The sequence below is a fragment of the Pseudidiomarina planktonica genome, from assembly GCF_900177775.1.
Classification (GTDB): Bacteria; Pseudomonadota; Gammaproteobacteria; order Enterobacterales; family Alteromonadaceae; genus Pseudidiomarina; species Pseudidiomarina planktonica.
Genome location: NZ_FXWH01000002.1, coordinates 171,921 through 229,591, shown reverse-complemented (window position 1 = coordinate 229,591; position 57,671 = coordinate 171,921). Strand labels below are relative to the sequence as shown.

Here is a 57,671-nt window from a genome sequence, read left to right as displayed (position 1 = left end):
TCTGCGGCAATGGCGTTGTTAAACACAATGCCGGTGTAGTCATCAAAGGTTTGCTGATATTCGCTAATGCTGCCAGCGCGATTCATCGCTAACCAGTGATCGAATACATCGTAGTTCGGCAAATTGGCATCATAAATAGCATAAGCAACTTGCTGACCGGTTTGATCCTGACCCCATGGTAATTGACCCGGAATCACTATCATTGGACCAAACTCGCTGTGATAACTTACTTTTTCCAGCGTGACTGTACTTGAAGGCCCGGTTGCTACTTCAATTTGATGGGTTTTGGTTTCTACTTTCTTACGCTCGCCATCAACAATATAAGTACGACCAAGCGGATCGGACGTATCCAGCTCTAAACGATGCAGTACAAAACGTGACGCAGTTGAAAAGGTGTGGGTCCAGGCGACGTCTTCGTTAAAGCCGATATTGACTATACCTGGCATGCCCGACAAAGAGCCACCTACTACTTTCAATTCACCCGGAATTTCTGTACCAAATTGCCAGAAACGTTGGTTGCCGGTATGCGGGAAATGCGGATTCGCAATCAACATACCCTTACCATTAGCGCTTAAATCGCTACCAACAGCCCAGCCATTGGAGCCAGCTTCAGTTGGGTTAGTATCCGGAATACCAATATCGGCCAGCAGTTCTGGCTGATATAGCTCATCCATCTGCTGGGCATCGTCAATAGGTGCGCCATTCGCAGCTACCGGATTCGGCAAATAGCTGGTATTCGGTGGTACCGCAACAAATACTGCCCCGGTAAAGTTACTCGCACCAGGCAATAGGGCCACGCCTTGCGCATAGGTCATCATGTCAATTGCTGTGATTGGTTGAACCCACGGCTGACCGGCACAGGTGGGGTCAATGTTGGCCGACCCGGTGACGCCTAAATAGTGGTTATAGCCACGTGCATAACCGGTTAACAATGCCTGAGCTTTTTCGCTCATTTGGCTAAAGCCAGCTTCGGCGTTCTCACGAATACCCAGTGACAAATAGCCGAAATCATTGATGACGTTGCCGCTGTCACCAGAGCCAGGAACCTCGTCCGGACCAAAGTAACGCGCCCGCTCCGAGTTAAATTTAATTATTTGGTCTGCCAGAACACAAATATTGTCGTTGGCAAAAGCATAACCAACCCCAAAGCCAAGGCTCTCGTAGTTGTTCGCTTTTACATAAGGAACGCCGTAATCGGTCCAGCGCACGTTCGCACTAATTTCACCGTCCGGGGCAAAGGCGGTAACTTGCGGATCCGGGGTTTCAATGGTGTCTTCACCGCCGCAAGCGACCAGTAAGGTAACTGAGCCGGCCAGCAGAGTGCGGCTGAGTGCACGCGCTAGGTTTGCAGGTAACAGGCCACGACGTGACCAATGCTGTTGTTCTGACATAAAGTATCCTTGCTTGTTATTTTTTTTCGAACATTTTCAGAGCTGCTAGTATGGATCTACCTGGTCCGTCCTGCCAAGTAAAGTTCGCAGAAATAAGCTATAAACTTGTAAAGCTTTATAATTTTGGTAGTACAATGGCTCACAGAATCTTATGTAAGTACGGTAATTCATGACCAACGCAAACAACATCGGCACCGCCTCCAGCAAAGCGCTGGCTCCTCTTCCGGGCATGCTCGCGCGCTCAGTGCTCACCCTGCGCCGCAGTGGTGAACCCGCAATTCGTCAATTGCGCGCGACCTATCAGTTGCCGGCACTTGACGCTGATCATTTGGAAGCCTATTGCCATGCCTTTGGCGGCTTTGTTAGTGAAATTCCGCTTACTTACTTGTATTTAAGTGCCCAGCGCGCGCATTTATCACTCATGCTAACACCCGAATTTCCCTGGCCAGTGCCGGGCATGGTGCATGTGAGTAATTCGGTAAGTCAGTTATTACCTATAGATTTGAATAAAGGCTTTACCCTGGTAACCAAAATAAAATTGCCACAGGCCGGTGGGCGGCGCTTGCGTCCAGCCTATTGTGTTGAGTTTATGCAAGATGGCGACTGTGTGGCAGTGTGCGACAGCATCTATCAGGTCATGCAGCCACAACCCGCGGGTACAGCGCGCAGCAAAGCACATGCTCCCGATGAAAACTGGCAAAACTTAACTAGTTGGCAACTACCTACCTACTTAGGCCGGGAATACGCGCGGTTATCGGGTGACTATAACCCCATTCATATTCATCCTTGGCTGTCGCGCTGGTTCGGCTTTCGGCAGCCAATCATTCACGGCATGTACATGTCAGCTCGTGCCCACGCAGAACTGGAACATAGTTTGGGCTGCCCGCTGCAGCGCATAGACGTGAATTTTAAACGCCCGGTAACACTACCGGCGCAGGTTTCGCTCTGGCATCGTGATGCCGAAGAAGACGACGTAGACGGTGAAGGGCGTTATCAGGTTCGGCGTAGTTCCGACATGCATATTATGCTGGAAGGTAGTTATCGCTGTTAAACCGAGTAGCCATGTTACCAACCGGTTATCCGGCACAACGGTTATGTATACGCTGCTGGCGTTACTGGCGTTTGCCGGTAACTCGTTGTTGTGTCGGTTAGCCTTGCGCGAAACCAGCATAGACGCTGCTAGTTTTACTCTCATTCGCTTAATTTCCGGTGCCGCCATGCTGTTGTTGTTGGTGCAGCTGCGGCAACTTCGGCAACGGCAAAAAGCGCCAGCCGCAGGCTCCTGGCCAGGGGCTTTGGCATTATTTATTTATGCCATCGCATTTTCCTACGCTTATTTGCAGTTAGATGCGGGCTTAGGTGCTTTATTTTTATTTGGTGCTGTACAGCTAAGTATGACGGCTTGGGGATTATTCCGCGGTGAGCGATTAACCGCCTGCCAATGGCTGGGCGTTATTATGGCTGCCGGCGGCCTGGTGGTGTTGTTATGGCCGAACACCCCCGGGGCCAATACCGAAGTGAGTTTAAATACCGGCTCGGCATTACTCATGCTATTAGCGGGTGTCGCCTGGGGTGCTTACTCACTACTTGGCCGCCACAGCAAAGACGCACTCGCCAGTACCACCGGCAACTTTATTCGTACGCTGCCACTGGCATTACTGCTGTTACCTGTGTTGTGGGTTACCAATAACGGCCTACCGGCGTTAGATACCACTGGTGTTGGCTACGCCATAGCCTCGGGTGCTATTACTTCGGGAATAGGTTACGCGCTCTGGTACAAAGCCTTACCGGCTCTAACAGCAACCCAGGCCGCTACGGTGCAGTTAAGCGTGCCGGTGGTTACCGCTTTCGCCGGTGTGTTGCTGTTAGCCGAGGTGTTAACGCCAAAACTACTGGTGATTGCGGCGGTATCTTTAAGTGGTATTGCCCTGATGATGTTTGCCCGTCCGCGCACCAAGTAGCTACCTTCAATACAGGCATCCATGCCTGCTAGCTCATCCCTGAGCACTTAAGCATAGCGAAACCACCTCAGCTCGCCAGTTACATAAGACTGATTTTGATGTAGGAAATAGTGCTTTTTAACCGCGCTCAACCTGCCGTTGCACGGCATCCAACAACACCTTAGATTGCGGTGCCACCAGTGTAAATTGCTCCCGCGCCCGGGTAATCCCGGTGTACAGCAACTCTTTCGTTAGCACCGGGGTATCATGCTCGGGCAACACTAATACTGTGTGCCTGAATTCCGATCCCTGGGATTTATGCACTGTCATGGCGTAAACCGTTTCCACATGAGTTAACCGACTTGGTAGCACCCAGCGCATTTTACTGGCATTGGCCGCCGCGGCGTTACTTAAAAAAGCAACTCGACGGGTATTGGTGGGGGTGTGCAACAACATAATACCGATGTCGCCATTACGTAAGTCCAGTCCGTAATCGTTGCGGGTAATCATAACTGGGCGACCCAGGTACCAATGATCCGAGCTCCCTGAGCCGGAATCAGCAGAGCCACTGGCAGCGGTAGCCCACTGACTAATGAGCTCATTTAGCGCCTTAGTACCCCATTCTCCGTCGCGTACGGCGCACAGCACCTGAAACTGACTAAAGGCATCCAGCACCTGCTCAGCCCACTGGTCGCAACTGGCTTTTGAGTCACCGCCCGGGCGTTTTGCTACCCGCGCCATAAAATCTGCCAGGCCGTTTTGCACCAAACTGCGGAAGTCAGCATCCGTAGGGTGAGTGTTGCTCAAATACTGAATCCGCCTATATAGTTCCGCTGGCTCATCCGCCGCTGGCGCATTGCCCTGCAGCCATTGCTGCAGCCAGGCAGTGCGCATGCCATTTACTTCAGTCGCTAATTTACCGATGCCACTTTGCCCGTCGAAGCGACGACTTTCGCGCAGCATCACAATATGCTGCAAATAAGGATTGGCATCGGGTTTAGTGTAAGCCGAAAGTTCAAAGGCAGAGTCGGTATAAACAGCAGGAATAGACTCACCGGTTACCTGCTCTAACCACTGAACCGTGTTGCTGTTGTAACCACCGGTATCAGCTCCGGCACATAGCTCACCTAACACCGCGCCAGCTTCCACTGAAGCCAATTGGTCTTTATCACCTAATAGAATTAACCGCGCGTGGCCGGGCAGCGCATCTACCACAAAGGCCATCATTTCTACATCAACCATAGAGGCTTCGTCAATAATTAGGGTATCTACCAGCAACGGATTGTCGGCATGATGCTTAAACCCACGCGAGCCAGGTTTGGCCCCTAACAAGCGATGCAAGGTTACCGCATTCGCATCAATACTCTGTTTTACCGAGTCGTTTATGGTTAATTGGTTCAGTTCCGACCGCACTGATTCGGTCATGCGCGCAGCCGCTTTGCCGGTTGGCGCCGCCAGTAAAATTCGTTCGCTGCCACCCTCGGCCATCGAAAGTTGCTGCAAGGTCGCCAGCAAGCGCACCACAGTGTAGGTTTTGCCAGTGCCGGGCCCACCGGTAATCACGCTAAACCCACTGCGCAAGGTATTGGCGCAGGCTAGTTTCTGCCAGTTCAGCTTATCGCCATCGCCCGCGCTGTTACCGAATAAGTCCTTCAGCACCTGCTGCAAGGCTGGTTTATTCACTTCACGTTGCTTCGCCAGTACCTGCAACCTGGTTTTAATGCCTTGCTGATAACGCCAGTAGCGACGTAAATATAAGCGCTCTTGCTGCAGCACTAAGGGCGCGGTTGAGTCAGTCTCGGAGCTATCATGCACAACCGACACTGCGCGGGACTTTTGCAGCACAGCAATCACATCATGCAGCGAAGTGTTGGCAAAAACCGCCTCAGGTGACGTTGGTTCCACCACTGTATTCATAGCTGTGCGAGGCCGTGGAAATTGCAAACAGAACGTCGGATTTTGCAGCAAACTGGCTAGATTTAAACTCACCTGACCACGGCCGAGTTGATAACTGGCTAAGGCAGCCAGCATAGCTAGCCACGGCGACGGCTCGCTCTCCTGCTCCAGCAACAAGTTGGCGAAGCTCACATCCAGCGGCCTTAACCAGCCAACTTGTTGCCATTGCTGCAGCTGTGCGGCGTTTGTTTCCATCATTTTAATAACGCCTCCAACTCGGTAATAAGTGCTAGCGGCGGCCGATCGAAAAACGCACCTGCACTATCGGCCTGATAGCCGCGCATAAACAAATACAAGGCGCCACCGACGTGGGTGTCGTAGTTGTATGCAGCACCCAAACGGGCGTGCAGTAACTTGTGTAGTGCGACTGTATAAATCACATACTGAACGTCATATCTGCTGTGCAAAATGCGCTCGCGCATGGCACTTGAGGTGTAGTCTTGCTCGTGATCACCCAGCCAGTTGGATTTGTAATCAGCCACATAAAATTGGTCGTCATGGGCAAATACTAAATCAATAAAACCCTTCATCATGCCATTCAAGGTGGTGGGCTGTAGTGACGGCCTGGCATGCCCGGGCAGAATATACTGCTGAATCAACTTATCCAGTTGCTGCACGTCGGTATTGCGGGTAGCAAACCAGAACTCTGGCTCGGCCTGATAACTGGATAAACTAGCCAGCGAAATTGACGCTCCGGGTGCTAACTCGAAGTGAGTATTCAGGTAGCTTTGCAGCCAGTCTACTAACACGTCCTGATAGGCATTCCATGGCTCTGACTGCGCGTGAGCACTCACTAACTCCGCACATTTTGCGGTGCTCGCCGCCACCTCAGCAAAGCCTTCATTAGCCGCAGCTTCCAACAGATTATGCAAAAAAGTACCGGCTTGTGGCCCCTTCGGGAAGCTATGTATAGGCACCGTTGAAGGCGAGCGTTCCGCGCTCAGGGCACGAGGCTCGGCCTGCATTTCTTCCCGCGAATTCTGTTCGTCCGCGGACTGTTCCGCCAACACGGCCCCGGCATCGGCTGCCGGCGCCAATAATAATGCGCTGTAGCTGCTCAACCACCAACGCTCCAACTGGTGCCCGGAAGGCATTTCACAATACCGTGGCTGCTGTGTTGCCGTTGGTGCGGGTTGGTACTGTGCTGGGTGCTGATCGGCCTCAGTTTCGGCGGGTATTTCAAGCAAGCGAATAGCTTGATGCGACCAGGCTTCTTGCATGGCCAGCTGCAAATTCTCACAGGCTTTACGACTGCCGGTTAGCAAGTAATTCAGCGCCGTTTCACCCAGCTCTTTGTAATGTCCGGCATAAATATAGGTGCTGTACTGCGCCCGGGTTACCGCCACGTAGAACTTACGAATGTCTTCCGCCAGGCGCTCAGCGTCGGCTTGATCACGCCCTGCGGTATCTTCTTTTGATAACACCAACTGCAGTTCACCCTGCTCATTGTGATAAACCGCCGGATACTGAATGCGTCGGTGCAGCGCTTTTTGCGAACTCATAAAGGGCAAAAATACGAACGGATACTGCAAGCCCTTGGATTTGTGCACGGTAACTACCTGCACCAAATTACTGTCGCTTTCCAGCCGCACCTGCTGCTCTCTGGCATCGGTTTTTCGACCTTGCTCCTGCACTTGCTCTACCCGCTCAGCCAAGTAACGTACTAGGCCACTCATGCCGTCGGCATGCTGTGCCTGTTGCTGCAATAGCTCCGCTAGGTGCAACACATCGGTAAGTTCCCGTTCACCGTTTTGTTGTGCTGAGTTCAGCAGCCGTTGAGGTACGGCAAAATCGTGCAGTAAGCGTTGTAACATGGCTAATATGCCCCGCTGCTCCCAACACTGGTGATACTCAATAAACTCACCTGCGTAGTAATCCCACAAGGTTTCGTCTTCCACCACTTCGGCAAGCGCGGGCAAGCTCATACCCAGTAAGCTAGTGGCTAAGGCAGCGTGTAACATGCCAGGGTCGCGCGGGCTGGCACAACTTTGTAAAATCAGCAGTACGTCTTTGGCCAACGCGCTCGCAAATACCGAGTCACGGTCGGACAAGTAAACACTGGCAAGGTTACGCTCTCGCAGAGCCTGGCGTATGAGCTGGGCTTCATCAGCCTTATTCACCAGCACCGCAATGTCGCCCGGTTGTACCCGCGAAGTCTCGCCTTGTTGGTTGTGGTAATTTGCTTCATTCAGCAACGCCACTATGTCGTCGGCGCAACTTGCGGCCAAAGTTTCGGTTAAGCCCTGCTTATTGGTGTCTTGTTCCTGCAACGGCGACACTCGTAAGGTCATGCCGGGCAAATCGTCGCCGTGCAACTGCACCTGTTTATCTTTTTCAGTTGCCGCAACTGCCTGGAACGGAACTTCATCAATAGTTTCGGTACGAAACCGAAAGGCGCCTTTTGGATAGTCATTGGCGCTTTCAAACACATGGTTTACTGCATCCACCATAGCGGGCGTTGAGCGATAATTGGTACCCAGGGTGTAGTGGCGGCCACTGGTGGCTCGGCGCGCCTGCAAATAGGTGTAGATATCGGCATCACGGAAGGAATAAATCGCCTGTTTGGGATCGCCTATCAGGAAAATACCCTGCTGCGGGTGATTCTGCTGCAATTCAAAAATAGTATCAAAAATGCGGTACTGAACCGGGTCGGTATCCTGGAATTCGTCTACCATGGCGATTGGAAACTGAGCCCGAATAGCCGCGGCCAGCCCTTTGCCATGTTCCCCTTGCAGCGCATCCCGCAACCGCGTGAGAATGTCGTCAAAGCCCATTTGCGCCCGCTGCTCCTGCAACTGCTGGAAACGCATGGCAATGCTGGCCGCGGCATGATTCAGCACTGGCTGAATCGCCAGTTGCAACTCACTCAGCCGCTGCTGTAACTGGGTTATTTGATGCCAGTCTCGGTGCAGTTTATCTTTAAATTTTTTGCTTAACTCTTCGCTGCTAAAGCGCTTCCAACCGGCCTCGCTCAAGTCGGGCTGCGCGGCATCGGTAGTGGTCCAATCGTAAAGCTTTTCCATTCCACCGGCGTGATGGGTAACGCCTTTATGCTGAGGAATGTCTTTGCGTAATTCTTCAATGGCTGGCAGCAATTCGTTTTTCAACTGCTGCAACTGCTCCAACTGCTGCTGTAACTCCTGATACGGGTTGTGGGCCAACAGCTGTTGCTGTTGCGCCTCGCTTTGATAACGCTGCAGCGTATTAATCTGGCTCAGTAACTGCTCCGGGCTGGCAAAGTGGGCGCGTAAAAAACGATATACAGGTAATGAGCTGGTGCCGAAATACTGCCGCCAGTAATCCCGTGCCACGGTTAGCCACAGGTCACTATTGTCGGTTTCCAATGCCTGGGTAAATAAACTGCCACTGGCAAAGGCGTGCTCCCGCAGCATGCGGTTACACCAGCCGTGAATGGTATGCACCGCGGCTTCGTCCATCGCCTGCGCCGCCAAGTCCAGTCGCCGCGCCAATGCCGGCCACTGTTGCTGGTCGGTGTAGCTTTCCCGAAGTGCTACTAAAAAGGCGTCGCTGCTGTCTTGTTGCTGGCGAAAATAGCTCGCTGCGGTGGCCAGCCGCTCACGAATACGGTCACGCAGTTCCTCGGTTGCCGCTTCGGTAAAGGTCACCACCAAAATTTGATCCGGTGTTAACGGGCGCGCAAAACTGGCCTCATCGCCATGCCCTAACACCAAGCGCACGTACAATGCCGCTATGGTATAGGTTTTACCGGTACCGGCACTGGCTTCAATTAAACGGCTACCATATAACGGCATAGTTAATGGCTGTAACGGTGTGGCCATACTCATGTGCTGGCCTCCGTTAACAGTTGCTGTTCCTGCAACCACTCATCACCTGCCTGCAGTGCTTCTATAAGCGGTGAATACAGCTGTGTCATGGCCTGGTCGAAGCGGCCATCGGCACCAATATGACTAAAGCTTGGAAACACCCGGCTGCAGTAGGGCGCTCGTTCTTTTAGCGCACTCTGGCGGAAGCCTCCAAAGTCATACTGGCTGGCTAAGTCTTTTGCGTCAGCCTGCTCCGCTAAATCCAAAGTTATAGGTAATGGCTGCCGGAAATTCTCTAGCACCGCTTTGCCAAGCTCTGCTAACAAGGTTTCAGCTTCAGCAGCAGCCATTGGCGGCAGGTGCAAAACACTATCGCGCCCGGCAATAAAAAATCGCGTTGGCTGCTGGCTGTTCAGTAACAGATGCGTTACCCAGGGCAGGCTGGCATGCTTTAACCGCGCTGGGCTATCCGGCTTTTTACCGGCACGAAGATTACTAGCACACAGTTGCAAGCAGTAACGCTCACCGCCGGCACTTTCATACAGATTATCCAGGTTGTCCTGTAACAACAGCGCAGGTTTGTCAGCGGCACCGGCGGGTGCCAGCTCAAAGCTACCATGCACCGGCAGTAAAGGTTTGCTGGCGCGTTCGCGTAACCGCTGATACCGAGCACCAACCTCAGTTATTACCTGAGTTAACTGCAATTGCTCAAATTCGCCACCGGCTGCCGGCGGTAACTCGCCTTCGCGTTGCAGGCGGCTAAGTTCCGCATTGGTTGCCACATGAATATCTTGGCTCTGGTGGGCCGCCCGTTGCATGGCCTGAATGAGCCGCTCAACCTGCTGCCAGCTTTGTAAACCGTCACTACTAAATAATTCTTCGTCAGTGGCGCTTAGCTGCTGTTGGTACAAATACACATTCAGGCGTTGCTGAAATAAAAGTCGTGCCGGCTCTCGTAAAAAATCGCTCAGCTGTTTCAGATTTAGTGGGCTTTCAGGTCGCCACGGGCTTAACTCGGCTAACGCGGTATCGGCAGGCGTTTGTTCGTTACTACCAGCGGCCACACCCACCGCATGCTGCCATTCATGCGCATAGGTAAACAAACCTTTCGGCTCATCGGTATTAAAATAGCTGGCGGCAAAGGGCTGCAAAGCATGCCCGGTAACCGCAGGCTGCGCCCAACCTTGTTCGAGGTGCTCCAATAACTGGCTAACCAGTACCGACGGCGGCCGCGAACTATTGTCCTGGATACTGCGCCCAATCCAGCTCACGTAGAACTTTTGTCGCGCCGACAACAAGGCCTCCAAAAATAAGTACCTGTCGTCTTCGCGCCGCGAGCGATCACCCGGGCGGCTCTGATGGGCCATTAAATCAAAATCCAGCGGTTTGGTGCTGCGCGGATAATCGCCATCGTTCATGCCTAGTAAATATAACTGCTGGAACGGAATGGCCCGCATTGGCATTAAGGTGGCAAAGTTAACTGCGCCAGCTAGAAAACGTTGATTTAGCTGCGCCTGATCAAGCCGGCTTAACCAGGCTTCACGCGCTATATTTAAAGGTAATAAGTCATTGAAATTAGCGTCGTCACAGGCCTGTTGCCAGCTCAATAGTTGTTCTTGTACGCGTGCCAGCAACAACACATCGGCGTCGCTTTGTGGCGCAAAAAAATCGCTTAACAACTGATTAAAGCACAACACCCAGTCGCTTGGCGTGCGGTCGTGCTGCAGCTGTTGCCAAAGGTTATCAAGGCTATCCAGCAACTGCGCCAAAGGCCCGGCCAGAGCAGCTTGTAAGCCACCAACTTCGGCAAATGGCTCAATGTTTTGCCAGGCTTGCTGGTTGCCCGGCCGGGTATCACCAGCGGCATAGCCAAGTAGCATACGGCGCAACCCGAAGCGCCAGCTATTTTGTTCAGCCTGCGCCGGCAACCCCAACGACTCACGATGCTGACCATGCAACCCCCAGCGAATGCCCGCCGCCTGTATCCACTGCTGTAGCAACGGCAAATCGCTGTCACTGATACCAAAGCGCGCCTGCAGCGCTGGCACTTGCAGCATGTCCAGCACATCGCTCATGCTGAATCGTTCTTGCGGAGCATTCAGTAATCGCTCCAGCACAATCAGTAATGGATTGCGCTGACGCTGCGCCTGATCAGCAATAGTAAAAGGAATAAAGCGTTCGTCATGGCGCTCAAAGCGGCCAAACACGGCTTGAATGTGCGGTGCGTAGGTATCAATGTCGGGCACCATCACCATCATATCGCGCGGGCGTAAGTTAGGATTTTCCGCAAAGGCAGCTAACAGCTGATCGTGCAGAACTTCCACTTCGCGTTGCGGGCTGTGTGCCTGCTGAAACACCACCGAGGTGTCAGGGCTACCACGTTCACAAGACTGAATTTCAGCCAGCGAACGCAACTGCAAAATGTCACTTTGCAGCTGTTGCAAGGTATTCTCTGGCGGTTGCTCATCAAATAACTCAAAACTCAACTCATTAAACTGTGCAGCTTTGTCGCGTGTTTCGTCGAACAAATCCAGCAACCGAATGTAATCACGCCCTTGCTTACCCCAGCTGGCCAGCAATGGATGCGTCTGGGTATGCAGCAGGTCATCGCTAGTTCCCGCCGTTATGCCTTGTTTATAGTCAAACCGCTGCTGTGGTATTTGTAGCCGACTAAGTTCCTGACGGCCATCCACAATGTCAGCCCAGTGAAACTGACAGGGGTTGTGTACACAGAGCACAATTTGCGTATGCCCTTTTAACGCATCCAGCACTTCAAGAGTTTGCTGCGGCAGCGAGGAAATGCCAAGCACCACCACCCGGCGCGGCAACTGCGCAGGGCGTGTAGTCAGGTTCAACTGCCGTGCTTGCTGCAGAAACCGCTGGTGTAGCTGGGCCCGGTTATTCCAGTAGTCTTGCGCACCCACGTCTTGCAGTAATGCCCGCCACAGCTTTGGCTGCCAGCGCTGTTGCTCATGAGCCTGCTGGTCCACCATGGTATTGCCGCCATCGGCCCAGTCGGCCAACCAGTCGGAACGATAAATTTGATATTGATCGAATAAATCGGCCAGGCGTTCTGACAGTTGGTAATGCTTACGACTGTCAGGGTCGTTCTGCAAATAGCCCCGTAAGGGCGCAAACTCGGCATCTTCTAGTAATTCTGGTAATAGGCGCAGAATGCGCCAGCTTAAGCGGTCTTTATCAAACGGGGAGGTTTTCGGAATGGCATCACCAAGTACCGCGCGGTAAGCCTGCCACAAGAAACGAGCGGGCAGTGTCACATCCAACATAGCGGCAATGCCGTTTTGCTCGGCCATGGCCAATTTTAACCACTGCGCAATGCCGTTGCTTTGCACCAGAATGGTTTCAGTTTCCAGCGGATCCAGTGGGTAGTCGCCGGTAATCTTCACCACCAGATCGGTCAGCGCTTCCATTTTATGGCTGTGCGCGACAATAAAGCCTGGTGTTAACTGACCCACGTTGGTTCCTCCGGCATGCAAATGCTGTCCCTGGCGATTCTGCGGCAAACTTATAGTTGCACGATACTACATTTTTGCCCGAAGACAAGCCGCGAGGCCTGTCTCAACGCAGGTAGCACAGCTTAACCGGAATCCTGTCCTTCAATAGTCACCATAGTGACCCAGCCTTTCTCAAGAGCGGCTGACAAATCGGTTTCCAGCACTTCGCGGGCCTCGTTATAAGGTACATGCAACTCAGTAATACCAACCCCACGATTCCGGCCATGCGCTTTCCCGGTATACAGGGCCATGTCGGCTAGCTGCAGAACTTTTTCCCAATCCATCAGAGTTTCATCCACACCGGCAAAAGGTAAGCAAATAAAGCCGGCGGTGGTGGTTACCTCAATAACTTTACCCTCATGCATAATAGGTTCGCGGGCAATCACATCCAGAATGCGGGCGGTCAGAATCTTCATGCGATCATTGTCGACGTCCCGCAAATAAAACAAAAATTCCTCGCCGCCCCAGCGAATTAATTTGTCGGTTTCCCGGCAAATGGTTTGTAACCGCTTGGAAATTTCAATCAGTACGGTGTCACCAGCGGCGTGACCGTGCTTGTCGTTAATGCGCTTGAAAAAGTCGATATCAAGAAGAATCAAACCGTCGGTTTGTTGTTGATCCTGCTGGCGGCGGTCACCATGTTGCTCCCGCTTCTCCATGTCCTGTTGCAGGGCTCGACGGTTCCATAACCCGGTGAGCGGATCACGCAGCGACTGGAATGCCAACTGGCTGTTAGCTTCTTTCAGGCGCAAATTGGCGCGTCTGGCAGCACGATACATCAGCCATAGAAACACACCAGCAAAAATAACCACAATAACCAGCAGTAGCCCAATAATCTGGCGTTGCTCGTTCACTTCAATCACGCGCTGTTTAAGCGTATTCTGCTGCTCCAGAATCTTAATCTGCTGCTCTTTGTCTTTGTTGTCATACAGGTTTTGCAGTTCAGTAACATTGCGTTGTTGTTCCAGTTGCCACAGCTCTTTACTAATGGCCTGCTGCTCCTGTAGTGCTTCAGCCTGCTGCCGGTACTGGCCCGCAACTTCATAAGCCTCAGCAATTTCACCCAGAATTTGCTCTAAATCGCTTTTTCGCCCGGCTGCGCGGAAATACTCCAGGCCTTCGCGCATAAGGGTTAAGCCGCTATCAGTATTGCCCTGTTTTACGTCTATAAAGCCAAGGTTAAAACGCACCATTTGCTCGGTACGCTCGTCATCCAGCGCCAGGGCTTGTTCCAGAGCACGATTTAAATAGCTTTCGGCACGATCCAAATCATTGGTGCGAATATACAGATCACCTAAATTGTTCAGGCTAATTAGTTTGATTTGCGGCCGGTCGCTCCGTTCAGCCCACTGCATAGCTAGCTGCATTGATGCATCCGCCTCGCTGTAGTTTTCCAACGACACTTCGATATAGCTTTTCAGTAAATATAAATCCGGTACGTTTTCCAGTAAGCCGAACTGCTGAGCATCCGTTATGGCTTTCGTGGTGGTTTCAAGGGCATCGTCCCACTGCGCCAAATCAGTTTGAATTTGTGCAATAGCATAGGCCAGATACTGGCGGCGTAATTCAGTGCGGTCGTCATTCGTTTCATTCACTGCTTCAAGCGCAGAAATAAGATGCTCAAGCGCGTCGCTGTATTTACCCCAATCGGCGTAGATTCGTGAGATTAGGTTGTGCACATAAAATCGGACGCGCGGCAGTTGAGCCTGCGCCAGCGCAATTTCTGCGTCACTAACCACTAAATAAGCTTCGGCTTGTTTGCCTTGGGCTTGCAGCAACTCAATACGGTTGGCAATAGCCTCAGCTTCCGCATCGGCATTGCCGGAACCTTCGGTCATCGCAAGCATTCGCTCGTTCACAGCAAAGGCTGCGGCTTCGTCGCCGTCATATTGATGTACTAAAGCCAGATAACTTAACGCCCGAATGCGGGTAGACAGTGGTGTGGTTTCATCTACCTGAGCCAGAATCGCTTCAAGTTGCTCGCGTCCGACGCTTTCCTCAATCTGCAAATCGTTCAGATAGTTATTCAGAGCCTGCTCCAGCGTCTCGTCAACCGGAGTAGTTTGTGCCATCGCCGCAGTTACCGGTAACATAGCGCACAACATTAGCCCTGCAACAGTCAGGCTGCGAAGTAGTGCTTGCCAGGTACGAAAACCCATAGCGATAGTTTGTGTCATGTTTTTCTCGAAGTTAGAGGGCGATAATTAAAAACCACTAATTGAGAACGTCAGTGAACAGAAGTATTTCAAAATGTTTCAATAAAATTACTACAAGCGCCTCTCAAGCACAACCGAAAACGTTCAGTGCAATTAGTCGCAAAAATGGCCTTCTACTGCGACATTTGGTTATAATAGGTGCGATTTTTAAGCCTCGGATTTGCGATCCGAACAGCCATAGAAGGAAACCTCGATGTACATTTGTGCAGCGCTCTATAAGTTTGTCGAACTCAACGACTACGAAGCTCTTCGTGAGCCGTTATACCAAAAGTTAGTTTCCCACTCCGTTAAAGGTACCCTGCTACTTGCCCGCGAAGGCATTAACGGCACTATTTGCGGCACCCGTGAAGACCTTGACGCAGTGCTAGCTTACTTAAAATCCGACCCGCGTTTCGCCGATTTAGAGCACAAAGAATCACCCAGTGAAACGCAGGCTTTTTATCGCACCAAAGTGAAGTTAAAAACTGAAATTGTCACTATGGGCGTGGACTGGGTGGACCCTAAAAATATAGTCGGTACCTACGTAGAAGCCAAAGACTGGGACACGCTGATTAACGATCCCGAAGTGTTGTTAATTGATACCCGCAACGACTATGAATATGCGGTGGGCACTTTTAAAGGCGCGGTGAATCCCAAAACCGACAGCTTCCGTGAGTTTCCGCAGTACGTGAAAGACCATTTGGATCCGAACCAACATAAGAAAGTTGCAATGTTCTGCACCGGTGGTATTCGTTGTGAAAAATCTACTGCGTACTTAAAAGAACAGGGATTTGACGAAGTTTATCATTTAAAAGGCGGCATTCTGAAGTATCTGGAAGAAGTTCCGGAGCAAGACAGCAACTGGCAGGGCGACTGTTTTGTGTTTGATCAACGCGTTACTGTGAAGCATGGTCTGCAGCAAGGCGAATATGACCAGTGCTATGCCTGCCGCATGCCAATTACTGAAGCCGAAAAAGCATCTGAGCACTATGAAAAAGGGGTCAGTTGCCCACATTGTGTGAATAAAACCTCAGCGGAGCAGAAAGCCCGTTACGCCGAACGCGAAAAACAAATTCAATTGGCGAAGAAGCGTGGCGAAGCTCATATTCGCGACGGAAAACTCGATGAATTCAATCGAACTTAATCGGGTTTTTATTATCTAAGTCCGTGCTACACTCGAGTCATTAGTTACCTAAGCTTTTGAAAAACAAAGGAGTGAAACATGAAACAGTTAAACGTGATTGGATTAGACAAGGATTCAGCCGAAGCGCTTGCGACCAAATTAAATGCGCTGTTATCGAACTATCAGATCTTTTATATGAACGTGCGCGGCTTCCACTGGAATATCAAAGGTCAGCAGTTCTTTGAATTGCATGCCAAGTTCGAAGAAACCTATAACGATTTGCTCATGAAAATTGATGAAATTGCAGAGCGTATTTTAACTCTGGGCCAACGCCCACAGCACGCCTACTCTACTTACATCAAGAACAGTGAGATTAGTGAAGCGAAAGACGTTCACGACGGCGAGGCCTGCGTGCGCAATATTCTGGAAAGCTATCAAATAACTATCCGGTTACAGCGCGAAATTCTGGAATTGGCTGGCAAGTCCGACGACGAAGGTACTTCCGCTTTAATGAGCGATTACATCAAGGAACAGGAAAAAACTGCCTGGATGTTAACTTCGTACATGGGCGAATAACAACTTAGTAACAACCTTTGTTTGGGGTTTTCGAAAAAGCTGCTAAGCTGAAACTTGCGGTATAGTCGTCTATTCAGGCGCAAGAAAGCTCGACATAATGAAAATAATAGAAATCACGGGAGTGTTGCTATGAATAAAATTATTGGTATTGCGCTATTAGTAGCGGGTGTGATTTTGTTGTATTTCGGCTGGGAAGCCTACAATTCAGCGGCTTCTCAAGCAACTGAAATGATGACCGGACAACCTACAGATAACTCAATGTGGTTTCTGATTGCAGGTGCTGTTGCTGTCATTATTGGATTATTCGGTTTAATCCGCGGCAAATAATAGCTTAATTTTCAGCTATCTAATTGTATAAATACTCACCCAGCTTCGGCTGCGTGAGTATTTTTTTGGTTGTAATTTATGCGCGGCAAGCCTTAAGTAACTTGTGGCAAACGCAGAGCACGCAGTGCCGCCAATAAACCCGCCACAATTAAAAAGCCAAGCACCGCTTCAACGCCTGCCAGTTGCTCTAAAGTACCGAGCAAAATACCTGATAGCAGCACCAAACCAATCAGCGTGTTAGAAACGGCGGTTAACTGTGCTCGGTTGTCCTGATCGGCCATGTCTATCAGATAGGTTTTACGACCAACGCGGGCGCCCTGATGAGCAACCGCGGCAACAAAAATAAGCAATGCGGCTATAACACCTTGCGCTAACCACTGTGCCGCGAACATGTACAACAGCAACCCGGCAACCATAACCAGCACCGACAGTAAAGCCGCCGCTGCCATCACATGATGACTGGCTTTGTCTGACCACTTACCCCAAAACCGCCCAGCCAATAACCCAGCCAGGCCGCTGGCCAGCATCATGCTACCCAAACTGGTTAAGGCACCGTCACCACTGCGTTCAACTATAACAACCAGGTAGGGAATAGCGAACGCGGAAGACACCAGCAATGCCCGGGTGAGCACGAACTTTCCAAATTGTTTATCGGTGTATACCAGTCGTAGCGATTTTAAGGCTTCTACAATGCCGTTACCGCCACCACTGGTGGCACCCGGCACCTCGGGTACCCGCGCATAAACGCCGGCCGCAATAGCCCATAGGCAAGCTGCACTGCCAAGCAAGGCAACAAACAGCAGGGCATCACCGCTAACTTCAAAAAACCGTGGTACCAGAATAACTGCCAGGGCCACTATAACCGACAGCAAGCCAGCTGATGCAGCAGCTAAACCCGACAACCGCCCCCGGCGGGTTTTTGATACAGTTTTTCCCTGCACGTCTTTAATCGCAACGGAACACACCCCACGCGACAGGCTAAAAAAGATTAACGCGCCAATGATCATCCAACCCAACGCCGCGCCGGTAAGTGTCAAAACACCCATTACCATCAGCACCAGCGCCGCCGCCTGACCAATGCTACCTGCTACCCAAAACCATTTACGAACGGGCTGTTGACGCATCCGCTGGGCAACAAACAGCTGCGGTAATAACGCCAGCGACTCGCGTAAAGGAACCAACGCAGCAATAAAGGCACCGGGGGCGCCCAGTGAGGATAACAACCAGGGCAACACCAACCGGGCGCTCACCAGCGAATCACCTAACTTAGTCAGGGTTAACGCCAGTAAATGATATAAAAAAGCCTGCGGTTGGTCATTGCAGGCAGATTCGGGAATGTCTTTGCACACGCGGGTGTCTTCGTCTTCCGCAAGCACGTCGTATAATTTTTCACTAAGCTCAGGTTGCTTACTCATAGGCGCTGCCGCTGGAATTATTGATTTAGTTTTTGCAAATGATGGTGTAACTCGTACCACAACTGATTGGTGATCGTAGCCAGTTCGCCCCAGCTTTCTAAGCTACTGCGATCCAGGCTGACACCGGTATAACCTTCATACGCATGAATCAATGAATTTGATTGCGCACTGCTTAATCTATTCACTAATACCGCGCTGGCAATATCGAACAAGCGCTCACCAAAACCCGCATACTCCCAGTCTATAATCAGCATCGGGCTGCCGCTAAACACGTGGTGCATGGCTAAATCGTTATGACAGAAAACCGGACGAGCACCCCAAGCATCCAACATACCCCGGTGTCTTTTCAGGCGCTGGCGAAACTGCCGGGCGGTGTCGGCGTCATACACCTCAAGGCCTTCCAAGTAGGTATTCAGGCGTTCGTGAAGCGACCACATGGGCGCCGATATTTTTACTGCGTGCACTCGCGACAAAGCTTCCGCCAGGCCACGAATGGCATCGCCTTCATTCATGCCGGCATGCTTTAAATCGGGTTCTTCAATATAAGGTTGCAGCAACAAACCCCGGTTCTGGTCAAAGTGCAGAACCTCTGGCGCAATATTCTGCAGCGCCAGTTGTTCCTGCATTTTCACTTCCAGCACCCGGTCCATGCCATAACTGTGGTCATGGCAAAAGTGCTTCAGCACATAAATGCCGTCGGCCGAATTGAGTTTGTACACTTGATTTGCAACCCCTTCATACAGGGGTTCAATCGCTATAGGTCCGGCCAGAGGAAGAGTTGTTAGCCATTCTGTTTGCATGCTTCAGTAGTATCCTGAACAGGTTCGGTCTGAGTCGTGCGCCATTGCCAAATGGCATAAATTACGAGCATAACATAAATTACAAATAGGCCAGCGGTCACCACAAAGCCTTTGCTGGCGTATAAGTATATGTAAACTGAGTCAATGACCAACCAATACCACCAGTTTTCGATGGCTTTGCGGGTGAGTAACCAGGTGGCAAATAAACTAAATACCGTGGTAAAACTATCCAGCCATACAGCATCGGCATCCGTAAATTCAGCCGCCAGCAACGCCACCACCGCAGCAACAACGGCCAGCATGACACAACTGTTTAAGTGCCAACGCGCACTGAAACGTGCCTGGCTAACCACCCCCTGTTCGGTGGCGGCCTTACCTGCACCATATTGCCACTGCCACCAGCCATAAACTGCCAGCACCACGTAGCAAATCTGTAAAAAAGTCTCCAGATACAAATGTGCGCTAAACATCAGCTGTGAATAAATTCCACAGCTGATAAAAGCCATTAGCCAACACAACTGATTCTGGCGCGCCGCTAGTAACAAATAAGCCAGCGCCAGCACCACCGCTATTAATTCCCAAACGGAGGTGAGCGCCAACTGCTCCAGTAACCAGTCCACTAGTTTTGCGCACCTGCAGCAGGCGCCAGATCACGGTTAATAAACTTACACACCAGACACTGGCTGGGGATTTTCTCGTAAGTTTTCTTTAACTCGGCCTGAAACACGGGCATTAGCACATCAAACTCGCCGAATACCTGAGTACTCATAGTGTTGGTATGCACTGTTAAGCCAGCATGGTTGTTTAACCGGTCAATGAATTCCTTAATTACCGGGATGTACTCATCGGTTAAAGGATACAGCGACATTTCAATAGATAATTGCATGGCTATGCTCCTTAAAATTCGTAGCTAACACGAATACCAAAACGACGCGGCTCACCATACTGCACATAGGTTTCCGGCACATATTCATCACGCGGGTCGTTGCCAAAATAGAACCCACGGATGCCGTAATCTTCATCAGTCAAATTACGCGCCCATAAGCTAAATTGCCACGGACCGGTAAAGAAGTTCAACTGTGCGTGCAACAACGCGTAATCATTAGACTGACTGTTGTGCGAATTCGAGTAATAAAAACCATCTTTAGCGTCGGCCTGCACACTGAACTGCCATTGCTCATGCGGCCAGTACTCCACGCCCACATTGGCCATATACTCCGGTGCATGGGCTTGATCGCGGCCACTCATATCCATGCCGTCTTCAGTGACAAAGCCCTGAATTTCAGTACGCAACAAGCCAACATTGGCGAACCAACGCCATTGCTCATTCGGCTGGTAATCAAGCTCGACTTCCATACCGTAGCTGTCGCCACTGTCGGCATTTTTCAGGTAGCCCACAAATGACTGATCACGGTTTACCCAGCTTTTTAGCTGCACATCGTCACGCCAGTTATAAAATAGTGACATGCGTACGGCCAGGCTGTTATCCAAATTGCTGCCCTTAACACCAAACTCGGCACTAGTTAACAGCTCAGGTTCAAAGGTGGCCTGCTGCAGCAGAAACTCTTCCAGCTCTGCCAGCCCCTGGTCTTGTGCTTTGCCAAGTGCTTCGCCATTCACGCCGCCAACTTTGTAACCGCGAGTAACCGAGGTATAAATAACAGAGTTGTCACGCACGGCGTGGCTCAGGCTTAAGCGTCCGCCCCACATGGTGTCACTCGGATTTTGTTGTACTCGATTACTATCCAGGTAGGTATTGTCGTAATTTTCTACGCGAAGCCCCAGAGTTAACCAGGTTTGTTCGCTAAAGTAAGGAACCAGCTCGCCATAAACAGCCTGACGATGGCTTTCATAATCACTACTAAATACGGTTTGCTCGCCTAAATCCCAATTAAAATAATCACGAGTTAAGCTCACATCGCGGCGATAGTCATACACACCGAACACCCAGTCCGTGTCATTGCCAAATAAGGAAGCCGGTTCGGTGGACAGCCAGCGTAACTCCATGGTGCGGTCATCACGTTCGCGCTCATAGGCGTCAAACGATGAATATTCCCAGCCCGGTGCAATGCCTACGTAAGTCCAGTCTTCGTCGAAGCTATACTGAGTGTCAGCGGTCATGCCGCTTACCGACACTTGAATTTCACTGCTGGCCAAGCCGCTATAGCGCAACTCCAGTCGCGCTGCCTGACTTTGCAAATCATCTTCGCCAGGTTGGTCAGACAACGTAGTGCGGTCATTTTCCAGCGAAAAGGCGTCGTAGCCATTATTCATGTCGTGCGCATGCAAGGTGGTGCGCAACGACCAGTCGTTGCCAAAATCCGTATGCAGATTAAAGCGTGCACTTAATTCCGCTCGTTTTTCGGTATCGTCGCGGTTTAGAAAGGCATTCTCAGTGAAACCGTCGTTATTCAGTTGGTTCACACTTAAGCGCGCATCGCCAAGCGCACCCAGGCCACCACCAATGGCCAGCCCGGCCGCAACTTCGCCGTAGTTCGCCACTTGAGCCTGCCACTTACCGCGAAAATCATTGCTCGGCTCAGTGCTGCTGATGTAAATCATGCCCGCCAGTGCATCAGCACCAAAACGGCCACTTTGCGGGCCGCGGAATACTTCGACCTGACCGGCATCAAACAGGTTTGCGACTTGGCCTAAACCACTGTAATTAATACGGTCCACGAAAATACCAACTGACGGCGAAATGGGGTCAACAAACTGACTGCGCTCGCCAATGCCACGAATTTGCATAAAGCGCGCACGCGACGAGCCGCCGGAAAAGTTGACGTTTGGAATAGCGTTGAACATGGTTTCTAAATGCACAGCCGCACGTTGTGAGCTGTCTTCCTGACTCAGCGCGGTCACACTGGCCGGAACTTCATTTAAGGTTTTAGTGCGGTATTCGCCAGCGACAGTAATGCGCTCAATAGCATCAGTGTCAGCGAAGGCAGTGACAGAAGTTGTGCTTAGCAGCGCAGCTACAACAGCGCTATGTAGATATTTTTTTTGCATGGATCATTTCCTGTTATAAAGCTAAGAAATAATCCGGTTACGGCAGGTATAAATATGGACTCGATGAAAGCTACCATCCCTACGCCAGTATGAACCGGATCAGGTACAAAGGGTTTGCTATCGCATCTCAGCCTGTCGGTATAAACCGAAGACACCCCTTGGTATTGCGCGGCGATTGTAACGCAGCCGCGCCGTTGATGGAAGTACCAGTTAAATGAACGCAAGCGCGTCACCGTACAAATTGTCCAGCGGCAGGCCGCGGGCGTTAAAGTCGTCGCGAATGACGCGCACCATTTCAAAGCGCCCGGCCACATACACGTCGGCTTTGGCAAACTCGGGTTGCTCAACCATCACCGTGTGATGCACTAAGCCGATAGCGCCATGCCAGCCGGCTTCGGCTTCTTCAACTACCGGGCGGTAACTCAACTGGCTGTGTTCAGCTGCCAGCTCTTGCAGCTCGGCATCTAAATACAGGTCTTCCGGACGACGTCCGCCCCAGTACAAAGTTACCGGGCGCTCACTGGCGCTGGCTAAATGCGCCTGCAAAATCGACCAGGTATAGGAAAAACCAGTGCCACCGGCAATCAGAATAAGTGGGCGCTCACTATCGGCACGATAAGAGGCATCACCTAAGGGCAACTCAACTAACAGCTCGCCTTGTTGCTGTAGCGCTTCAATAACTTCCATTGCGTAGCCATTATCTGGCGTTGCACCAATATGAAGCTCCACTAAATCAGTTTCACCCGGGCAGGATGCAATTGAAAAGGGTCGCTTGTCGTTGTCGCCCATGACTACCTGAAGATATTGGCCACCGGCAAACTGAATGCGCTCGGCAAGTTCCAACTCAACCCGGTATACAGCCGGCGTTAATGCTTCAAGGGTTACCAGCGATGCCTGCAGTTGCTTCATTCGTCATCCTTTTTTGTCACTATATTCAGTTCATCCCAAAGTTCGTCTACGCGCGCTTTTACCGCGCTGTCTATAACTATAGGTTCGCCCCATTCACGGTTGGTTTCGCCTTCCCACTTATTGGTTGCGTCCATACCCATTTTTGAGCCAAGGCCGGCAACCGGCGAGGCAAAATCCAGATAATCAATTGGGGTGTTTTCAATCATCACGGTGTCGCGCGCCGGATCCATACGTGTGGTAATGGCCCAAATCACGTCTTTCCAGTCCCGCGCATTTACGTCGTCGTCGCATACAATAACGAACTTGGTATACATGAACTGGCGTAAAAACGACCACACGCCCATCATCACCCGTTTCGCATGACCTGGATACTGTTTCTTCATGGTCACTATCGCCATGCGGTAAGAACAGCCTTCCGGCGGCAAATAAAAATCGGTAATTTCCGGAAACTGCTTTTGCAGTAATGGCACGAACACTTCGTTTAACGCCACCCCAAGAATAGCTGGTTCGTCGGGCGGTCGACCGGTGTAGGTGCTGTGGTAAATTGGTTTTTTCCGGTGCGTAATGTGAGTTACGGTAAATACTGGAAATTTTTCCACTTCATTGTAGTAGCCGGTATGATCGCCATACGGGCCCTCAGCGGCGGTTTCATCGGGCGCAATATAGCCTTCCAGAATAATTTCCGCATGCGCTGGCACCTGTAAGTCATTACTCAGGCACTTAGCTACTTCGGTTTTACCATCACGTAGCAAACCGGCAAAGGCATACTCAGACAGTGAATCCGGTACCGGCGTTACCGCGCCTAAAATAGTTGCAGGGTCAGCACCAAGAGCTACCGATACCGGGAAGTTTTCACCCGGATACTGCTGGCACCACTCGCGGAAATCTAACGCGCCGCCGCGATGTGATAACCAACGCATAATGAGTTTGTTCGGCCCCAGTAGTTGCTGGCGGTATATCCCCAAATTCTGGCGCTCTTTGTGCGGTCCGCGGGTAATGGTTAAACCCCAGGTAATCAATGGTGCAACATCACCTGGCCAGCAGTGTTGAATAGGTAACTTAGTTAAATCTACGTCGTCACCGCTAAGCACCACTTCCTGACAAGGTGGCTTTTTTATCTGCTTGGGCGACATGCTTAAGACTTTTTTATACATGGGTAGCAGATTTAACGCATCGCGGAAGCCCTTGGGTGGCTCCGGCTCTTTTAAAAATGCCAGCAGTTTACCCACATCACGCAACGCAGCCACATTTTCCTGGCCCATACCTTGTGCGACCCGATCGGGCGTGCCGAACAAGTTCGCCAGTACCGGCATGTCGTGCCCTTTCACGTTCTCGAACAACAGCGCCGGACCGCCAGCTTTTAAGGTGCGGTCGGAAATTTCTGTCATTTCCAGATAAGGGTCAATTTCCTGTGTAATACGCTTGAGTTCACCACGCGCTTCCAGCTGAGTGATAAAATAGCGTAAATCTTGATATTTCATGAAGCATCTCGTGTACTTATATGTGCTCGAAGTATAACCTGTTTAAAAATGCTTTTCAGTGCCTCTGCGCGCCAAAACAAGTCGCGAAGCACCGATAACAACCAAAGGATTACCATGTCTGCCTGGTTATGGATCATAGCTACGCTCACAGTCATGTTACTGCTGACTACGCTACTCCCGTTAACTCGTAAAACACACTGGTTTTTCCGGGTTTGGGATTTCCCGCGTCTGCAACAAACTGCCGCAGGCCTAGCCTTACTAGCGCTAACCGCCTGGCAGGAGCCGTTCAGCCCCACAGTTACCTGGCTGTTACTAGCCGTGCAGCTACTATGCACTGCCTATCAATTGTGGTGGATATTTCCCTACACCCCCTTGTGCCGCAAGGAAGTCATTACTTACTCACCGAAACAGCGCACAGCCAGCGACCATCTGCGGGTAATGACAGTGAATGTGCTGGAATCAAACCGTCGCTCGAAAACCTTGCTACAAACCATTCAAACCGAGCGCCCCGACATTCTGATTGCGGTAGAAACCGACAACTGGTGGATGAAAGAGCTAGACGATTTAGGTGACCTATACCCGCATGTGCTGCGCTGCCCACTGGATAATTTATACGGCATGCTGGTGTACTCGGTATGGCCGCTGGAGCAGGAAAGCATTGAGTATTTAATTGAACCCGAAGTGCCGTCTATGCATTTTGATGTGGTCATGCCATCGGGCCGCAAAATACAAATGCATTGCCTGCACCCGGCACCGCCCAGCCCAACTGAAAATGAAAAGTCGGTAAACCGTGACGCCGAATTGGTACTGGTAGCGCGCCGCATTAAAGACCACGATGGCCCTATTATAATAGCCGGTGACTTAAACGATGTGGCCTGGTCTTCCACCACCCGCTTATTCCGTAAAATTAGTGGATTAGTGGACCCGCGAGTTGGGCGCGGCATGTTTAACAGCTTTCACGCCAAGCTTCCGTTTCTGCGCTGGCCGTTAGACCACCTATTTCATAGCCAGCACTTTGCCCTGAAAGAGATTAAACGCTTGCCCGCATTTGGCTCAGACCATTTCCCATTTCTGGCGGATTTAGCCCTGCTGGATAGCGAAGCGGAAGTCGACAATGGCATGCAGCCGTCAGCAGAAGACAAAGAATATGCTGATGCGGTACTCAAAGAAGTGAAAGCGCCCTAAACCTAAATCAGCCCGCCACCAATAAAAAAGCCGATTGCGTAAGCAACCGGCTTTTTCAGAACCTGTTTAACCTAACCGTTTCTTTGGCGCTTCATAGCTTCAAAGAACTCGTCGTTGGTTTTGGTCATTTGCAGCTTATCAATCAAGAACTCCATGGCTTCAATTTCGCCCATTGGATGAACTATCTTGCGCAAAATCCACATCTTCTGTAGCTCTTCCGAGCTGGTCAGCAGTTCTTCACGACGCGTACCAGAACGATTGAAGTCAATGGCCGGGAATACCCGTTTTTCAGCAATTTTACGGTTTAAGTGCAGTTCCATGTTACCGGTACCCTTAAACTCTTCGTAAATTACTTCGTCCATTTTAGAGCCAGTATCAATCAAGGCCGTGGCGATAATAGTTAAGCTACCACCTTCCTCAACGTTACGGGCTGCACCAAAGAATCGTTTTGGTTTGTGCAAGGCGTTGGCATCAACACCACCAGTCAGAACTTTGCCTGAACTTGGAATAACGGTGTTATAGGCACGCGCCAAACGGGTAATAGAATCCAGCAGAATAACCACGTCTTTCTTGTGCTCAACCAACCGCTTGGCTTTTTCAATAACCATTTCGGCTACCTGCACGTGACGGCTAGCTGGCTCGTCAAAGGTTGAAGCAACAACTTCACCTTTCACCAACCGATGCATTTCGGTTACTTCTTCCGGACGCTCATCAATCAGCAGTACCATAAGTACAGCTTCCGGATGGTTAGCGGCCATAGATTGCGCAATATTCTGCAGCAATAAGGTTTTACCCGCTTTTGGTGGCGCCACAATTAAGCCACGCTGGCCACGCCCGATTGGCGAGGCCAAATCCAGAATTCGTGCCGTAATATCTTCTGTACTGCCATTACCACGCTCCATGCGAAAACGTTCGTCAGCATGCAAAGGGGTAAGGTTTTCAAACAGGATTTTATTACGGGAGTTTTCTGGCTTGTCGAAGTTCACTTCGCGAATTTTTAACAGTGCGAAATAACGCTCGCCTTCTTTTGGCGGTCGAATTTTACCTGACAGGGTGTCCCCGGTGCGTAGGTTAAATCGACGAATCTGGCTGGGTGATACGTAAATATCATCCGGACCTGCCAAGTAAGAAGAATCAGCCGATCGTAAGAAGCCAAAGCCGTCTTGCAATATTTCCAGCACACCATCGCCGTAAATATCTTCGCCGCTTTTTGCGTGCGCTTTCAAGATAGCAAAAATGATGTCTTGCTTACGCATACGAGCCATGTTTTCAAGGCCCATAGTGTCTGCGAGTTTTACAAGCTCGCTAATTGGGGTGTTTTTAAGTTCTGTCAGATTCATAGGAGGGCTTTCGAGGTTATCGATTGGTTAGATTCGCTAAGTTAGTTTTTGTGTTTGACGAGCCAGGTGAAACTGGAGGTCAACATAACCGGTTGCCGTAAGGCATTGAATTTGGCAACACAGAAGAAAAGTACGCTGGTGAAAGTACCACCAAATTTAGACAACGTCCAGCTTTTCAAGTAACAAGATACTGTAAAGCAAAACGGCGCTCAGTTGAGCGCCGTTTTCGAACTCGTTACAGGTGCTGATCCAGAAACTCAGTTAGCTGTGCACGAGACAGTGCACCAACTTTGGTACCGGCAACTTCGCCATTTTTAAACAGTAATAGCGTTGGAATGCCGCGAATACCGTATTTTGGTGGCGTCTGGTTGTTATGATCGACGTTGAGTTTACCAATGGTTACCTTGCCAGCGTAATCGTTGGCAACGTCATCCAGAATTGGCGCGATCATTTTGCACGGGCCACACCACTCCGCCCAAAAATCTACCAGCACTGGTTTGTCGGCGTTCAGTACATCGGTATCAAAAGTATCATCACTTAGCTGAACAATTTTATCACTCATGGTAATCTCCGCTGCTTAAATCGCGTGAAATAATAAAAACCTTATTATTTCTGTTTTTGAATGTTAGCGCAAACTGATATGCTTACGCCATGAGTAAAACACATCTTACAGAGACACGCTTTGCCGATCTCGGCCTGCACCCGCAGGTATTAACAGCACTGCAAAGTGTCGGTTTTGAACAATGTACCCCAATACAGGCTTTAAGCCTGCCTGTGGCATTGGCGGGCAACGATGTTGCCGGACAAGCCCAAACGGGTACAGGCAAAACAATGGCCTTTCTGGTATCCACTTTCAACCAATTGCTGGCGAAGCCTGCCACCGATGAAAAGCGCGTACCTCGTGCTTTAATCATGGCTCCTACGCGAGAGCTTGCGATTCAGATCGCAAATGATGCTGCCCCGCTGGCAAAAGCCTGCGATTTCCGTGTCGGTATTATATATGGAGGCGAGGGTTACGAAAGTCAACGGCAAGCGTTAGAAGCTGGTGTTGATATTTTGGTTGGAACCACTGGCCGCCTTATTGATTACTACAAGCAGGGTTTATATCCGCTTGATAAAATTGAAGTTGTGGTATTAGACGAAGCCGATCGCATGTTCGATTTAGGCTTCATAAAAGATATCCGCTACATGCTGGAAAAAATGCCTGCGCCGAAACAGCGCCAAAGTTTGCTGTTTTCCGCAACGCTGTCACAACGCGTGCAGGAACTGGCCTACGAGCACATGAACTCGCCCACCAAAATTGAAGTAGAACCGCTGCAAAAAACCGGTGCACAAATTTCCGAAGAGCTGTTCTACCCGTCCAAGCAAGACAAAATTAAGTTGTTGCTAACGCTGATTGAAGAAGACTGGCCGGAAAAGGCCATTATTTTCGCGAACACTAAGCATTCTTGTGAGCGAGTGTTCCAGTGGTTAGAAGCAGACGGCCATCGGGTTGGGTTGTTAACCGGCGATGTACCACAGCGTAAGCGGTTAAAAATTCTGGATGAGTTTACCGACGGTACGCTCGACTTTTTGGTAGCCACCGATGTTGCGGCACGCGGACTGCACATTCCGGAAGTAAGTCATGTGTATAACTACGACTTACCGGATGACTTTGAAGACTACGTTCACCGCATTGGCCGTACCGGTCGTGCCGGTGCTTCAGGCGCCGCTATAAACCTGGCCTGCGAAGAATACGTTTACAATTTGCCGGCCATTGAAGAATACATTGGTCACAGTATTCCGGTAACTAAGTACGACCCAGCCGCATTGCTAACTGATGTGAAAACACCGCGTCCACCACAACGTCGTCGCAATCAGCGCCAGGGCGGTGGTCGTGGTCGCAGCGGTGGCCAGGGTGGCCAACGGCAACAACGACCGCGTCGTAACTAACCTGCCATGCACAGTGGTCCTTTGTATGCAGCAATTGATTTAGGCTCGAACAGCTTTCATTTGCTGCTGGCAAGGGCTCGCCGTGGTAAAGCGGACATTGTTTATCGCTCCCGCGAAAAAGTCCGCTTAGCCAATGGCCTCAATGAAACTATGCAACTGAGCGAAGAAGCTATTGAACGTGGCTTATCTTGCCTGTACGACTTTTCCGACTACCTCAAAAACATTCCCCCTGAACATATTCGCGCGGTTGCCACAGCAACACTTCGCAAAGCTACCAATAGTGATGAAATTATGGCGCGGTTTAGCCAGGCGTTAGGCTGTGCCATTCAGGTGATTCCCGGTGAGCGCGAAGCGGCGCTTATTTATCAGGGTGCCACCTGGCAGCAGCAACCACGCGCCAAACAACTGGTTATTGATATTGGCGGCGCCAGTACCGAAGTTATCGCCGGTAAAGGCCAGCAAGCCAATTTGCTGCACAGTTTAGATATGGGTTGCGTGATTTATCAAAATCACTACTTTGGCTCCGGCAAAATCACCCGTACTAACTGTGACTCCGCCATTGCCGCCGCCCGCCAGCAGGTGCAACCCTATAGCAAAAAACTGAAAGAACACAGCTGGCGCCATGTGATGGGCGCCTCCGGAACCTTTAAAGCCCTGCATGAAATTTTAGTGGCCCGGGGGCAGACGCCTGCTATTGGCGCCGATTTTCTAGAAGACATAATGGCTGAGTGCATTGCCTGTGAAACCGTTGCAAATTTGAAGTTTAAAGGGCTACGGGAAGACCGCCGCGCGGTATTTATGGGCGGTATTTGTATTTTGCTGGGGTTATATCGTGAGCTTAAAATAAGCAGCGCCAGTATTGCCACCGGCGCCTTACGTGAGGGGTTACTGCGTGAGTTGGTGAACACTCAAAAGGCTTAACCTTGTTTTAGTTGCTGAGCTGCGTACTTGGCAAAGTAAGTCAGAATGCCATCGGCTCCCGCCCGTTTAAATGCCAGCAAAGATTCCATAATAACCGCTTCACCTAACCAGCCATTGGCAATAGCCGCCTGATGCATGGCGTACTCACCACTTACCTGATACGCGAACGTAGGTACTTTAAACTCGTCCTTCACCCGGCGCACTATATCCAGATATGGCATGCCAGGTTTCACCATCACCATGTCGGCACCTTCGTCTATATCCAGCGCAATTTCGTGCAGGGCTTCATTACTGTTAGCCGGATCCATCTGGTAGGTTTTCTTATCAGCACCTTTCAAGTTACCGGCAGAACCGACCGCATCACGGAATGGGCCATAATAGGCTGACGCATACTTGGCCGAGTACGCCATAATTTGTACGTTCACGTGCCCGGCATCTTCTAAGGCTTCACGAATGGCACCAATGCGTCCATCCATCATGTCTGAGGGCGCTACCACATCAGCCCCGGCCTCAGCATGAGACAACGCCTGCTTCACCAGGGCTTCGGTCGTAATATCATTTTGCACATAGCCGTGATCGTCCAGAATGCCGTCCTGGCCATGACTGGTAAATGGGTCCAGGGCGACATCGGTAATCACACCTAACTGCGGGAATTTGGCTTTAATGGCGCGAACGGCGCGCTGAGCAATGCCATTGCTGTCCCAGGCGGCCTCGGCGGTCAATGACTTCGCCGCAGCCGGAGTAACCGGGAACAAAGCAATAGCAGGAATTCCCAGCTCAACCAACTCAGCGCACTCCTGCACCAGCAAATCTATGGATAGACGCTCAACGCCCGGCATGGAAGGAACGCTCTCACGCTGATTCTCACCGTCTAAAACAAACATAGGGTAAATCAGATCATTCACCGTTAGCTGATTCTCCGACACTAACCGACGACTAAAATCGTGGGCTCTGAGGCGGCGTAAGCGACGATATGGGAACTGACTAAAACTATGCATGTACTACTCCTGAAAAATAACTACTCGGATGCGACTGCTACTCGCTCAGTCGGCGCTGGGCACACTTGATCCCGGCCACTATTTTTAGCTTTGTATAAAGCTTTATCGGCATGCGCTAACAATTGCTCGGCCACCGCAAAGTCACAGGGCCGGGCTTCGGCTACACCCATACTCACGGTAATTTGAATAGGTCCTGCCTCGGTATCAAAGCTATGATTACGTACAGCCTCGGACAGATGCCGGGCAATAGCCTCAGCACCTTCTAAATCGGTATTCGGCAATAAAATGGCAAATTCTTCGCCACCGTAGCGGCACAAAGTATCGCTGGCACGGCGCAGTTGGCGTTTCAACAACTCAGCCAACTGCACTAAAATTTGATCGCCCACCAAATGGCCATGGGTATCGTTCACCGGCTTAAAGTGATCAATGTCCAGCATCACCATCGACAGTGAACTTTGCTGTCGGTAACTACGGCGGAATTCAGTTTCCAACTGCCGATTCAGGAAGCGTCGATTATAAATTCCGGTAAGCGCATCTTCACTGCTCTTCTGCTCTAACTCGGCGTTCGCTTCCTGCAATTCTCGCATGGCAATTTCAAGTTCGAAGGTGCGCTCGGCCACCTTCTCTTCCAGCTGCTCGTTTTGTTCTTCCTGCGCAACCTGCATTTCTTCAGCGCGTTGCAAAGCTTCCGACTGAGCCACCAGTTTCTGCCGCCGCTCTTCAGTATAACGAATAGCCAGCACCCAGCTCAGCAACAGTATCTCAATGCCTGAACCTATCATGATGGCGTAACGCTGAATAAAGAAGCCGTCGATTAAACCAAGATAACCCAACGAATTGGTAATAATAGCCAGTAGCAAGGTTGCCCAGGCCAGGGTGAACACCCGCGCGTACACATGGCCACGACGCCACAAATAAATACCTGTGCCAAGCAGGAATAAACAGCCAGGCACCGCCAGTGCTAACAGCATTTTAATCACTATGGCGTACGGTAAAAACAAGTTCACCACAAACATTAAGGCGAACACGCCGGCCACTGTAGCCAACCCTAAATTAAGCCGGCGACTATGCTCTTTTAAACTCAATAGTTGACTGGTAAAAATAGCTGCCAACATAAATACCATAGCGCCAAAAAATGGGATGGCTTTGTCTTGCAACCAAATAGATTCGGACCAGATATAACGATAACCACTACCGTCCAGACTAGCCATTAACAGACCAATAAAAATGGTATAGCAAGAGTAGGTTAAGAAGCTGCGCTCACGCGACACGAAAAAACCAAACAGGTTATAAACGGCCATGCAAATAACCACGCCGTAATACAAACCAGCGGCCATACTGCCCGTTGACTGCCCTTCCAAAAACTCAGCATGCGGCCAAATAGCTACCGGAACCCGCAGCGAACTGCTGGTTTCTACGCGCATGAAAATAGTCAGAGGTTCCGAGGTTGGTAGAGGAATAACGAAGTCTTTATGTTTAACCGGACGTTCGGAAAACGGTTTTTTATCGCCAACTTGATATTCCCGCATCAAGCCGTCTTCCGACATAATATAAATATCCACCTGATCTAACAGTGGATAGCTAATATTCATGACCCGGGCCTGTGCGGAGGCAGGCACGGCAAAACGGAACCAATAGATATCGCTGGTGTAACCGAAAGAGGCTTCACCATTGGTGGAACGCCAGCGCTGCATTGATTGTTGCTGAACCTCGGCAAAACTCGAGTCACCATTGGCAATCTGATAATACAGAACTGGTTCGTAGGGCTCTTGCGCAAGCGCTGTGGCGCTGCTGAACATCCCTAACAGCAGTATATATACAGCTACAATGATTTTAGTCATGCGCTATTCCGTGCCAAAAAAAGTCAGGCTGTTATGCCAGCATTGTTGTTCTAATTCTGCTACTGGCTGCTCTCGTAAAGCCGCCACCACACCCGCAATATGGGGTATATGAGCAGGCTCGTTCACACGGGACTTCGGTTTTGGTTTTAATGTTCGTGGCAACAAAAAAGGGGCGTCAGTTTCCAGCAATAGCCTGTCTGCCGGAATATGTTTAACGGCTTGCCTGAGTTCATCGCCTCTGCGTTCATCGCAAATCCAACCGGTGATACCGATATAACACCCTAGCTGAAGGTATTTTTCAAGTGCTTCGCGACCAGCGGTAAAACAATGCGTTAATAAACGTGGAATTTTATCGGCAAACTCGCTGAGTAACTGCAACTGCTGGGTTAGCGCATCGCGTTCGTGCAAGTACACGGGAAGCTGTAATTGTGCCGCCAATTCAAGTTGCTCACGAAACACGCGAAGTTGTTGTTCCGGCGGCGAATAGTTGCGATTAAAATCAAGCCCGCATTCACCAATAGCGCGCACTAACGGGTGGGCGGCTAACTCGCGAAGTTCAGCTATATAATTGTCGCTAACACCTGCTGCATCATGCGGATGAACGCCCACTGTGGCTACCAGTTGCTGCGGGTACCGCTCGGCTAACTGAATGGCTTCCCGACTACTTTGCAGGCAGGTTCCAATAACCACCATGCGGGTAACACCGGCTGCAGCAGCTCGTTCCAACACCTGTTCATGGTTATCGGCAAAGCTGCTGTTAGTAAGATTAACGCCGGCATCAAACCAGGGCATTACTCGATCCGTTCAACGCTAACACGGCTGTTGGAGCCCTTACGGCCCAGGAAAAAGTTGGTGCTTACGCCAGCCTCAATAAAGTAACTCGCTTCAGTTGGTAATACATGCTTGCGATAGTCAGTTTGCTTCCACACCTGACCGTTTTCCAGAGTAATAATCCACTGGCCACGCGGGGTTTGTTTCTTACTGGCAATTTCAACATCCAAACGTTTCAGGCGTTCAACCTCTACCGCTTTACCAAACTCTTCTTCCAAATTGCGTCCGTCGGCGCGCTCTGATTTGCCACCGCGTTGCGAACGCCCTTGTGAGGCTTGTTCAGCTCGGGCTGCGCCCGTTGTTGCACTATTTGACGCACCTTGCGATGCAACAGTGGCAACACCTGAGCCAGTGACAACCTCGTCATAGCAAACTAAACGCTTTAATGAGTTGCCAATAGCAGCACAAGCAGCAAGTTGCTCCGGGTCTACCGACTGCGCTTGCGCCTTAGTGCTATGAGAAATACCCGCCAGCACAACGACAAATGTGGAGATAACGACAAGGTTCTTCATGAATGCTTACCTGCTTATTATTTCGGTGATTGTTTTTGGTTGTTGTTGTCATTGCCGACGTTGTCATTAGCAACATCGTCATCGGCAACATCTTGTTTAGCTACATATAGACCTGCCATGAGCAAGCCAAGTTCAAACAGCAACCACATAGGTATGGCCAGCAGTGTTTGAGAAATCACATCCGGGGGCGTTAAAAACATACCCAAAACGAAGGCACTTACAATAATGTAGGGCCGTTTTTTACGCAAGCGGTCCGGCGTAGTAACGCCGCTCCAACAGAGTAAAATAATGACTACCGGAACTTCAAACGCCACCCCAAAAGCCAGAAAAATGGCTAGGACAAAATCTAAATAACGGGAAATGTCAGTGGCAATAGCCACGCCTTCGGGTGCGGCTCCGGTTAAGAAGCCAAGCGCCAACGGCAGCACCACAAAATAGGCAAAGGCAATGCCACCGTAAAATAATAGTGTGCTGCTAATTAATAACGGCGCGGCCAGGCGCTTTTCACGTTTATATAAACCCGGCGCAATAAAGGCCCAAACTTGCCACAGCAAATAAGGCACCACCACAACTATGGCAACCACCAGGGTTAATTTAAATGGGGTTAAAAACGGCGCCGCGACATCGGTAGCAATCATGCTGGAACCGACCGGCAAGTTAGCCAGCATCGGCTCTGCCAGCAGTTCGTAGATATCATTGGCGAATGCAGCCAAAGCGGCAAATACCAGCACTATGGCCAGCACCGACCGCAATAGCCGACGCCGTAACTCCAACAGGTGATCAAGTAGCGGAGAATCACTCATGCGAGTTGTCTTTCGTTGGCTTAGACACTGAATCCGTGCTGGTTTTATTGGTGTTGTCTACCGGTTCGGTCTTACTAGCATCGGTTGCCGCATAAGGCCGCTGAACCTGCGCCGCAGCCTGACGGAGTTCGGCCATGGAGCGTTGCAGCTCAGGGCTTAGTTTGTCGGCATCCAGTTGCTCGGCTTTTTGTAGGTGCTCATGCAGCTCTTTAATGCGCAGCTCATGATTTAGCTCCGCCTGCATTTTGCCGGCATAACCACGCACATTACTAATCATGCGCTGCAGCGATCGCAGCGCACCGGGCAAGCGCTCGGGGCCCAGCACCAGCAGACCAATAATCGCAATGAGCAGCAGCTCCCAAAAACCCAACTCAAACATAGCTGTTAGCTATCCTTGTTGCTGCGGCTAGCTGATTTTTTGTCAGTTTCAGACGCATCTTCTTTGTGTTGCGTTGAATCTTGCAATTCAGCTTTGTCGTCCTGCGCTTTGGGGTCTTTTTCGTCATCCTGCATGGTTTTCTTAAAACCTTTCACAGCATTGCCTAAATCACCGCCAATATTGCGCAACCTTTTGGTTCCAAACAATAAGACAATAATTGCCAACACAATCAGGAGTTGCCAAATGCTTATGCCCATAGTTCTGCTTCCTATAATGATGTAAAAGTGCTCACTGCTGTGAGCTAGTTATTTTTTGCTCGAATCCGGGCGGCTGCGAAAACCTTGCCAGGCGAAACCAGCGGTTAAACCCAAGGCTATTGCGGCCGGCCACCAGGGTTTTAAATGCACAAATAACAGGGTAGCACTTACTAGCATAGCGCCAGCCAATAGCGTCCACCAGCGACTGGTTGCCGCGCGTTCCTGTTGCTCTGTTAACTGTTTAATTAAACTCACCTGCTGTTGCTGAAAACTGCGTTGATGATGCAGCGTGTCGTACAACAAGGTCGGTACTTCTGGTAGTTTCTCGGCCCAATAGGGCGCATGTTCTTTGACCGAACTTAACACCTTACGCCAGCCAATTTGTTCATGCATCCAGCTTTCCAGATAAGGCTTCGCGGTTTTCCACAAATCTAACTGCGGATACAACTGCCGGCCTAAGCCCTCCACATACAGCAAGGTTTTTTGCAACAATACCAGTTGCGGCTGCACTTCCATTTCGAAGCGCCGGGCGGTATTGAACAAGTTTACCAACACATGACCGAATGAAATATCTGCCAGTGGTTTTTGGAATATAGGTTCACACACAGTGCGGATGGCCGACTCAAAATCTTCAATATTGGTATGCGCGGGCACCCAGCCTGAGTCCACGTGCAACTCGGCAACCTTGCGATAATCGCGATTAAAAAACGCCAGAAAATTCTCGGCCAAATAACGTTTATCGTCACGGTTCAAAGTACCAACAATACCGAAATCTATGCCGATATATTGCGGGTCATCGGGATTATCAGGGGACACAAAAATATTGCCCGGATGCATGTCGGCATGAAAGAAGCTGTCGCGAAAAACTTGTGTAAAAAATACTTCAACACCTCGCTCAGCCAGTAATTTCATGTCAACGCCGTTGGCGCGCAAGGTGTCTACATCACTAATTGGAATACCGTGAATGCGCTCCATCACCATCACATTTTCACGGCTGTAATCGCTGTACACCACCGGAATATAGAGCAGTTTCGAGCCTTCAAAGTTACGGCGCAACTGAATAGCATTGGCTGCTTCTCGCGCCAGGTTCAACTCGTCCAGCAGGGTTTTACGATATTCTTTCACCACTTCACGCGGCTTTAAGCGACGTCCGTCGGGTAAATGCCGCGCCAGCACCTGCGCCAGCGTTTCCATTAAGCTTAAGTCAGCATCTATGGTTTTACGGATATCAGGGCGTATCACCTTCACTATGATTTCGCGCTCAATACCCTTAACGTCGGTCAGTACGCCGGTGTGTACCTGGGCAATTGACGCTGACGCCAGTGGCGTTTGGTCAAAGTCGGCAAAAGCTTCTTTAATCGTAAGAAGACCCAGTGCCTGCTCAATAATTTTTTGCGCCTGATCGCCGGGGAACGGCTTCACTTTGTCCTGCAACATCGCTAATTCTAAGGCGACATCTGGCGGCAGCAAATCGCGCCGGGTTGATAGCATTTGCCCGAACTTCACCCACACCGGACCCAGCGACTCCAGCGCCAACCGCAAGCGCGCGCCAGGTGGTTTCTCTTTATGCTTGTTGCCTAACCAAAACAGCAAATGCCGACCAATACGAACCGACCAGGGCAGCCAGCGCGCCGGCACCAAGTCATCCAGGCCGTAATTCAAAAAGGTTTTGGTTATTTGGTAGAGCCGTTGTATGCGCATGTTAAGACGATTCCTGCTCGCGCCAGCGGCGCTCAAGACGATCTATCCGGGCCCGCAATTCCTGCAGCTGTGTTTTAACGATATCGAATTCAGTTTTACCCACCAGCACTCGCTTTTCTTCAACTAAGACTTCCTGCAACCACTGCTGCTGATCTTTGGTTTGCTGTTTCAGCCAGCTTTGGCTGCGTTTAAATACACTACCAAGCCAGTGCGCGGGAACGTCGCCAATACGCTGGGCCAGTTGGGTTTCCCAATCAATATCCAGCTGCAAAAATAACTGGCTGAATTGTTGTGCCAGCATAATGTCACCGTCAATATCCAGCGCATCGGCTTTAATCAAGCGGGTAATGTTGGCGGTGTCCTGCAATTCAGGTAGTACCGCCAGGCGGGTGCGAATAGTGCAATCGACCGCATCAGTATCGGCGCTTGATAACACCACTTGGCGACCGTGTACTGCTGCCGTCAGCGGTTGGCCCAGTTCTTCCAGCTCTACCCGTAAACGCTTGCCCTGCAAGCTTTGCAAACGTTCATCGCTGGCGTCATCTAAGGCCAGCAAGTCGTTCAGGCAGCGTTCAATTAGCAGCAGTGGAACCAGGCTTAACAATCGCATCAGAACTTGTATCCCCGATGCAGTGCCACTATACCGCCGGTTAAATTATCGTAACTGACCTGCTCAAAACCCACCGCTTCCATCATGCCTTTCAGGGTGTCCTGATCCGGATGCATGCGAATAGATTCGGCCAGATACTGATAGCTGTCGGCGTCGCCCGCTATCAACTGACCCATTTTCGGCAGTACATTGAAGGAGTAGAAATCGTAGGCCTGATTTAACATTTCGTGGGTTGGCTTGGAAAACTCCAATACCAATAATCGCCCACCTGGCTTGAGCACGCGCAGCATAGAGGCCAGCGCTTTACTTTTATCGGTAACGTTACGCAGCCCAAAGGCAATCGTAATAATATCGAAAGTGTCATCAGCAAATGGTAATTCTTCGGCGTTGGCCTGCACATAGCTCACGTTGCCAACGATGCCGCGATTGCGTAAACGGTCACGGCCCACACTCAGCATCGAGTTGTTAATGTCGGCCAGCACCACTTCGCCCTGTGGACCTACCCGACGCGAGAACTGCTCAGTTAAGTCACCCGTACCACCGGCAATATCCAACACCTTCTGACCGGCACGAACGCCGCTGCAGTCAATGGTGTAGCGCTTCCATAAACGATGAATACCAAATGACATCACGTCGTTCATAACGTCATACTTGCCCGCCACCGAATGAAACACATCGGCAACCAGCCCTTGCTTGGCATTTTTAGCTACTTTTTTATAGCCAAAATCAATCGTATCGGAGGCTTTGTCTGTCATGCTGAATCCCGTGGTCGTGAGCTTTTTTACTTGCTGTTAGTGTACTTTAAGATAGGCGCTTTGCCTATGCCTGAGCGTAGATATCGCGGCGTGGCAGCCAGCGTTCTATTAAGGCTTGTGACTGCTGTGGATAGTCACTCCACAGCTGTTGTGCCAAGATTTGTACCTGCGGCAATAAGTCGGCGTGTTTAACTAAATCCGCTACTTTCATTTCGGTTAAACCGGTTTGTCGCTGGCCCAGTAACTCGCCCGGCCCGCGCAGTTCCAAATCACGCTGCGCTATCACGAAGCCATCGTTGCTGTCACGCAGCACACCCAGACGTTGGGTGGCGGTTTTTGACAAAGGTGCGTGATACAACAACACACAATGACTGACCACCGCGCCACGCCCAACCCGGCCGCGCAACTGATGCAACTGCGCCAGTCCCAGCCGTTCGGGGTTTTCAATAATCATCAAGCTGGCGTTGGGCACATCCACGCCTACCTCTATTACCGTAGTGGCGACTAATAAGTTCAGTTCATTGGCTTTAAATGCCTGCATCACCGCTTCTTTTTCGGCGCTTTTCAGGCGGCCATGCACCAAACCTACTTTCAACTCAGGTAGCAGTTCCTGCAAGGTGGTGGCAGTGTCTTCGGCAGCCTGGCACTGCAAGGCTTCAGACTCCTCAATTAAGGTACACACCCAGTAAGCCTGGCGTTTGTCATTTACACAAACCTCGCGCACCCGGTCAATCACCTGATCGCGCCGGGTATCGGGAATGGCAACTGTGGTTACCGGCGTACGCCCAGGCGGAAGTTCGTCAATCACTGAAGTCGCTAAATCGGCGTAGGCGGTCATAGCCAGCGTGCGCGGAATTGGGGTTGCCGTCATAATTAGCTGATGCGGCTGAAAGCCTTGCTCTACGCCTTTTTCGCGCAACTCCAGCCGTTGGTGCACGCCAAATCGGTGTTGCTCATCAATAATCACCAACACCAGTTGCTGATAGTGCACTTCGGCCTGAAACAACGCGTGGGTGCCCACAATCAGTTGCACGTCACCGGCTTTAATAGCAGCCAGCGCCTGTTCCCGCGCTTTGCCTTTTTGCCGCCCGGCCAACCACCCCACTTGTATGCCAAGGGGTTCGAACCATTGCCGGAAGGTGAGTGCGTGCTGTTCAGCCAGTAATTCGGTAGGTGCCATTAACGCCACCTGATAGCCCTGAGCAATAGCAGTTAAGGCGCTCAGTGCGGCCACTAAGGTTTTGCCCGAGCCTACATCGCCCTGCACCAGCCGCATCATGGGCATAGGCAAGGCTAAATCCTGCTGTATTTCTGCAATAACGCGTTGCTGAGCACCGGTAGGTTTAAAAGGTAACTGTGCCAGAAACTCTTGTTGCAACTGACCGGTAGCCGGCAGCGCGCGGGCCTGATGTGACTGCTTCTGCGCCCGCAGTTGCAACAAACTTAATTGATGCGCCAACAGCTCTTCAGTAGCAAGGCGTTGCTGCGCCGGATGGCTGCCATCCAACAACAGCTGCAGCGACACATCCAGTGGCGGCCGATGCAAAGTCTGAATAGCTGCCACTAAACTTAACCCTTGCGGCTGTAAGCTCTCGGGCAGTAGTTCCGGCAATGCCTGGGGGTTTAAAAAGGTTAAGGCCTGTTCACTGAGTTTGCGCAAAGTCGCCTGATGCACACCATCGGTGGTGGGATACACCGGCATTAAGGTGTCTTCCAGTGGAATTTCCTGACCGCTGTCGTAACTCTTGTATTCCGGATGAACCATTTGTGGCCCTTGCAAGCCCCGGCGTGCTTCGCCGAACACCCACAATGGCTGCCCCGTAGTAAATTGTTTCAACTGGGCAGCGCTAAACTGAAAAAACACCAGCGTCAGCATACCGCTGTTGTCTTTTACCTTCACATTCAGCATGCGCCGGCGGCCATAGGTAATGTCGGCGCTAATCACTTCGGCAATCACGGTAGCTGAAGTGCCTTGTTGCAACTGCGCTATGGGGTATACGCGGGAGCGGTCTTCATAACGCAAAGGTAAATGCAGCAATAAGTCCTGCACACTTACCAGCCCAAGCTTGGCTAGTTTATCCACCACTTTAGGGCCAACGCCTTTCAGGGCGGTTAGCGGAATTTTATGCAAACCCGACTCAAAAGCGGATTGGCTTTGAGTCACTTTGGTGGTCATTTTTGTGCCAGCCGTATTTGTTGCCACCAGGCCTCATCAGCCATAATTTGTCCCTGCTCGTCTAACTCCGGATACGGAATATTTTTTTGCCGACATAGTTTGGCAAAAATCGGATGCCCACCTTCAAACAACACCCGGTGGCGCTCGGCGGCGCTTAAACGAGGTGCCGCGTACATACCAGCCAATTCGCGCTGACGCTGTGCTTCATACAAAACTACTGCAGCAGCTACCGACACATTGAGTGATTGCGCCATGCCGACCATGGGAATCACTATTTGATGATCCGCAGCCGCAATAGACTCTGCGCTAACACCATGCTTTTCCTGACCCATAACAATACAGGTTGGGCGGGTATAGTCCACTTCGCGAAAATCTATTGCGGTGTCGGACAAATGCGTAACCAGCACTTGCATGCCCTGCGCTTGCAGGTCACGTAAGGTGTTAGTGCTAGTCGGTTCCTGATGATGATGCACCCGCACCCAGTTTTGACTACCCATAGCGGTGCCGCCGGCTACCCGGCCTTTGCGATCAAACCACACGGCGTGCATCTCATGTACACCCACCGCATCGGCAGTGCGAACCACGGCGGATAAATTATGGTTTTTATGCACACCCTCTAAACATAAGGTTAAGTCAGGTTGGCGTGTGTCCAGCAGCGCATTAATTCGCGCAAAACGTTCAGGCGACATGGCGGAACTTCATTTCCTGTGTAATTTTTCAAAGTTGTGCCAGTATAACGATATTTGCTAAGCCACGTCACCGCTGCAAGGAGCAAAAAAATGCCAATTCCGGTGCTTGTTGAGCATGCTGATTTTATTATTGTGGATAAGCCCGCAGGCAGTCATATGCACAGCCAGCATGGTCAGCAAAGTCTGGTGCAGCAACTAAGCGCACAACTGGATGAACAATTGTGGCCGGTGCACCGGTTAGATGCCGGTACATCCGGACTACTGATTCTGGCCCGCAGCGGTCACGCCGCAGCCAACTTCGGCAAACTGTTCGAACAGCATCAGCTGGAAAAGTTTTATGTTGCCGTAGCCGCGGGTAAACCGAAAAAGAAACAAGGCTGGGTGCGCGGTGATATGGCTAAAGCCAGAAACGGCAACTGGAAGCTCAGCAAATCTATGAACAATCCTGCCTGCACTCAGTTCTTTAGTTATGCCTTACCCGAAACGCCCGGGTACCGCTGGTATATGTTGCGCCCGCTTACCGGGCGTACGCATCAGTTGCGGGTGGCTTTAAAAAGTATTAGCGCACCTATTTTAGGAGACACCCGTTACGGTGCAGCCACTACTGATGATCAAGCCGAGCGCCTGTACTTACATGCATACGCTTTGCGCTTCCAGTATCAGAACGAGCTTATCGAGCTAGTGCAACCACCAACAGCCACCGGCTACTTTGCACAGGTTGCCTCGGTGCTGGAACAACCAGAGTTTAACAAACCATGGCAGTTGTTATGGCCAGCTATTGCCGATCGTAGTAACCCCTGACATACTCAGGGGTAACATAAAGAGGACATAAAACTATGAGATTACGTCTAAAAACCCCACTTATCGCGCGCCGCTTCGGCGTTCTTGCACTTGCTATCAGCACCTCGGCATTTGCCTTTTCGGGCCCTGCAATGGCGCAGGACAAAGCATCAGTTTCCAGTCAACTTGAGCAGCAGGTGATTGAGTGGCGACGTGATTTCCACGAGTACCCAGAACTGAGTAACCGCGAATTTAAAACTGCAGAAAAAATTGCCAAGCACCTGGAAAGTTTAGGATTAGAAGTTGAAACCGGCATTGCGCATACCGGTGTTGTTGCCCTGCTAAAAGGTGGCAAACCAGGCCCAACCATTGCCATGCGAGCTGATATTGATGCTTTGCCCGTGGTTGAGCGCACCGATGTTCCGTTTAAGTCAGAAGTAACCTCAGAGTACCGCGGCAACGAAGTTGGCGTGATGCACGCTTGCGGCCACGATACTCACATTGCCATGTTGCTAGGTGCGGCTACGTACCTGACCGAGAATCGTGAAAACGTACGCGGTGACATTCTGTTTATCTTCCAGCCTGCCGAAGAAGGCGCGCCAGAAGGTGAAGAAGGCGGCGCTGAACTGATGCTGAAAGAAGGTCTGTTTACCAAGTATGAGCCAGAGGCTGCGTTTGGTATTCACATTACCTCAGGCATGAACACCGGCGTTATTGGTTACCGCAAAGGTCCGTTAATGGCATCATCAGACACCTTTGAAATTACCGTAGAAGGTCGTCAAACGCACGGTTCACGGCCATGGGGCGGCGTTGACCCAATAGTAACGGCCGCACAGATTATTAATAACACCCAAACTATTGTGAGCCGCCAGATAGACATTACCAAGGCGCCAGCGGTAGTTTCCTTCGGTATTGTTGAAGGCGGTGTACGTAACAACATTATTCCTGACGAAGTAACCTTAATTGGTACTATTCGTAATTTCGACATGGGTATTCGTCAGCAGATTTTCGACAAGCTAACCCATACTGCCGAAAGCACAGCTGTTACTAATGGTGCTGAAGCACACGTGCACATTAATGAAGGCTACCCGGTTACCATGAACGACGTTGATCTGGTGACCAAAATGCTGCCAACGGTAGAAGCTGTTGCCGGGGCTGAGAAAGTGGTTGAAATGCCGCTGATTACTGGTGCCGAAGACTTCTCGTTTTACGCGCTGGAAGTGCCAGGCATGTTTGTGTTCTTAGGTGCCACACCTCCGGGCGAAAATCCAGCTGAAGCACCAAGCAACCATTCTCCGTTATTTTACGTAGATGAAGATGCATTGAAAACGGGCACCAATTTATACATCAATTGGGCGTTAGATTACGGCAGGGATGGCTAACAGTCATGCACTACTCTTATATAGCCAGACAACCTATATTTGATCGTTCTTTACAGGTTTATGGCTACGAACTGTTGTTTCGCAACAGCGACGAGAATGTATTCCCGGACTTGCATCCGGACGAAGCCACTTCTCAGCTGTTGCTGCAACAGCATTTGATTGGTGACATTGATACCGTCTGCTTAGGTAAGCAGGCGTTTATCAACTTTCACTCCAATACCATTATTCACAAATTTCCCAATTTCCTGGATTCCAAAAATGTTTGGATTGAGTTGCTGGAAACCGTCGACATAAGTCCTGAATTACGTAAAGCCTGCGATATCACCTCGCGTCATGGCTACCGCATTGCGCTGGACGATCATGACTTCTCCGATCGCTGGCAACAGCTCATGCCCAACATTAATCTGGTTAAAATTGATATTCAGGATCACGGCCTGAATTTAGAAAAACGCTTACGCTGGTTTAAAGAGCGCGGCTTGCCATTACTGGCTGAGTGCGTGGAAACTCAGGACGAATTCGATGCCTGTAAAGAACTCGGCTTTGATTTCTTTCAGGGCTTCTTCTTTGAACGTCCGGAAATTATCAAACGCCAGTCGCTAAGCCCGCAAAAAGCCAGCATGCTGAGCTTAATGAGCGAAGTATTTAAAGCAGAGCTGGATTTCAAAAAACTCGCGAAGGTTATTCAAGCCGACCTGTCGCTCACCTATAGCTTATTAAAGCTGGTAAATAGCCCGGCAGTAGGGTTACGCACGCAGGTACGGGATATTGGCCACGCGCTGGCGTATTTAGGCGAAGCCGAAGTAAAGAAATACCTGGCGTTAGTTATTCTGGCGAATATTTCTAACGACCAACCGGAAGAGCTGAACATTAAGTCGCTCACCCGGGCCCGCTTTATGGAGCTGATTTTACAAAACGGGGAAGAACGCCGCGATGGTTCATCAGCCTTTATGGTAGGCATGCTGAGTTTAATCGATGTGATTTTGCAGCAACCGCTGGATGACATTTTGGCAAAATTGCCATTAGCCCCGGAGCTGAACGAAGCCTTAACCGAGCGCTCAGGTAAAATTGGTCGCATGCTGGCTATTGTTGAAGCTTACGAGCAAGCCGACTGGGATAAGGTAGACACCTTAATGTCAGCCCAAAACCTGAATGACATGGACTTAGGCAAGCTGTATCTGGACGCTAGTCAGTGGTGCCGGTTATTGCTGGCTGCCTGACAACCATTTAATAAAACTAAAAAGGCCGCAACAGTTAACTGTTGCGGCCTTTTTTAATGGTGCTTCAGAAGAAACTAGTCTTTCTTCAACTGCTCGCGAATCACTTTCTTGTCGATTTTGCCCACGCTGGTACGCGGTATTTCATCAACTACTGTCACTGAATCCGGTACTGCCCATTTGGCAATCATACCTTTATCAATGAACGGCTGCAGGTGATCACGAATGTCATCTAAGCTCAGGTCGCCGCCATTTTTCAGGGTCACCATGACATGTGGACGCTCGTCCCATTCTGCATCTGGTAAGCCAACCACAGCGCTTAAATCAACCGCCGGATGCTGACTAATTAAGTTCTCCAGATCCAGCGAAGAAACCCATTCGCCACCGGTTTTAATCACATCTTTAATACGGTCACGAATTTGCAGCACATGATTGCCGTCAATGGTGCCTACGTCACCGGTATGCAACCAGCCGTTCTGCCACAGCTCTTTGCTCTTATCCGGTTCATGCAGATAACCCTGAGTTAACCATGGCGTACGTACCACCACTTCACCCATAGCCTCGCCGTCATGCGGTAAAAATTGACCTTTGCTGTCTAAAATACCCATGTCTACCAGCGGCACCGGAACACCAGTGCGAGTGCGGGTTTTCACCTGCTCATCGCCACTTTGATTCGCAAAGTCGTCCTGCAACCAGGTGGTACATAGCAATGGGCAGGTTTCGGACAGGCCGTAACCGGTGTAAGCATCAATGCCGCGCTCTTTCGCCGCTTTCACCAAACCTTCGGTAGCTGCACTGCCGCCCAGCAATACTTGCCAGCCGCTGAAGTCGATATCTTTGGCTTTTTCGCTGCTTAGCACCATTTGCAAAATGGTCGGTACACAATGCGAGAAGGTCACTTTTTCGGTCACAAACAGCTTTAACAGCTGCGGTGGATCGTAACGACCCGGATATACCTGCTTCAAACCCAGCATAGTAGCCACATAAGGCACACCCCAGGCATGCACATGGAACATCGGCGTTATCGGCATATACACGCTTTCTGACTGCAACAACTGCATCTGGGTATTCATGCTGGTAGTGGCTGACAAGGCCAAGGTATGCAGCACTAACTGCCGATGCGTAAAGAACACACCTTTTGGATTGCCGGTGGTACCTGTGGTGTAAAAAGTAGTGGCAACGGCATTTTCGTCAAAGTCCGGGAACTCGTGATGTACGTCAGCATTAATCATGAGCTGTTCGTACTCACCAATCACTTCCAGCGGTGCTTCCTGTGGTTTCTCTTCATCGCTCAACTGAATAAAGCCGTGCACGGTTTCCAGTTGGTCTTTCACCTGTGCCATTAACGGCAAAAAGTCGTCGTGTACCAGCACCAAGTCATCTTTGGCGTGGTTCATGGTGTAAACAATTTGCTCAGGCGCCAGGCGCACATTCACGGTGTGTAACACCGCACCCAACATCGGGATGGCAAAGAAGCACTCCAAATACCTTGGGGTGTCCCAATCAAGTACCGCTACTGTGTCGCCCTGTTTAACACCGGCCGCCGTCAGCACATTAGCTAACTGGCGCACGCGCTGGTTAAACTCGGTGTAGCTATAGCGCTTACCGTTATTGCCGCCGACAATTTCACGGTCGCCGCCATAACGTTCACTGGACAGTAACAGCTGCTTAATCAGCAGCGGATACTGGTAGGCTTCTTCGGTAGATTCAATCAGCTTAACGCTGGCCATAATGCTTCCTCATTGTTTGGTCGTTATTATTTTTAGCTGACTTCAAACTAGCTGTTGGAATCGGTTAAGGCAAATTTTCGCGCTACCTCATACAGGTCGGTACGACGGTCTTTTAAGTTGGTCACCGAACCCTCGTGATGCAGGTAACGCAGTTCGTCCAGGTTCAAATCCGAGAAGATAAGCTGCTCGGTATTCGGCGTGGTTTCCGACATAATAGCGTCATACGGAAAGGCAAAGTCCGACGGTGAAAATACCGCTGACTGCGCATATTGCACATCCAGACTTTCCACCTGTGGCAAGTTACCAACGCTACCGCAAATAACCACATAGCACTCGTTTTCAACCGCACGTGCCTGCGCACAATGGCGCACTCTTAAATAAGCATTACGGGTGTCAGTCCAAAATGGCACAAATAAAATTTCCAAACCTTCAGCAGCCATTAAGCGGCCAAGCTCCGGAAACTCCACGTCGTAACAAATCAAAATACCAACACGGCCGGCATCGGTGTCGAATACCCGCACTTTGTCGCCGCCTTCAATAACCCAGTCGCGCTTTTCATGCGGGGTTACATGCAGCTTACGTTGCTCTTCCACAGTACCGTCACGGCGGCACAGGTAAGACACGTTATAAATAGTGTTTTCTTCCTGCAACGGCATCGAGCCGGTAATAATGTTCACGTTATAGCTCACCGCCATTTGTGACATTTCTTTCTTAAAGCGCTCGGTGTAACCCGCCAGAAAACGAATCGCGTCCATTTGCTGACTTTGATCCGTTAAGCCCATAAGCGGCGCATTAAAGAACTCCGGGAACACTGCAAAGTCACTTTGATAACTCGATAGTGCGTCGACAAAGTATTCCACCTGACGCAGCATTTCTTCCACTGAATCAACTTCACGCATCTGCCACTGAATAGCACCTACGCGCACGCTACGAATACGGGTGGTCAGCACGTTGTTGGAAGGCTCAAACAAGAAGTTGTTCCACTCCAGCAAAGTCGCAAAACCTTTGGAACGCTTGTCTTCCGGTAAATACTTACCCAATAGCCGCTTCACGTTAAAGTCGTTGGCTAACTGGAACGTCAGAATAGGGTCATAAATTTCCCGCTTCTGTACTTTATCAATGTACTGACCTGGCGTTAGCTCTTCGCTCACTTTGTGATAATTCACAATGCGGCCACCGGCTAAAATGGCGCGCAGGTTAGACTGCCGGCATAGCTCTTTACGGGCATCGTATAAGCGTCGACCCAACCGGTAGCCGCGATAGTCCGGATGAATCAGTACGTCCAGGCCATATAGAGCGTCACCTTTTTTCTCATTTAGAATATTTTCGCGCTTATCCATTAAGTCGTCGTAGGTATGCGGGTTACTAAACCGCGCATAGGTAACCTTCACGGTTAGCGCCACGCCAACAATTTTGCCGTTATCTTCCAGGCATAACTGACCCTCTGGAAACTCTTTGGTCAGCTTTAAAATAGTGTGTTCGCCCCAGGCGCCACCAATATCTGGATACACCACGTCCATTAAATCGCGCAATTGCGGGTAATCTTCAGGGCGTAAATTACGTAGTTGTAGGTGTAACTCTTCCGGACTCATATAAATTCCTGTGTATTCTTGGGTTTCTTAGCGAATAGTGTACCTTAACGAAAGCACAACGCGTATATATTGACGATTGCACATTTTACTTAAGCCGTATAAACTTCTGGACGTCTAAAAATGAATAACCAACCAAAGCGAGAAGTTATGACTGAACCTGCCAGCGCCCGTGCGTTATTGCCTTTGGCGCTTTTTTTGTTGCTGTTCTTAGGTACCGGTATATATTTTCAAGTAACCGGTGTTGATTATGCTTTCTATCAGTTGCCAAGCCCGGTAGCCATTTTACCGGCCATCGCTTTGGGTGTGCTGTTAAGCAAACAACCTTTCGAAGCGCGCATTGATACCTTTGTATCGGGCGTTGGTGAACGCAACATAGTTACCATGTGCCTTATTTACCTGCTGGCCGGCGCGTTCTCAACCGTTGCCGCTGCCACCGGTGGCGTTGACGCCATGGTAGCACTTGGGCTGAATATTATTCCTGCCTCGTTTTTGCTACCCGGCCTGTTTTTAATTGCTGCGGTAGTGTCTACCGCCATGGGTACCTCCATGGGAACTCTGGCCGCACTGGCACCGGTGGCGCTGGGGTTAGGTCAGGCCGCCAATATCGACTTAGCTTTACTGGCCGGCGTGTTAGTAAGTGGCGCTATGTTTGGCGACAACTTGTCGATTATTTCTGACACCACCATAGCCGCAACCCGAACACAGGGCTGTGCCATGCGCGACAAATTCAAAGCCAACCTAAAAATAGCTGTTCCGGCCGCAATTTTAACCCTGGTTTGGTTAATCAGTTACGACACTGGTGCCACTATTCCAGAAATACCTGAAGCAAACGCCTGGCTGAGCGTACCTTACTTCGCCATTATTCTGCTGGCGGTACTGGGCATGAATGTATTCGTGGTGCTCAGCTTAGGTATTGTGCTGGCGGCCGCCTTTGGCATGGTGGCGGTGGGCTACCAATGGGTAGCCTTTAGCAACGACATTTATAAAGGCTTCGAGAGCATGCAAGAGATCTTCTTGCTGTCACTGCTCATTGGTGGTCTGTCGGCGCTTATTCGTCAGCAAGGCGGTCTGGCATTTCTGGCCAAAACGGTGGCCAGCGTTACCCGCCGCATCAGCAAACATAAGCAGCAATCTGCCGCGTTCGGTATTAGTGGCCTAACCGCACTAACCAACGTGTGTGTGGCGAACAATACAGTAACCATATTGCTAAGCGGTGAAGTAAGTAAAAAGCTGGCAGAAGAAGGTGATTTGGCGCCACGCCAAAGTGCCAGCCTGCTGGATATATTTGCTTGTGTGGTGCAAGGGGTGCTGCCCTACGGTGCGCAGGCACTGTTAATGGGGGCTAGCTTTGGGTTGTCGCCGTTAGATGTGAGCATTCATACGGGTTACTGCTTCATTCTGGCCGCGGTGGCGGTGGCGATGATTATCTGGCGCAAACCCCTAGAGTCGCGCCAGAACACCGTGGATGCTGCAACCGAGACCGCTTAGTTGGTGCTCGGTAACTCCATTACGCCGTCTATTTCAATTTGCGCGCCTTTGGGTAATGCTCTTACGCCAATGGCCGCACGGGCGGGGTATGGAGTTTCAAAGAAGCTGGCCATCACTTCGTTCACAATCGCGAACTGACCCAAGTCGGTTAAGTAAATCTGTACTTTTACCATGTCCTGCAAGCTGCCACCGGCAGCTTCGCATACCGCGGTCAGGTTCTTAAATACTTGCTCAGCCTGCTGCCGGAAATCCTCACTCACAAATTCCATAGTGCTTGGCACCAGTGGGATTTGGCCGGACAAATACACTGTGGTGCCAATTTTCACCGCTTGTGAATAGGTACCGATAGCGGCCGGAGCTTTATCCGTACTAATAATTACTTTTGACATACTATTTCCTTAAACGCGTCACGCGTTGAACATATGACATCTTGCGAATATGGCGAATAACGTCAGCTAAATGCTTACGCCCGCGAACCGTTAAACCCACATCAATATAATAAACATTGGCGTCAATTTCTTCGGTCTTCAAGCCGTGAATATTACAGCCCGTTGACGCAATATTCGCCGTTAATTTGGCCAATGCACCCTGATGATTTACAACTTCAACCCGTACCTCGGTCACGAACTCCGAGGTCGTGTTTTCGTCCCAGGTAACCGGGAAATACTTACCAGGTTCGTCTTCATGCCCCCGTACATTTTTACATTCGCGGCGGTGCACAACTAAGCCTTTACCCGGACTCACGTGCGCCACAATATCGTCACCCGGAATCGGTCGGCAGCACTTGGCAAAGCCAACCAGCAGGCCTTCAGCACCTTTAATGGCAAGCTTGCGGTTAGTCACATTACTTTCGTCTTTGGTGTTGGTAATTTCACCCATCAGTCGTTTCGCAATAGCCACTGACATCATATTACCCAAACCAATTTCGCTTAATAACTGCTCCAGCGATTCCATTTTGGTTTCTTTGAGAACCCGCTCAAAATCGCTCAGTGGAATCTCGTCGTAACTGGCATTACCGAGCGCAGCGCGAAGTAAGCGCTCACCCAATGCCGCCGCTTCGCGAGCTTCCTGGCTTTTCAGGTACTGACGAATTTTCGCCCGCGCCTTGCCGGTCACCACAAAATTCAGCCAGGCAATATTCGGACGCGAACCTGGTGCGGTTTTAATCTCAACTGTTTGCCCGGTTTCCAGTTGCTTACTGAGCGAATACACCCGGTGATTTACCCGGGCGCCAATACAGGTGTTACCAATATCGGTATGCACTGCATAGGCAAAATCCACTGGTGTTGCACCCTGCGGCAATTCAATAATGCGGCCGTCGGGGGTGAATACGTACATTTCTTCGGGAAACAGCTCAGATTTCACGTTTTCAATAAACTCAAACGCATTACCGGTGCTTTGCTGCAATTCCAGCAAGCTTTGCATCCACTTGCTGGCCCGCACTTGTGCGGTGGTACCGCTTTCTTCATCCGATTTATACAGCCAGTGGGCGGCAACTCCGCGGTCGGCCATTAAATTCATTTCTTCGGTGCGAATTTGTATTTCCACCGGAATGCCATGCGGCCCTTTCAATGAGGTATGCAGCGACTGATAGCCATTCGACTTAGGAATCGCAATGTAATCTTTGAAGCGCGTTTCAATAGGTTTGTACAGGTTATGCAGCGCACCCATCACGCGATAGCAGGTGTCTACTTCATCCACCACCACGCGGAAGGCGTAAATATCCATGACTTCTTCGAATTTCAGCTCTTTGTGCAGCATCTTTTTGTAAATGCTGTACAGATGTTTCTCGCGTCCGCTAACCGTGGCTTTAATACCAACTTCGTGCAGTCGACGTTCAATTTCACCCTGCACCCGCTCAACCAGTTCGCGGCGATTACCGCGCGCCTTTTTAACCTGCGATTCCAACAAATGCGAACGCCACGGATACAGCGCTTTAAAGCCCAGCCGCTCCAGTTCGTTTTTAATATCGTGAATACCCAGGCGATGCGCCAGTGGGGCGTAGATTTCCAAAGTTTCGCGGGCAATGCGGCGGCGTTTGTCGGGGCGTAAATGACCTATGGTACGCATGTTGTGGGTGCGGTCGGCCAGCTTAATAAGAATCACGCGAATGTCCTGCACCATCGCCATAATCATTTTGCGATAGTTTTCAGTTTGCAGTTCTTCTTTGGATTCAAAGTGCAGCTTGTCGAGTTTAGACACGCCTTCCACCAGCTCAGCTACGGTAGCGCCAAACTGCTCAGCTAAATCATCGCGGGTAACGTTGGTGTCTTCGATTACGTCATGCAGCAATGCCGCCATGATGGTTTCATGGTCCAGCCACATGTCGGCCAGAAGGCCAGCAACGGCCACCGGATGGGTAATATAAGGCTCGCCGCTGCGACGTTTTTGTTCGCTGTGCGCGGCATCCGCTACCACAAAAGCAGCTGCTGTCCGCTCCACCTGTTCAGGTGGCAGATAGTCGGCTAACTGCTGGCGCAAACCTTCAAATAAATACACCAAATACTCCCAAAAAACGTGGCTTCGTTTTAAGAATACGGAGATCTAACAAAAAAGCCAATGCGAAACGCACTGGCTTGATTTAATTCTTCTTATTCTTGCTAATTCACGTGCTCACTATAGCGAACAACTACTGTTTGTAGCAGGCGTGCTTAGCTAATTCCGCGGATAGCATCAACTGCTGCTAACTCGTCAGCATCCTGACGTTTAGTAGCTTGCTGCTCTTCTGCGTCTAAGCGTGCAGCGTCAATGAAGCCTTCTTCGATTTCGCGTAACGCAATAACCGTCGGCTTTTCATTTTTCCAAGGTACCATTGCATCTTTACCTTGAATGGCCAATTGACGGGCGCGGCGTGATGCCACCAAAATCAGATCAAAGCGATTACCAATTTGATCAACAGCATCTTCAACAGTTACGCGAGCCATAGCTTCACTCCAAAAATTCGTTACATTTTAAAACAGGTCAGGAATTATACGGATTTACTGCCCGTTAGCCAAGAGATCTTTTAGGGTTTGTGCATGGCGCATCTGCTGTAAAGGCATTCGCTGACGCCTTGCCAGCACAATATGTTCCAGGGTTTGCAGCGACGCATCGAAATCATCGTTCATAATTAAGTAATCAAAATCATGGTAATGCGAGATTTCGGCCCGCGCTTTGGCCATACGTTTGGCGATTACTTCTTCACTGTCCTGACCGCGATTTCGCAAGCGCTGCTCCAGCACTGTGAGGCTGGGCGGCATAATAAAAATAGACTGCACTTGCGGGTAAGCTTCGCGAACCTGATTGGCGCCCTGCCAATCAATATCCAGAAACACATCCACACCTTGCTTTAACGTTTCTTCAATCACAGTACGCGAGGTGCCGTAGTAATTGTCGAATACCTGCGCCCACTCGTAGAACTCATTTTGTTCAATGCGCGCTTCAAACTGAGCTTTGGTCAGGAAGTGGTAATGCACACCATCTTTTTCGCCCGGCCGGGGCGCGCGCGTGGTGCAGGACACTGAAACTTGCATGGACCCATCGTGGTGTTTATTCAACAGCTCACGAATCAGGCTAGATTTACCTGCCCCACTGGGGGCTGCAAGAATAAACAAATTGCCATCGGCAGTTACAGATGAGGTCATATAATAGTTCTTCGAAGTTGTTGAGTCCGATTGAGGCCGTATTTACATACATTTACCCAAATACACGGATGCATACAAATAATTACGATATAGGCACTTGCTAATGGCCACAAATGATAGCATGTTGAATGTACCTGCGCACCTAACAGCGCAAGCATCGAATTGCTTACTAACAGGAGAAGGGTTATGACAGGCTGGATTATACTAGGCATTGTGGCAGTGCTGGTTATTTACCTCATAGCTATCTACAACAAACTGGTGGCACTGAAAAACCAGTTCGAAAATGCATTCGCACAAATTGAAGTACAACTTAAACGCCGCTACGACTTAATCCCTAACTTAGTCGAAACCGCGAAAGCTTATTTATCGCATGAGCGCGAAACGCTGGAAGCTGTTATAGATGCGCGTAATCAGGCTGCCTCGGCCTTGCCAAAAGCGGCACAAAATCCGGGCGACACCAACGCCATGGCAGAACTTTCGGGTGCTGAAGGCCAGCTTGGCAGCGCGCTGGGTCGTTTGAATGTAGTGATGGAAGCCTACCCTGACTTAAAAGCTAATCAGAACATGATGCAAGTGTCTGAAGAACTTACGACTACCGAAAACCGCGTCGCGTTTTCACGCCAGGCGTTTAACGATGCAGTTATGGCTTACAACACTTACCGCCAGTCGTTCCCGCCAATTGCGGTAGCAGGTATGTTTGGCCATAGCACCGATGCTAGCCTGTTAGAATTTGAAGACAGCGCTGAAATTCAAGCCGCACCCAAAGTGCAGTTCTAATTCGTTATGGTTAATTTCTTCTCGCATCAACAAGAAGCCAAACGCAACACCACCTTGCTGGTGGTGTTATTTCTGATCGCCTTCGCACTTATTATTGGTGTTACCACCTTAGTTATTGGTATTGGTTTCGGCGTTATGGAAAGCCGCGGCCAGCCCGGTGGTGGCGGTGCGCAGGAGTTTGCCATTGACCCGCAAGCGGCCATGATGACGGCGCTGGTGGTGTTTGCCGTTATCGCTACCGTAATGCTGGTGAAGTGGCTGGCATTGCGTCCGGGTGGACACGTGGTCGCCGAGCAGCTTGGTGGTCAGTTGGTGTCGCCCGACAGTCAGGATCCGACCGAACGGCGTGTACTAAACGTGGTTGAAGAAATGGCTATAGCCGCCAACATGCCGGTGCCGGCGGTATATATATTGCCCGAAGAGTCCGCCATTAACGCCTTTGCTGCCGGGTATAAAAGCAAAGATGCGGTTATTGGTTTAACGCGGGGCGCTATCGACAGCTTTTCGCGCGAACAATTACAAGCCGTAGTTGCACACGAATTTAGTCATATATTGAACGGCGATATGCGCCTGAATATTCGCCTCATTGCCGCACTGGCGGGTATTTTGTTTATCTCGCACATGGGCCGCATGCTGATTTATTCAGGTGCTATGTCGCGTGGGCGTAACAACAAAAATAATATTGGCCCGTTAATTGGTATTGGTTTACTGATTGTGGGTGCCATTGGTGTGCTATTCGGGAATTTGATCAAAGCCGCCGTGAGTCGCCAACGCGAGTACCTGGCCGATGCCGCAGCGGTGCAGTTTACCCGTAATCCCGATGGCCTGGCCGGCGCTTTAAAGCAAATTGGTGCGCGCCAGCAAGGTAGTAAAATTGAACATAAAAATGCCGACGAAGCCGCTCACTTGTTCTTTGGGCAGGCAATTAGCCGCTGGTTCTCGCTAATGTCCACGCACCCACCATTGGAACAGCGCATTAAGCGTTTGCAACCAAGCTGGGACGGTAATTACCCAGAACCGCAAAGTTTTCATGCCCAACCTGAAAGCCCGGATTCCAGCGCTGCCGCAAACGCTGCCATGCGCAGTGAACGCTTCGCCGCGTTAGCTATTCCGGCGTTGCTGCTGGAGCAATTGCATCAACCCCAGCCAGCCGCGAAAGCCCTGCAGAACCTGTTTGTGGAAACCTTAACCGACGGCTCAACTAAGTTTGACGCTGCCCAGCAGTTAGCTTTGGTTGAGTTAGCGCTGCCTGCACTGCGCAAGTTGGGCAAACCCGAACAGGCCGCCTTGCTGGAAGACTTAAAAGCCCGCACTGAAAACGCCGATCTGTTTCACTGGGGTTTGTATCAATTACTAGCACGCCAATTGCTGCCCGACTCAGCTTTCGCTAAGCGTTTGGGTAAAGGCCAGGCGGTTGCCGTTACCTTACGGGCCTTAGCAGATGCCGGCCATAGCGATACCGCAGAAGCAGCAGCGGCCTATCAGCACGGCATTAAACGCCACTTCAAAGGCGTGCCTGACTATAGCGCTACCGAGGTAACTAAGGCGCAACTGGAACTGGCGCTAAACACCTTGAGTGGCTGGTCGCCAACAGCAAGCGAGCGGTTACTGAAGTGCTGGATTGCCTGCGTACAGTATGATCGGGAAATTACGGCCGACGAACGCAAGCTGCTATTAACTTTAAGCGCCTGTATTGACGAGCCGTTACCGGACGAAATACTAGACGAGCTGCAGCAAGACTAAGCCAGCTTCGGTTATCTAAACTGGCAGCCCTGACAACAAAAAGCCCGGCAAGCGCAACGCTTACCGGGCGTTTTTTATTCTATGAATTACTTGCTAGCCAGCTCAATTAAGTAATCGGCCAGCGACCCCATACCAGTGCGTTCCAAGCCTGCGGTTTGCTCAGCTTTTTGGTTGTAATTGGTGTTGGTGTTCACGTCATACACGAACAATTCACCAGCGGCAGTTTCAATAAACTCAATACCAGCTACCTGAATATTGGCTTGTCGCAGGAACCCTTCCAGGTTGGTAATAATGGCATGCTGGTCATACTTATAAGTAACGGTGAATTTAGCCGGCGTCTCAGTCGTGCTCTGTGTTTCACTCTCTGCTTCAGTATCGGTAGTAGGACAAAAGCTATCGCCAATGTCACACACATCGGCCGGGCATAACTCAAAGCCGCCTTCGGTATTTACCTGCACGGCATACACAAATTTCTGATTCACAAATTCGGCGCGGGTAATGTGCGGCTGCGCCGGCGCAATATAAGCCTGTAGCAACCAGATGCCATCCAGCGGCGCTTCGTAATCCGGCCCGTTTACGTATGCAGCCAGGCCAGCTTCGTCATCAAAACGAATAACGCCCAAACCTTTACCGCCACGGTTTGGCTTCAGAATAAGTGGCCACTGATCAAACTCACGTGCCGCCGGCACAATGTCGTCTCGCCCAACTACCGGGCGTGTGCGTGGCGTGGTTAACCCCGCCTGCTCTAACGCGGCATACTGGGACAGCTTACATACTTCCAGGTACAGCGCGTCGGTACCGTTCACCACAGTTTGCTCATGGCGTTCTAACCAGGTTAAGGCCATACGCGTTAGCTCAGGTGCAAAACGGTGCCCGCGGGTGTGTGAAGACGCGCTCATGCGATTGTAATACACCGCATCGGCAGGTTTCTGGTCGTAGCTAATGGCACCTTCATGCACGAACCATTCTTTGGCGGTTACACCGCGTTTACTAAACTCAGCCCGCAGTGGCACTAACCATTCTTCGTTTTCGTGAATAATGAAAATATCGCGCATCTGTACCGTAACCTTAACTAACGTGAGTCGAATGTGAGAAACTATAGCAATGATAATAGCTGGCACCCGAAAACGATCACCAAACACCTAGATTCTTTGGTTATGAGCTAGAACAACTTGTTGCTGGCCTAACTGATCAAAAGTACCCGATACTACGAATACAAGGTATTACCTATTTTCCAACAGGAGTTCTAATGAGCTTTGCAACAGATGCGTTATTTAAACCATTCGAATTAAAAAGTTTAAAACTGAAATCACGGGTGGTTATGGCCCCTATGACACGCAGTTTTTCGCCGGGCAATGTGCCGAACGAAAAAAATGTAGCCTACTACCGTCGTCGCGCCGCGGGCGGCGTTGGTTTGATTGTTACCGAAGGTACTGAAATTGATCACCCGGGTGCCAGTGGCTTTCCGAATGTGCCACATATTTTTGGTGAAGAAGCCATGGCCGGCTGGCGCAAAGTTGTTGAAGCCGTGCATGCCGAAGGCGGTCAAATTATTCCACAACTGTGGCACGTAGGTGGGGTTCGTAAGTCTGAATCTGCCGATGATGCGCCCGCCTACAGCCCGTCTGGCTTATTCTCGCCGGGTAAGCCTAACGGCGTAGCCATGAGCAAAGCAGACATTGACGATGTCGTAGCAGCCTTCGCCGACTCGGCACGGCAGGCCAAAGAAGTTGGCTTTGATGGCGTCGAAATTCATGGTGCACACGGTTATCTGGTAGACCAATTCTTCTGGGAAGGCACCAATAAACGCGAAGACGAATACGGCGGTTCGATGGAAAACCGTGGCCGTTTTGCCGTAGAAATTGTGAAGGCCGTGCGTGAAGCTGTTGGCGAAGACTTTGCTATTGTATTCCGCTTCTCGCAGTGGAAACAGCAGGAATATGAAGCGCGCCTGGCAAACACCCCGGAAGAACTGAAAGAGTTCTTACAA

The 57,671-nt window shown here is 50.5% G+C and carries 48 protein-coding genes and 1 riboswitch (2 of these 49 cut by a window edge); of the genes, 15 read left to right on the top strand and 33 right to left on the bottom strand.

Features of this window, described 5'->3' with window-relative positions:
• Window positions 1-1,391 carry the 5' portion of an acylase gene (locus CCE91_RS09800; protein WP_086435104.1) on the bottom strand. It extends 1,174 nt beyond the left edge of the window, so 1,391 of the gene's 2,565 nt are visible here — the first part of the coding sequence; it begins with the start codon at window positions 1,389-1,391; its stop codon lies beyond the left edge, outside the window.
• Window positions 1,392-1,560: 169 nt separating this feature from the next.
• Here CCE91_RS09800 and CCE91_RS09795 point away from each other — a divergent pair, with 169 nt between their 5' ends.
• Entirely contained in the window at window positions 1,561-2,442 is an 882-nt protein-coding gene (locus tag CCE91_RS09795; RefSeq protein ID WP_086435103.1) for a MaoC/PaaZ C-terminal domain-containing protein, read from the top strand.
• A gap of 43 nt (window positions 2,443-2,485) precedes the next feature.
• Complete coding sequence (locus tag CCE91_RS09790; RefSeq protein WP_086435102.1) at window positions 2,486-3,352, top strand: DMT family transporter; 867 nt, start codon at window positions 2,486-2,488, stop codon at window positions 3,350-3,352.
• Between the two features lie 117 nt (window positions 3,353-3,469).
• On the opposite strand, the gene recD is transcribed toward CCE91_RS09790, so the two are convergent.
• The 4 genes from recD to CCE91_RS09770 all read right to left on the bottom strand — a co-directional run bounded on the left by recD (window position 3,470) and on the right by CCE91_RS09770 (window position 14,764).
• A complete protein-coding gene (gene recD, locus CCE91_RS09785) occupies window positions 3,470-5,485 on the bottom strand; it encodes an exodeoxyribonuclease V subunit alpha (RefSeq protein WP_086435101.1) in 2,016 nt (671 codons plus the stop codon).
• Window positions 5,482-9,093 (bottom strand): exodeoxyribonuclease V subunit beta, encoded by a 3,612-nt coding sequence (gene recB / locus CCE91_RS09780; protein ID WP_086435100.1) that lies wholly within the window; start codon window positions 9,091-9,093, stop codon window positions 5,482-5,484. The genes recD and recB overlap by 4 nt, the downstream gene beginning before the upstream one ends.
• Window positions 9,090-12,548, bottom strand: coding sequence for an exodeoxyribonuclease V subunit gamma (gene recC / locus CCE91_RS09775; RefSeq protein ID WP_086435099.1), 3,459 nt, complete (start codon window positions 12,546-12,548; stop codon window positions 9,090-9,092). The genes recB and recC overlap by 4 nt, the downstream gene beginning before the upstream one ends.
• A gap of 122 nt (window positions 12,549-12,670) precedes the next feature.
• The gene (locus CCE91_RS09770) at window positions 12,671-14,764 is read right to left on the bottom strand and encodes a tetratricopeptide repeat-containing diguanylate cyclase (RefSeq protein WP_086435098.1); all 2,094 of its coding nucleotides are present in this window, start codon (window positions 14,762-14,764) and stop codon (window positions 12,671-12,673) included.
• Window positions 14,765-14,996: 232 nt separating this feature from the next.
• Here CCE91_RS09770 and trhO point away from each other — a divergent pair, with 232 nt between their 5' ends.
• The 3 genes from trhO to CCE91_RS09755 all read left to right on the top strand — a co-directional run bounded on the left by trhO (window position 14,997) and on the right by CCE91_RS09755 (window position 16,808).
• The gene (gene trhO, locus CCE91_RS09765; RefSeq protein ID WP_086435097.1) at window positions 14,997-15,926 is read left to right on the top strand and encodes an oxygen-dependent tRNA uridine(34) hydroxylase TrhO; all 930 of its coding nucleotides are present in this window, start codon (window positions 14,997-14,999) and stop codon (window positions 15,924-15,926) included.
• 78 nt (window positions 15,927-16,004) lie between these two features.
• The gene (locus CCE91_RS09760) at window positions 16,005-16,481 is read left to right on the top strand and encodes a Dps family protein (protein ID WP_086435096.1); all 477 of its coding nucleotides are present in this window, start codon (window positions 16,005-16,007) and stop codon (window positions 16,479-16,481) included.
• A gap of 129 nt (window positions 16,482-16,610) precedes the next feature.
• Window positions 16,611-16,808: a DUF3185 family protein gene (locus CCE91_RS09755; RefSeq protein WP_086435095.1), complete on the top strand. Its 198-nt coding sequence runs from the start codon at window positions 16,611-16,613 to the stop codon at window positions 16,806-16,808.
• 92 nt (window positions 16,809-16,900) lie between these two features.
• On the opposite strand, the gene CCE91_RS09750 is transcribed toward CCE91_RS09755, so the two are convergent.
• From CCE91_RS09750 to ubiD, 7 genes are all read right to left on the bottom strand, one after another.
• The gene (locus CCE91_RS09750) at window positions 16,901-18,223 is read right to left on the bottom strand and encodes an MFS transporter (protein WP_086435094.1); all 1,323 of its coding nucleotides are present in this window, start codon (window positions 18,221-18,223) and stop codon (window positions 16,901-16,903) included.
• A gap of 17 nt (window positions 18,224-18,240) precedes the next feature.
• Window positions 18,241-19,023: a phosphotransferase gene (locus CCE91_RS09745; protein ID WP_086435093.1), complete on the bottom strand. Its 783-nt coding sequence runs from the start codon at window positions 19,021-19,023 to the stop codon at window positions 18,241-18,243.
• Entirely contained in the window at window positions 19,005-19,643 is a 639-nt protein-coding gene (gene pnuC / locus CCE91_RS09740; RefSeq protein ID WP_086435092.1) for a nicotinamide riboside transporter PnuC, read from the bottom strand. Before pnuC ends, CCE91_RS09745 begins: the two co-directional genes overlap by 19 nt.
• The gene (locus CCE91_RS09735) at window positions 19,643-19,909 is read right to left on the bottom strand and encodes a hypothetical protein (protein ID WP_086435091.1); all 267 of its coding nucleotides are present in this window, start codon (window positions 19,907-19,909) and stop codon (window positions 19,643-19,645) included. Before CCE91_RS09735 ends, pnuC begins: the two co-directional genes overlap by 1 nt.
• 11 nt (window positions 19,910-19,920) lie before the next feature.
• Window positions 19,921-22,032: a TonB-dependent receptor gene (locus CCE91_RS09730; protein WP_086435090.1), complete on the bottom strand. Its 2,112-nt coding sequence runs from the start codon at window positions 22,030-22,032 to the stop codon at window positions 19,921-19,923.
• 59 nt (window positions 22,033-22,091) lie between these two features.
• Window positions 22,092-22,201, bottom strand: a riboswitch (TPP riboswitch).
• A gap of 41 nt (window positions 22,202-22,242) precedes the next feature.
• Window positions 22,243-22,941 carry an NAD(P)H-flavin reductase gene (fre, locus tag CCE91_RS09725; RefSeq protein ID WP_086435089.1) on the bottom strand — a complete coding sequence of 233 codons (699 nt, stop codon included), beginning with the start codon at window positions 22,939-22,941 and terminating at the stop codon, window positions 22,243-22,245.
• Window positions 22,938-24,422 (bottom strand): 4-hydroxy-3-polyprenylbenzoate decarboxylase, encoded by a 1,485-nt coding sequence (ubiD, locus tag CCE91_RS09720; RefSeq protein WP_086435088.1) that lies wholly within the window; start codon window positions 24,420-24,422, stop codon window positions 22,938-22,940. The genes fre and ubiD overlap by 4 nt, the downstream gene beginning before the upstream one ends.
• A gap of 114 nt (window positions 24,423-24,536) precedes the next feature.
• On the opposite strand from ubiD, the gene CCE91_RS09715 reads away from it, so the two are divergent.
• Entirely contained in the window at window positions 24,537-25,607 is a 1,071-nt protein-coding gene (locus CCE91_RS09715; RefSeq protein ID WP_086435087.1) for an endonuclease/exonuclease/phosphatase family protein, read from the top strand.
• A gap of 71 nt (window positions 25,608-25,678) precedes the next feature.
• On the opposite strand, the gene rho is transcribed toward CCE91_RS09715, so the two are convergent.
• Window positions 25,679-26,947 (bottom strand): transcription termination factor Rho, encoded by a 1,269-nt coding sequence (gene rho, locus CCE91_RS09710; protein ID WP_086435086.1) that lies wholly within the window; start codon window positions 26,945-26,947, stop codon window positions 25,679-25,681.
• A gap of 235 nt (window positions 26,948-27,182) precedes the next feature.
• A complete protein-coding gene (gene trxA / locus CCE91_RS09705) occupies window positions 27,183-27,509 on the bottom strand; it encodes a thioredoxin TrxA (protein WP_086435085.1) in 327 nt (108 codons plus the stop codon).
• A gap of 89 nt (window positions 27,510-27,598) precedes the next feature.
• Between trxA and rhlB the strand changes: the two genes are divergently transcribed.
• Both rhlB and CCE91_RS09695 read left to right on the top strand, forming a co-directional pair.
• Entirely contained in the window at window positions 27,599-28,879 is a 1,281-nt protein-coding gene (rhlB, locus tag CCE91_RS09700; RefSeq protein WP_086435084.1) for an ATP-dependent RNA helicase RhlB, read from the top strand.
• A gap of 6 nt (window positions 28,880-28,885) precedes the next feature.
• A complete protein-coding gene (locus CCE91_RS09695) occupies window positions 28,886-29,800 on the top strand; it encodes a Ppx/GppA phosphatase family protein (protein WP_086435083.1) in 915 nt (304 codons plus the stop codon).
• Here CCE91_RS09695 and hemB read toward each other — a convergent pair.
• From hemB to trmH, 12 genes are all read right to left on the bottom strand, one after another.
• Window positions 29,797-30,798 (bottom strand): porphobilinogen synthase, encoded by a 1,002-nt coding sequence (hemB, locus tag CCE91_RS09690; RefSeq protein ID WP_086435082.1) that lies wholly within the window; start codon window positions 30,796-30,798, stop codon window positions 29,797-29,799. The genes CCE91_RS09695 and hemB overlap by 4 nt on opposite strands.
• Window positions 30,799-30,818: 20 nt before the next feature.
• Window positions 30,819-32,639, bottom strand: a complete 1,821-nt coding sequence (locus tag CCE91_RS09685; protein ID WP_086435081.1) for a sensor domain-containing diguanylate cyclase — start codon at window positions 32,637-32,639, stop codon at window positions 30,819-30,821.
• A 3-nt stretch (window positions 32,640-32,642) separates the two neighbouring features.
• Window positions 32,643-33,431, bottom strand: a complete 789-nt coding sequence (locus CCE91_RS09680; RefSeq protein WP_086435080.1) for a TatD family hydrolase — start codon at window positions 33,429-33,431, stop codon at window positions 32,643-32,645.
• Window positions 33,431-33,982 carry a hypothetical protein gene (locus tag CCE91_RS09675; protein WP_086435079.1) on the bottom strand — a complete coding sequence of 184 codons (552 nt, stop codon included), beginning with the start codon at window positions 33,980-33,982 and terminating at the stop codon, window positions 33,431-33,433. The genes CCE91_RS09680 and CCE91_RS09675 overlap by 1 nt, the downstream gene beginning before the upstream one ends.
• 17 nt (window positions 33,983-33,999) lie before the next feature.
• Window positions 34,000-34,785 carry a twin-arginine translocase subunit TatC gene (gene tatC / locus CCE91_RS09670; protein ID WP_086435078.1) on the bottom strand — a complete coding sequence of 262 codons (786 nt, stop codon included), beginning with the start codon at window positions 34,783-34,785 and terminating at the stop codon, window positions 34,000-34,002.
• On the bottom strand, window positions 34,778-35,164 hold the full coding sequence (gene tatB / locus CCE91_RS09665) for a Sec-independent protein translocase protein TatB (RefSeq protein ID WP_086435077.1): 387 nt from the start codon (window positions 35,162-35,164) through the stop codon (window positions 34,778-34,780). Before tatB ends, tatC begins: the two co-directional genes overlap by 8 nt.
• Window positions 35,165-35,169: 5 nt before the next feature.
• The gene (tatA, locus tag CCE91_RS09660; protein ID WP_086435076.1) at window positions 35,170-35,421 is read right to left on the bottom strand and encodes a Sec-independent protein translocase subunit TatA; all 252 of its coding nucleotides are present in this window, start codon (window positions 35,419-35,421) and stop codon (window positions 35,170-35,172) included.
• A gap of 48 nt (window positions 35,422-35,469) precedes the next feature.
• The gene (ubiB, locus tag CCE91_RS09655) at window positions 35,470-37,122 is read right to left on the bottom strand and encodes a ubiquinone biosynthesis regulatory protein kinase UbiB (RefSeq protein ID WP_086435075.1); all 1,653 of its coding nucleotides are present in this window, start codon (window positions 37,120-37,122) and stop codon (window positions 35,470-35,472) included.
• 1 nt (window position 37,123) lies between these two features.
• The gene (locus CCE91_RS09650; RefSeq protein ID WP_086435074.1) at window positions 37,124-37,732 is read right to left on the bottom strand and encodes a ubiquinone biosynthesis accessory factor UbiJ; all 609 of its coding nucleotides are present in this window, start codon (window positions 37,730-37,732) and stop codon (window positions 37,124-37,126) included.
• Window positions 37,732-38,487, bottom strand: coding sequence for a bifunctional demethylmenaquinone methyltransferase/2-methoxy-6-polyprenyl-1,4-benzoquinol methylase UbiE (gene ubiE / locus CCE91_RS09645; RefSeq protein ID WP_086435073.1), 756 nt, complete (start codon window positions 38,485-38,487; stop codon window positions 37,732-37,734). Before ubiE ends, CCE91_RS09650 begins: the two co-directional genes overlap by 1 nt.
• Before the next feature lie 64 nt (window positions 38,488-38,551).
• Window positions 38,552-40,663, bottom strand: a complete 2,112-nt coding sequence (gene recG / locus CCE91_RS09640) for an ATP-dependent DNA helicase RecG (protein ID WP_086435072.1) — start codon at window positions 40,661-40,663, stop codon at window positions 38,552-38,554.
• Window positions 40,660-41,352, bottom strand: coding sequence for a tRNA (guanosine(18)-2'-O)-methyltransferase TrmH (gene trmH, locus CCE91_RS09635; RefSeq protein WP_086435071.1), 693 nt, complete (start codon window positions 41,350-41,352; stop codon window positions 40,660-40,662). The genes recG and trmH overlap by 4 nt, the downstream gene beginning before the upstream one ends.
• A 90-nt stretch (window positions 41,353-41,442) precedes the next feature.
• Between trmH and CCE91_RS09630 the strand changes: the two genes are divergently transcribed.
• The 3 genes from CCE91_RS09630 to CCE91_RS09620 all read left to right on the top strand — a co-directional run bounded on the left by CCE91_RS09630 (window position 41,443) and on the right by CCE91_RS09620 (window position 44,731).
• Window positions 41,443-42,153 carry a TIGR01621 family pseudouridine synthase gene (locus CCE91_RS09630; protein WP_086435070.1) on the top strand — a complete coding sequence of 237 codons (711 nt, stop codon included), beginning with the start codon at window positions 41,443-41,445 and terminating at the stop codon, window positions 42,151-42,153.
• Between the two features lie 131 nt (window positions 42,154-42,284).
• Window positions 42,285-43,514, top strand: coding sequence for an amidohydrolase (locus CCE91_RS09625; RefSeq protein WP_086435192.1), 1,230 nt, complete (start codon window positions 42,285-42,287; stop codon window positions 43,512-43,514).
• A 5-nt stretch (window positions 43,515-43,519) separates the two neighbouring features.
• The gene (locus CCE91_RS09620) at window positions 43,520-44,731 is read left to right on the top strand and encodes an EAL and HDOD domain-containing protein (protein ID WP_086435069.1); all 1,212 of its coding nucleotides are present in this window, start codon (window positions 43,520-43,522) and stop codon (window positions 44,729-44,731) included.
• Window positions 44,732-44,805: 74 nt separating this feature from the next.
• Here CCE91_RS09620 and CCE91_RS09615 read toward each other — a convergent pair whose 3' ends face one another.
• Both CCE91_RS09615 and CCE91_RS09610 read right to left on the bottom strand, forming a co-directional pair.
• Complete coding sequence (locus CCE91_RS09615) at window positions 44,806-46,458, bottom strand: fatty acid--CoA ligase (RefSeq protein WP_086435068.1); 1,653 nt, start codon at window positions 46,456-46,458, stop codon at window positions 44,806-44,808.
• A gap of 47 nt (window positions 46,459-46,505) precedes the next feature.
• Window positions 46,506-48,050 carry a bifunctional GNAT family N-acetyltransferase/carbon-nitrogen hydrolase family protein gene (locus CCE91_RS09610; protein ID WP_086435067.1) on the bottom strand — a complete coding sequence of 515 codons (1,545 nt, stop codon included), beginning with the start codon at window positions 48,048-48,050 and terminating at the stop codon, window positions 46,506-46,508.
• A 120-nt stretch (window positions 48,051-48,170) separates the two neighbouring features.
• On the opposite strand from CCE91_RS09610, the gene CCE91_RS09605 reads away from it, so the two are divergent.
• Complete coding sequence (locus CCE91_RS09605) at window positions 48,171-49,538, top strand: Na+/H+ antiporter NhaC family protein (protein WP_198678019.1); 1,368 nt, start codon at window positions 48,171-48,173, stop codon at window positions 49,536-49,538.
• Here CCE91_RS09605 and CCE91_RS09600 read toward each other — a convergent pair.
• The 4 genes from CCE91_RS09600 to gmk form a co-directional block, all read right to left on the bottom strand.
• Complete coding sequence (locus CCE91_RS09600; protein WP_086435065.1) at window positions 49,535-49,927, bottom strand: RidA family protein; 393 nt, start codon at window positions 49,925-49,927, stop codon at window positions 49,535-49,537. The genes CCE91_RS09605 and CCE91_RS09600 overlap by 4 nt on opposite strands.
• A 1-nt stretch (window position 49,928) precedes the next feature.
• Window positions 49,929-52,037, bottom strand: a complete 2,109-nt coding sequence (gene spoT / locus CCE91_RS09595; protein ID WP_086435064.1) for a bifunctional GTP diphosphokinase/guanosine-3',5'-bis pyrophosphate 3'-pyrophosphohydrolase — start codon at window positions 52,035-52,037, stop codon at window positions 49,929-49,931.
• A 152-nt stretch (window positions 52,038-52,189) separates the two neighbouring features.
• A complete protein-coding gene (gene rpoZ, locus CCE91_RS09590; protein ID WP_086435063.1) occupies window positions 52,190-52,462 on the bottom strand; it encodes a DNA-directed RNA polymerase subunit omega in 273 nt (90 codons plus the stop codon).
• Between the two features lie 54 nt (window positions 52,463-52,516).
• Window positions 52,517-53,161: a guanylate kinase gene (gmk, locus tag CCE91_RS09585; RefSeq protein ID WP_086435062.1), complete on the bottom strand. Its 645-nt coding sequence runs from the start codon at window positions 53,159-53,161 to the stop codon at window positions 52,517-52,519.
• A 186-nt stretch (window positions 53,162-53,347) separates the two neighbouring features.
• Here gmk and CCE91_RS09580 point away from each other — a divergent pair, with 186 nt between their 5' ends.
• A complete protein-coding gene (locus tag CCE91_RS09580; protein WP_086435061.1) occupies window positions 53,348-53,938 on the top strand; it encodes a LemA family protein in 591 nt (196 codons plus the stop codon).
• 6 nt (window positions 53,939-53,944) lie between these two features.
• The gene (locus tag CCE91_RS09575; RefSeq protein WP_086435060.1) at window positions 53,945-55,681 is read left to right on the top strand and encodes a M48 family metallopeptidase; all 1,737 of its coding nucleotides are present in this window, start codon (window positions 53,945-53,947) and stop codon (window positions 55,679-55,681) included.
• Window positions 55,682-55,767: 86 nt separating this feature from the next.
• Here the strand turns inward: CCE91_RS09575 and CCE91_RS09570 are convergent, their stop codons facing one another.
• Window positions 55,768-56,736, bottom strand: a complete 969-nt coding sequence (locus tag CCE91_RS09570) for an ATP-grasp domain-containing protein (protein ID WP_086435059.1) — start codon at window positions 56,734-56,736, stop codon at window positions 55,768-55,770.
• A 194-nt stretch (window positions 56,737-56,930) separates the two neighbouring features.
• Between CCE91_RS09570 and CCE91_RS09565 the strand changes: the two genes are divergently transcribed.
• Window positions 56,931-57,671 carry the 5' portion of an NADH:flavin oxidoreductase gene (locus tag CCE91_RS09565; RefSeq protein ID WP_086435058.1) on the top strand. The gene runs 366 nt beyond the window's last position, so only the first 741 of its 1,107 coding nucleotides appear in the window; it begins with the start codon at window positions 56,931-56,933; the stop codon falls past the right edge of the window.

Coding starts and splice junctions, on each gene's coding strand:
- CCE91_RS09795 (WP_086435103.1), top strand. CDS start 1,561: ATGACCAACGCAAACAACATCGGCACCGCCTCCAGCAAAGCGCTGGCT.
- CCE91_RS09790 (WP_086435102.1), top strand. CDS start 2,486: ATGTATACGCTGCTGGCGTTACTGGCGTTTGCCGGTAACTCGTTGTTG.
- recD (WP_086435101.1), bottom strand. CDS start 5,485: ATGATGGAAACAAACGCCGCACAGCTGCAGCAATGGCAACAAGTTGGC.
- recB (WP_086435100.1), bottom strand. CDS start 9,093: ATGAGTATGGCCACACCGTTACAGCCATTAACTATGCCGTTATATGGT.
- CCE91_RS09770 (WP_086435098.1), bottom strand. CDS start 14,764: ATGACACAAACTATCGCTATGGGTTTTCGTACCTGGCAAGCACTACTT.
- trhO (WP_086435097.1), top strand. CDS start 14,997: ATGTACATTTGTGCAGCGCTCTATAAGTTTGTCGAACTCAACGACTAC.
- CCE91_RS09760 (WP_086435096.1), top strand. CDS start 16,005: ATGAAACAGTTAAACGTGATTGGATTAGACAAGGATTCAGCCGAAGCG.
- CCE91_RS09755 (WP_086435095.1), top strand. CDS start 16,611: ATGAATAAAATTATTGGTATTGCGCTATTAGTAGCGGGTGTGATTTTG.
- CCE91_RS09750 (WP_086435094.1), bottom strand. CDS start 18,223: ATGAGTAAGCAACCTGAGCTTAGTGAAAAATTATACGACGTGCTTGCG.
- CCE91_RS09745 (WP_086435093.1), bottom strand. CDS start 19,023: ATGCAAACAGAATGGCTAACAACTCTTCCTCTGGCCGGACCTATAGCG.
- CCE91_RS09735 (WP_086435091.1), bottom strand. CDS start 19,909: ATGCAATTATCTATTGAAATGTCGCTGTATCCTTTAACCGATGAGTAC.
- CCE91_RS09730 (WP_086435090.1), bottom strand. CDS start 22,032: ATGCAAAAAAAATATCTACATAGCGCTGTTGTAGCTGCGCTGCTAAGC.
- fre (WP_086435089.1), bottom strand. CDS start 22,941: ATGAAGCAACTGCAGGCATCGCTGGTAACCCTTGAAGCATTAACGCCG.
- ubiD (WP_086435088.1), bottom strand. CDS start 24,422: ATGAAATATCAAGATTTACGCTATTTTATCACTCAGCTGGAAGCGCGT.
- CCE91_RS09715 (WP_086435087.1), top strand. CDS start 24,537: ATGTCTGCCTGGTTATGGATCATAGCTACGCTCACAGTCATGTTACTG.
- rho (WP_086435086.1), bottom strand. CDS start 26,947: ATGAATCTGACAGAACTTAAAAACACCCCAATTAGCGAGCTTGTAAAA.
- trxA (WP_086435085.1), bottom strand. CDS start 27,509: ATGAGTGATAAAATTGTTCAGCTAAGTGATGATACTTTTGATACCGAT.
- rhlB (WP_086435084.1), top strand. CDS start 27,599: ATGAGTAAAACACATCTTACAGAGACACGCTTTGCCGATCTCGGCCTG.
- CCE91_RS09695 (WP_086435083.1), top strand. CDS start 28,886: ATGCACAGTGGTCCTTTGTATGCAGCAATTGATTTAGGCTCGAACAGC.
- hemB (WP_086435082.1), bottom strand. CDS start 30,798: ATGCATAGTTTTAGTCAGTTCCCATATCGTCGCTTACGCCGCCTCAGA.
- CCE91_RS09685 (WP_086435081.1), bottom strand. CDS start 32,639: ATGACTAAAATCATTGTAGCTGTATATATACTGCTGTTAGGGATGTTC.
- CCE91_RS09680 (WP_086435080.1), bottom strand. CDS start 33,431: ATGCCCTGGTTTGATGCCGGCGTTAATCTTACTAACAGCAGCTTTGCC.
- CCE91_RS09675 (WP_086435079.1), bottom strand. CDS start 33,982: ATGAAGAACCTTGTCGTTATCTCCACATTTGTCGTTGTGCTGGCGGGT.
- tatC (WP_086435078.1), bottom strand. CDS start 34,785: ATGAGTGATTCTCCGCTACTTGATCACCTGTTGGAGTTACGGCGTCGG.
- tatB (WP_086435077.1), bottom strand. CDS start 35,164: ATGTTTGAGTTGGGTTTTTGGGAGCTGCTGCTCATTGCGATTATTGGT.
- tatA (WP_086435076.1), bottom strand. CDS start 35,421: ATGGGCATAAGCATTTGGCAACTCCTGATTGTGTTGGCAATTATTGTC.
- ubiB (WP_086435075.1), bottom strand. CDS start 37,122: ATGCGCATACAACGGCTCTACCAAATAACCAAAACCTTTTTGAATTAC.
- CCE91_RS09650 (WP_086435074.1), bottom strand. CDS start 37,732: ATGCGATTGTTAAGCCTGGTTCCACTGCTGCTAATTGAACGCTGCCTG.
- ubiE (WP_086435073.1), bottom strand. CDS start 38,487: ATGACAGACAAAGCCTCCGATACGATTGATTTTGGCTATAAAAAAGTA.
- recG (WP_086435072.1), bottom strand. CDS start 40,663: ATGACCACCAAAGTGACTCAAAGCCAATCCGCTTTTGAGTCGGGTTTG.
- trmH (WP_086435071.1), bottom strand. CDS start 41,352: ATGTCGCCTGAACGTTTTGCGCGAATTAATGCGCTGCTGGACACACGC.
- CCE91_RS09630 (WP_086435070.1), top strand. CDS start 41,443: ATGCCAATTCCGGTGCTTGTTGAGCATGCTGATTTTATTATTGTGGAT.
- CCE91_RS09625 (WP_086435192.1), top strand. CDS start 42,285: ATGGCGCAGGACAAAGCATCAGTTTCCAGTCAACTTGAGCAGCAGGTG.
- CCE91_RS09620 (WP_086435069.1), top strand. CDS start 43,520: ATGCACTACTCTTATATAGCCAGACAACCTATATTTGATCGTTCTTTA.
- CCE91_RS09615 (WP_086435068.1), bottom strand. CDS start 46,458: ATGGCCAGCGTTAAGCTGATTGAATCTACCGAAGAAGCCTACCAGTAT.
- CCE91_RS09610 (WP_086435067.1), bottom strand. CDS start 48,050: ATGAGTCCGGAAGAGTTACACCTACAACTACGTAATTTACGCCCTGAA.
- CCE91_RS09605 (WP_198678019.1), top strand. CDS start 48,171: ATGAATAACCAACCAAAGCGAGAAGTTATGACTGAACCTGCCAGCGCC.
- CCE91_RS09600 (WP_086435065.1), bottom strand. CDS start 49,927: ATGTCAAAAGTAATTATTAGTACGGATAAAGCTCCGGCCGCTATCGGT.
- rpoZ (WP_086435063.1), bottom strand. CDS start 52,462: ATGGCTCGCGTAACTGTTGAAGATGCTGTTGATCAAATTGGTAATCGC.
- gmk (WP_086435062.1), bottom strand. CDS start 53,161: ATGACCTCATCTGTAACTGCCGATGGCAATTTGTTTATTCTTGCAGCC.
- CCE91_RS09580 (WP_086435061.1), top strand. CDS start 53,348: ATGACAGGCTGGATTATACTAGGCATTGTGGCAGTGCTGGTTATTTAC.
- CCE91_RS09575 (WP_086435060.1), top strand. CDS start 53,945: ATGGTTAATTTCTTCTCGCATCAACAAGAAGCCAAACGCAACACCACC.
- CCE91_RS09570 (WP_086435059.1), bottom strand. CDS start 56,736: ATGCGCGATATTTTCATTATTCACGAAAACGAAGAATGGTTAGTGCCA.